Annotated in this window: 55 protein-coding genes, 4 tRNA genes and 1 pseudogene (1 of these 60 cut by a window edge); 13 read left to right on the forward strand and 47 right to left on the reverse strand. The window is 69.4% G+C overall.

Annotation, left to right across the window (positions count from 1 at the left end):
- A pseudogene (locus ABT367_RS15320) lies at positions 1-94 on the reverse strand (DNA-binding response regulator); the annotation flags it as partial.
- Between ABT367_RS15320 and ABT367_RS15325 the strand changes: the two are divergent.
- A complete protein-coding gene (locus ABT367_RS15325; protein ID WP_352253533.1) occupies positions 57-575 on the forward strand; it encodes a Pycsar system effector family protein in 519 nt (172 codons plus the stop codon). The pseudogene ABT367_RS15320 and the gene ABT367_RS15325 overlap by 38 nt on opposite strands.
- A 602-nt stretch (positions 576-1,177) precedes the next feature.
- Complete coding sequence (locus ABT367_RS15330; protein ID WP_352253434.1) at positions 1,178-2,029, forward strand: M48 family metalloprotease; 852 nt, start codon at positions 1,178-1,180, stop codon at positions 2,027-2,029.
- 81 nt (positions 2,030-2,110) lie between these two features.
- Here the strand turns inward: ABT367_RS15330 and ABT367_RS15335 are convergent, their stop codons facing one another.
- The 10 genes from ABT367_RS15335 to ABT367_RS15380 form a co-directional block, all read right to left on the reverse strand.
- The gene (locus tag ABT367_RS15335) at positions 2,111-6,010 is read right to left on the reverse strand and encodes a DNA-directed RNA polymerase subunit beta' (RefSeq protein WP_352253436.1); all 3,900 of its coding nucleotides are present in this window, start codon (positions 6,008-6,010) and stop codon (positions 2,111-2,113) included.
- 97 nt (positions 6,011-6,107) lie between these two features.
- Entirely contained in the window at positions 6,108-9,590 is a 3,483-nt protein-coding gene (gene rpoB, locus ABT367_RS15340; RefSeq protein WP_352253438.1) for a DNA-directed RNA polymerase subunit beta, read from the reverse strand.
- A gap of 579 nt (positions 9,591-10,169) precedes the next feature.
- Positions 10,170-10,553 carry a 50S ribosomal protein L7/L12 gene (rplL, locus tag ABT367_RS15345; RefSeq protein WP_165331760.1) on the reverse strand — a complete coding sequence of 128 codons (384 nt, stop codon included), beginning with the start codon at positions 10,551-10,553 and terminating at the stop codon, positions 10,170-10,172.
- A gap of 114 nt (positions 10,554-10,667) precedes the next feature.
- On the reverse strand, positions 10,668-11,198 hold the full coding sequence (gene rplJ, locus ABT367_RS15350; RefSeq protein WP_165331761.1) for a 50S ribosomal protein L10: 531 nt from the start codon (positions 11,196-11,198) through the stop codon (positions 10,668-10,670).
- 398 nt (positions 11,199-11,596) lie between these two features.
- A complete protein-coding gene (locus ABT367_RS15355) occupies positions 11,597-12,535 on the reverse strand; it encodes a hypothetical protein (RefSeq protein WP_352253440.1) in 939 nt (312 codons plus the stop codon).
- 139 nt (positions 12,536-12,674) lie between these two features.
- A complete protein-coding gene (rplA, locus tag ABT367_RS15360; RefSeq protein ID WP_352253442.1) occupies positions 12,675-13,403 on the reverse strand; it encodes a 50S ribosomal protein L1 in 729 nt (242 codons plus the stop codon).
- A gap of 86 nt (positions 13,404-13,489) precedes the next feature.
- Positions 13,490-13,924 (reverse strand): 50S ribosomal protein L11, encoded by a 435-nt coding sequence (gene rplK, locus ABT367_RS15365; RefSeq protein WP_093613725.1) that lies wholly within the window; start codon positions 13,922-13,924, stop codon positions 13,490-13,492.
- A 165-nt stretch (positions 13,925-14,089) separates the two neighbouring features.
- Positions 14,090-14,947, reverse strand: a complete 858-nt coding sequence (gene nusG / locus ABT367_RS15370) for a transcription termination/antitermination protein NusG (RefSeq protein ID WP_352253444.1) — start codon at positions 14,945-14,947, stop codon at positions 14,090-14,092.
- Positions 14,948-15,033: 86 nt separating this feature from the next.
- The gene (gene secE / locus ABT367_RS15375; RefSeq protein WP_352253446.1) at positions 15,034-15,321 is read right to left on the reverse strand and encodes a preprotein translocase subunit SecE; all 288 of its coding nucleotides are present in this window, start codon (positions 15,319-15,321) and stop codon (positions 15,034-15,036) included.
- Between the two features lie 107 nt (positions 15,322-15,428).
- Positions 15,429-15,501, reverse strand: a tRNA-Trp gene (locus ABT367_RS15380).
- A 214-nt stretch (positions 15,502-15,715) separates the two neighbouring features.
- Between ABT367_RS15380 and ABT367_RS15385 the strand changes: the two genes are divergently transcribed.
- Positions 15,716-16,939, forward strand: coding sequence for a pyridoxal phosphate-dependent aminotransferase (locus ABT367_RS15385; protein WP_165331767.1), 1,224 nt, complete (start codon positions 15,716-15,718; stop codon positions 16,937-16,939).
- Positions 16,940-17,058: 119 nt separating this feature from the next.
- Complete coding sequence (locus ABT367_RS15390) at positions 17,059-18,078, forward strand: adenosine deaminase (protein ID WP_352253448.1); 1,020 nt, start codon at positions 17,059-17,061, stop codon at positions 18,076-18,078.
- Between the two features lie 22 nt (positions 18,079-18,100).
- Here the strand turns inward: ABT367_RS15390 and ABT367_RS15395 are convergent, their stop codons facing one another.
- The gene (locus ABT367_RS15395; RefSeq protein WP_352253450.1) at positions 18,101-18,691 is read right to left on the reverse strand and encodes a TetR/AcrR family transcriptional regulator; all 591 of its coding nucleotides are present in this window, start codon (positions 18,689-18,691) and stop codon (positions 18,101-18,103) included.
- A 132-nt stretch (positions 18,692-18,823) separates the two neighbouring features.
- Here ABT367_RS15395 and ABT367_RS15400 point away from each other — a divergent pair, with 132 nt between their 5' ends.
- Positions 18,824-19,465, forward strand: a complete 642-nt coding sequence (locus ABT367_RS15400; protein WP_352253452.1) for an NAD(P)-dependent oxidoreductase — start codon at positions 18,824-18,826, stop codon at positions 19,463-19,465.
- Between the two features lie 144 nt (positions 19,466-19,609).
- Here ABT367_RS15400 and ABT367_RS15405 read toward each other — a convergent pair whose 3' ends face one another.
- The 10 genes from ABT367_RS15405 to ABT367_RS15450 form a co-directional block, all read right to left on the reverse strand.
- Positions 19,610-20,779, reverse strand: a complete 1,170-nt coding sequence (locus ABT367_RS15405; protein ID WP_352253454.1) for a serine hydrolase domain-containing protein — start codon at positions 20,777-20,779, stop codon at positions 19,610-19,612.
- A gap of 88 nt (positions 20,780-20,867) precedes the next feature.
- Positions 20,868-22,289, reverse strand: a complete 1,422-nt coding sequence (locus ABT367_RS15410; protein WP_352253456.1) for a tetratricopeptide repeat protein — start codon at positions 22,287-22,289, stop codon at positions 20,868-20,870.
- Positions 22,290-22,384: 95 nt separating this feature from the next.
- Positions 22,385-23,440, reverse strand: a complete 1,056-nt coding sequence (locus ABT367_RS15415; protein ID WP_352253458.1) for a UDP-N-acetylmuramate dehydrogenase — start codon at positions 23,438-23,440, stop codon at positions 22,385-22,387.
- 68 nt (positions 23,441-23,508) lie between these two features.
- Complete coding sequence (locus tag ABT367_RS15420) at positions 23,509-24,957, reverse strand: MFS transporter (RefSeq protein WP_352253460.1); 1,449 nt, start codon at positions 24,955-24,957, stop codon at positions 23,509-23,511.
- 113 nt (positions 24,958-25,070) lie between these two features.
- Positions 25,071-25,625: a TetR/AcrR family transcriptional regulator gene (locus tag ABT367_RS15425; RefSeq protein ID WP_352253462.1), complete on the reverse strand. Its 555-nt coding sequence runs from the start codon at positions 25,623-25,625 to the stop codon at positions 25,071-25,073.
- A gap of 161 nt (positions 25,626-25,786) precedes the next feature.
- A complete protein-coding gene (locus ABT367_RS15430; protein WP_352253464.1) occupies positions 25,787-26,215 on the reverse strand; it encodes a MaoC family dehydratase in 429 nt (142 codons plus the stop codon).
- A 2-nt stretch (positions 26,216-26,217) separates the two neighbouring features.
- The gene (locus tag ABT367_RS15435) at positions 26,218-26,670 is read right to left on the reverse strand and encodes a MaoC family dehydratase N-terminal domain-containing protein (RefSeq protein WP_352253466.1); all 453 of its coding nucleotides are present in this window, start codon (positions 26,668-26,670) and stop codon (positions 26,218-26,220) included.
- A 109-nt stretch (positions 26,671-26,779) separates the two neighbouring features.
- Complete coding sequence (rpmG, locus tag ABT367_RS15440; RefSeq protein ID WP_003948671.1) at positions 26,780-26,944, reverse strand: 50S ribosomal protein L33; 165 nt, start codon at positions 26,942-26,944, stop codon at positions 26,780-26,782.
- Positions 26,945-27,029: 85 nt separating this feature from the next.
- A tRNA-Met gene (locus ABT367_RS15445) sits at positions 27,030-27,102 on the reverse strand.
- A gap of 32 nt (positions 27,103-27,134) precedes the next feature.
- Positions 27,135-27,207: transfer RNA gene (locus ABT367_RS15450), tRNA-Thr, on the reverse strand.
- Between the two features lie 228 nt (positions 27,208-27,435).
- Here ABT367_RS15450 and ABT367_RS15455 point away from each other — a divergent pair.
- Together ABT367_RS15455 and ABT367_RS15460 are read left to right on the forward strand one after the other, a co-directional pair.
- Positions 27,436-28,686, forward strand: coding sequence for an amidohydrolase family protein (locus ABT367_RS15455; protein ID WP_352253468.1), 1,251 nt, complete (start codon positions 27,436-27,438; stop codon positions 28,684-28,686).
- Between the two features lie 248 nt (positions 28,687-28,934).
- Positions 28,935-29,594 (forward strand): NAD(P)H-binding protein, encoded by a 660-nt coding sequence (locus ABT367_RS15460; RefSeq protein WP_352253470.1) that lies wholly within the window; start codon positions 28,935-28,937, stop codon positions 29,592-29,594.
- 44 nt (positions 29,595-29,638) lie between these two features.
- Here ABT367_RS15460 and ABT367_RS15465 read toward each other — a convergent pair whose 3' ends face one another.
- The 4 genes from ABT367_RS15465 to ABT367_RS15480 all read right to left on the reverse strand — a co-directional run bounded on the left by ABT367_RS15465 (position 29,639) and on the right by ABT367_RS15480 (position 31,757).
- The gene (locus ABT367_RS15465; protein WP_352253472.1) at positions 29,639-29,908 is read right to left on the reverse strand and encodes a DUF3817 domain-containing protein; all 270 of its coding nucleotides are present in this window, start codon (positions 29,906-29,908) and stop codon (positions 29,639-29,641) included.
- A gap of 139 nt (positions 29,909-30,047) precedes the next feature.
- Positions 30,048-30,503, reverse strand: coding sequence for a hypothetical protein (locus ABT367_RS15470; RefSeq protein WP_352253474.1), 456 nt, complete (start codon positions 30,501-30,503; stop codon positions 30,048-30,050).
- Positions 30,500-30,796, reverse strand: coding sequence for a hypothetical protein (locus tag ABT367_RS15475; protein ID WP_352253535.1), 297 nt, complete (start codon positions 30,794-30,796; stop codon positions 30,500-30,502). Before ABT367_RS15475 ends, ABT367_RS15470 begins: the two co-directional genes overlap by 4 nt.
- 169 nt (positions 30,797-30,965) lie before the next feature.
- A complete protein-coding gene (locus ABT367_RS15480) occupies positions 30,966-31,757 on the reverse strand; it encodes a DJ-1/PfpI family protein (RefSeq protein ID WP_352253537.1) in 792 nt (263 codons plus the stop codon).
- A 285-nt stretch (positions 31,758-32,042) separates the two neighbouring features.
- Between ABT367_RS15480 and ABT367_RS15485 the strand changes: the two genes are divergently transcribed.
- On the forward strand, positions 32,043-32,981 hold the full coding sequence (locus tag ABT367_RS15485; protein ID WP_352253476.1) for a GlxA family transcriptional regulator: 939 nt from the start codon (positions 32,043-32,045) through the stop codon (positions 32,979-32,981).
- 23 nt (positions 32,982-33,004) lie between these two features.
- Here the strand turns inward: ABT367_RS15485 and ABT367_RS15490 are convergent, their stop codons facing one another.
- Positions 33,005-34,054 (reverse strand): NAD(P)-dependent alcohol dehydrogenase, encoded by a 1,050-nt coding sequence (locus ABT367_RS15490; RefSeq protein ID WP_352253478.1) that lies wholly within the window; start codon positions 34,052-34,054, stop codon positions 33,005-33,007.
- 121 nt (positions 34,055-34,175) lie between these two features.
- On the opposite strand from ABT367_RS15490, the gene ABT367_RS15495 reads away from it, so the two are divergent.
- Positions 34,176-34,922 (forward strand): TetR/AcrR family transcriptional regulator, encoded by a 747-nt coding sequence (locus ABT367_RS15495; RefSeq protein WP_434975472.1) that lies wholly within the window; start codon positions 34,176-34,178, stop codon positions 34,920-34,922.
- Positions 34,923-35,037: 115 nt separating this feature from the next.
- On the opposite strand, the gene ABT367_RS15500 is transcribed toward ABT367_RS15495, so the two are convergent.
- The 8 genes from ABT367_RS15500 to ABT367_RS15535 form a co-directional block, all read right to left on the reverse strand.
- The gene (locus ABT367_RS15500) at positions 35,038-35,688 is read right to left on the reverse strand and encodes a DUF998 domain-containing protein (protein ID WP_352253480.1); all 651 of its coding nucleotides are present in this window, start codon (positions 35,686-35,688) and stop codon (positions 35,038-35,040) included.
- A 255-nt stretch (positions 35,689-35,943) separates the two neighbouring features.
- On the reverse strand, positions 35,944-36,339 hold the full coding sequence (locus ABT367_RS15505; protein ID WP_352253482.1) for a hypothetical protein: 396 nt from the start codon (positions 36,337-36,339) through the stop codon (positions 35,944-35,946).
- 105 nt (positions 36,340-36,444) lie between these two features.
- Complete coding sequence (locus ABT367_RS15510; RefSeq protein WP_199547324.1) at positions 36,445-36,813, reverse strand: YciI family protein; 369 nt, start codon at positions 36,811-36,813, stop codon at positions 36,445-36,447.
- A gap of 210 nt (positions 36,814-37,023) precedes the next feature.
- Positions 37,024-39,750 carry a helix-turn-helix transcriptional regulator gene (locus tag ABT367_RS15515; protein WP_352253484.1) on the reverse strand — a complete coding sequence of 909 codons (2,727 nt, stop codon included), beginning with the start codon at positions 39,748-39,750 and terminating at the stop codon, positions 37,024-37,026.
- 116 nt (positions 39,751-39,866) lie between these two features.
- Positions 39,867-40,454 carry a hypothetical protein gene (locus ABT367_RS15520; protein WP_352253486.1) on the reverse strand — a complete coding sequence of 196 codons (588 nt, stop codon included), beginning with the start codon at positions 40,452-40,454 and terminating at the stop codon, positions 39,867-39,869.
- Positions 40,455-40,607: 153 nt separating this feature from the next.
- On the reverse strand, positions 40,608-40,919 hold the full coding sequence (locus ABT367_RS15525) for a hypothetical protein (RefSeq protein ID WP_352253488.1): 312 nt from the start codon (positions 40,917-40,919) through the stop codon (positions 40,608-40,610).
- A gap of 94 nt (positions 40,920-41,013) precedes the next feature.
- Positions 41,014-41,415, reverse strand: a complete 402-nt coding sequence (locus ABT367_RS15530) for a DUF6896 domain-containing protein (protein ID WP_352253490.1) — start codon at positions 41,413-41,415, stop codon at positions 41,014-41,016.
- Positions 41,416-41,503: 88 nt separating this feature from the next.
- Positions 41,504-42,262 (reverse strand): SMI1/KNR4 family protein, encoded by a 759-nt coding sequence (locus ABT367_RS15535; RefSeq protein ID WP_352253492.1) that lies wholly within the window; start codon positions 42,260-42,262, stop codon positions 41,504-41,506.
- A gap of 62 nt (positions 42,263-42,324) precedes the next feature.
- Between ABT367_RS15535 and ABT367_RS15540 the strand changes: the two genes are divergently transcribed.
- Together ABT367_RS15540 and ABT367_RS15545 are read left to right on the forward strand one after the other, a co-directional pair.
- Positions 42,325-42,519, forward strand: coding sequence for a hypothetical protein (locus ABT367_RS15540; protein ID WP_352253494.1), 195 nt, complete (start codon positions 42,325-42,327; stop codon positions 42,517-42,519).
- A gap of 36 nt (positions 42,520-42,555) precedes the next feature.
- On the forward strand, positions 42,556-42,768 hold the full coding sequence (locus tag ABT367_RS15545) for a hypothetical protein (RefSeq protein WP_352253541.1): 213 nt from the start codon (positions 42,556-42,558) through the stop codon (positions 42,766-42,768).
- A gap of 36 nt (positions 42,769-42,804) precedes the next feature.
- Here ABT367_RS15545 and ABT367_RS15550 read toward each other — a convergent pair whose 3' ends face one another.
- Positions 42,805-43,323 (reverse strand): hypothetical protein, encoded by a 519-nt coding sequence (locus tag ABT367_RS15550; protein ID WP_352253496.1) that lies wholly within the window; start codon positions 43,321-43,323, stop codon positions 42,805-42,807.
- A gap of 106 nt (positions 43,324-43,429) precedes the next feature.
- Positions 43,430-43,511: transfer RNA gene (locus ABT367_RS15555), tRNA-Tyr, on the reverse strand.
- A 201-nt stretch (positions 43,512-43,712) separates the two neighbouring features.
- Between ABT367_RS15555 and ABT367_RS15560 the strand changes: the two genes are divergently transcribed.
- Positions 43,713-44,201: a YajQ family cyclic di-GMP-binding protein gene (locus ABT367_RS15560; RefSeq protein ID WP_352253498.1), complete on the forward strand. Its 489-nt coding sequence runs from the start codon at positions 43,713-43,715 to the stop codon at positions 44,199-44,201.
- 183 nt (positions 44,202-44,384) lie between these two features.
- Here ABT367_RS15560 and ABT367_RS15565 read toward each other — a convergent pair whose 3' ends face one another.
- Entirely contained in the window at positions 44,385-44,657 is a 273-nt protein-coding gene (locus ABT367_RS15565; RefSeq protein ID WP_352253499.1) for a GlsB/YeaQ/YmgE family stress response membrane protein, read from the reverse strand.
- A 319-nt stretch (positions 44,658-44,976) separates the two neighbouring features.
- Here ABT367_RS15565 and ABT367_RS15570 point away from each other — a divergent pair, with 319 nt between their 5' ends.
- The gene (locus ABT367_RS15570) at positions 44,977-46,194 is read left to right on the forward strand and encodes an APC family permease (protein ID WP_352253543.1); all 1,218 of its coding nucleotides are present in this window, start codon (positions 44,977-44,979) and stop codon (positions 46,192-46,194) included.
- Positions 46,195-46,280: 86 nt separating this feature from the next.
- On the opposite strand, the gene ABT367_RS15575 is transcribed toward ABT367_RS15570, so the two are convergent.
- From ABT367_RS15575 to ABT367_RS15615, 9 genes are all read right to left on the reverse strand, one after another.
- Positions 46,281-46,682, reverse strand: coding sequence for a YccF domain-containing protein (locus ABT367_RS15575; protein ID WP_352253501.1), 402 nt, complete (start codon positions 46,680-46,682; stop codon positions 46,281-46,283).
- Positions 46,683-46,871: 189 nt separating this feature from the next.
- Entirely contained in the window at positions 46,872-47,735 is an 864-nt protein-coding gene (htpX, locus tag ABT367_RS15580; protein ID WP_352253503.1) for a zinc metalloprotease HtpX, read from the reverse strand.
- A 221-nt stretch (positions 47,736-47,956) separates the two neighbouring features.
- Positions 47,957-49,528, reverse strand: a complete 1,572-nt coding sequence (locus ABT367_RS15585; protein ID WP_352253505.1) for an NADH-quinone oxidoreductase subunit N — start codon at positions 49,526-49,528, stop codon at positions 47,957-47,959.
- Positions 49,525-51,099, reverse strand: coding sequence for a complex I subunit 4 family protein (locus ABT367_RS15590; protein WP_352253507.1), 1,575 nt, complete (start codon positions 51,097-51,099; stop codon positions 49,525-49,527). Before ABT367_RS15590 ends, ABT367_RS15585 begins: the two co-directional genes overlap by 4 nt.
- 3 nt (positions 51,100-51,102) lie before the next feature.
- Positions 51,103-53,118 carry an NADH-quinone oxidoreductase subunit 5 family protein gene (locus ABT367_RS15595; RefSeq protein ID WP_352253509.1) on the reverse strand — a complete coding sequence of 672 codons (2,016 nt, stop codon included), beginning with the start codon at positions 53,116-53,118 and terminating at the stop codon, positions 51,103-51,105.
- Positions 53,115-53,501: an NADH-quinone oxidoreductase subunit NuoK gene (gene nuoK, locus ABT367_RS15600; RefSeq protein WP_352253511.1), complete on the reverse strand. Its 387-nt coding sequence runs from the start codon at positions 53,499-53,501 to the stop codon at positions 53,115-53,117. Before nuoK ends, ABT367_RS15595 begins: the two co-directional genes overlap by 4 nt.
- Complete coding sequence (locus tag ABT367_RS15605) at positions 53,501-54,094, reverse strand: NADH-quinone oxidoreductase subunit J family protein (RefSeq protein ID WP_352253513.1); 594 nt, start codon at positions 54,092-54,094, stop codon at positions 53,501-53,503. Before ABT367_RS15605 ends, nuoK begins: the two co-directional genes overlap by 1 nt.
- A gap of 14 nt (positions 54,095-54,108) precedes the next feature.
- Positions 54,109-54,672: a NuoI/complex I 23 kDa subunit family protein gene (locus tag ABT367_RS15610; RefSeq protein WP_352253515.1), complete on the reverse strand. Its 564-nt coding sequence runs from the start codon at positions 54,670-54,672 to the stop codon at positions 54,109-54,111.
- Positions 54,672-55,468, reverse strand: partial view of a complex I subunit 1/NuoH family protein gene (locus ABT367_RS15615; RefSeq protein WP_352253517.1) — the 3' portion only. 172 nt of this gene lie beyond the right edge of the window; the window shows 797 of its 969 coding nt (coding positions 173-969); its start codon lies off the right edge, out of view; its stop codon occupies positions 54,672-54,674. Before ABT367_RS15615 ends, ABT367_RS15610 begins: the two co-directional genes overlap by 1 nt.

Raw genomic sequence — 55,468 nt, forward strand, 5'->3', positions numbered from 1 at the left:
CCTTGTCCGCCTTCTCCGGCGTAACAAAGCGATAACCGACGTTCCGCACCGTTCCGATCAGCGCCTCGTGCTCGGGCCCGAGCTTCGCCCGCAGCGAGGTCGCCGCCCGGCTCCTCGCCGACCTGCGTACGGAGATCGCGCGCGCCGACAGCAAGGCCTCGGTCCTCGTGGGCGCCCTCGGCATGACCGCCGGTGTCGTCAGCGGCCTGCTCGCCGGGCGCGGCTGGCGGCCGGGCGCCCTCTCCACACTGGGGGCGACCGCCTGGTGGGCCGGCGCCTGCGCGCTTGCGGCCGCACTGCTCGCGCTGCTCATGGCGGTGATGCCCCGCTACCGCAGCCGCGACTGGACGCCGGGCCGGCCGCTCTCGTACTTCGGCGACATCCAACAAGCCGCGCAGCAGGGCCTGTTGGCCGAGGCGCTTGCCGCGACCGAACGCGCGCCGACCACCGCTCTGCTCGCCGCCCTGGCGGACACCAGCCGGATCGCCGCCCGCAAGCACCAGTGGATACGCGGCGGCCTGCTCGCCTACTGCGCGGGCGCCGTGCTGCTGCCCGCCTCCTTGTTGATCGGCTGACGTCCGCACCGTTGACCGTCCGACGTTCCCACCCTTGACCGCCCGACATCCGCACCGTTGACCGTCCGACGTTCCCACCCTTGACCGCCCGAGGTCCCCGCCCCACCCCGCCTCCGCGAAGGATCGCCATGTCCCAGCCTCCAGTGGAACCTCCCTACCCGGGCGCCCAGCCCGAACCCGCGCCGGCATATCCCCAACCGCCTTACCCCGACACCCAGTCCGGTCCCGCCCCGGCCTACCCCGAACCGCCCTACCCGCACGCACCGGGCACACCGCCTCCCGCATACCCCGAACCACCCCACCCCGGAGCCCACACCGTCCCCCCTCAGCCCGGCCCCGCGGCGCCTGCTCCACCCCAGTACCCGGGAACCCAGCCACCGCCCTACCCGCAAGCGGGCCCACCGTCCGGCCCACCGCCGTATCCCCAGCAAGCCGACCCCATACCGCCGCCTCCACCCGCTGCGGAGCCCAGGCCGGCCGCCGCACCCGACGACCTGGACTACCAGCACCAACCCGGCAACCGGGTCCACTACAAGGCCTACCAGCGCGGCACCGACGCCACGTCGGTCGGCCAACTGGCGCTCCACGTCCCGGGGTTCCTGATGAGCCTCATCGTGGTGGTGATGGTCTCCGCGATCCTGGACGCGCTCCTCGGTCTGCCGTACTGGATCCCGACGCTTGCCTGGCTCGCCTCCGGCGCGCTGGTCTTCCACCGCCCCACCGAGGACCGCTTCGCCCGCCATCTCCTCAAGCTCAAGCGACCTCTCCCCCAGGAACGCGCACGTCTGGAACCGGTATGGCGCGAGGTGACGGTCCGGGCAGGCGTCGACGGCCGCCGCTACGAGCTGTGGATCGAGGAGAGCCAGGACCTCAACGCGTACGCCGCGGCAGGCCATATCGTCGGCGTCACCCGGTTCGCCCTGGAGAACCTGCCGAGCGCCCAGCTCGCCGCCGTACTGGCCCATGAACTCGGCCACCACACCGGCGGCCACGCCTGGTCCTCGCTGCTCGGCTACTGGTACTCGGGGCCCGGACGCATCGCCTGGCGCGTCGTCCGCACCGTGATCGTCTTCAGCATCGCGGTGGCGAGCTACTTCTCCTGCCTGGCCACCGCGGTCCTGATCGGCCTGGTCGCCCTGTTCACGTTCATGACCATCACGGTCCTCTACGGGCTTCCGCTGGTGCTGCTGCTCATCCCGTACCTGACCGCCGCCGTCGGCCGGCGATCCGAGCTGCGCGCGGACGACTACGCCGCGGCGCACGGCTTCGGCCCTGAGCTGGCCACGGTGCTGCACACCATGCACGGCATGGAACAGCAGGCCCGCCACCAGGCCGCGCTCGCCGCCGGCAAACCGGTCGCCGAGCCAGGCGCCCTGGCCCGGCTGCTCTCCACCCACCCGGACCTGCGGACCCGGATCGTACGGCTCCAGGGCCAGGCGCAGGCGCGGCGCTGACCGGCGGACACCGGGCAACAACGCCGAAGGGCGCCCACCCCGCCGAAGCGGGATGGGCGCCCTTCAGTTCAGACGTACGCCTTACTGGTTGTACGGACCGTAGTCGTAGTCCTCCAGCGGAACGGCCTGGCCGGAGCCCGTGCCGAACGGCGAGTAGTCGATGTCGTCGTAGCCGACGGCCGAGTACATCGCGGCCTTGGCCTCTTCGGTCGGCTCGACCCGGATGTTGCGGTAGCGGGACAGACCCGTACCGGCCGGGATGAGCTTACCGATGATGACGTTCTCCTTGAGGCCGATGAGGCTGTCGGACTTGGCGTTGATCGCCGCATCCGTCAGGACTCGGGTCGTCTCCTGGAAGGAGGCGGCCGACAGCCAGGACTCCGTCGCCAGCGAGGCCTTGGTGATACCCATCAGCTGCGGACGGCCGGAGGCGGGGTGACCGCCCTCGGTGACCACACGACGGTTCTCGGTCTCGAACTTCGAGCGCTCGACGAGCTCGCCCGGCAGCAGCTCCGCGTCGCCGGACTCGATGATCGTCACGCGGCGCAGCATCTGCCGGATGATGATCTCGATGTGCTTGTCGTGGATCGACACACCCTGCGAGTTGTAGACCTTCTGGACTTCGCCGACCAGGTGCACCTGCACCGCACGCTGGCCGAGGATGCGCAGCACGTCGTGCGGGTTGGTGGCACCCACGGTCAGCTTCTGGCCGACCTCGACGTGGTCGCCCTCGCCCACGAGCAGACGGGCACGCTTCGAGATCGGGAACGCCGTCTCGTCGCTGCCGTCGTCCGGGGTGACGACGAGCTTCTTGGTCTTCTCGGTCTCCTCGATGCGGACACGGCCCGCGGCCTCGGAGATCGGGGCGACACCCTTCGGCGTACGAGCCTCGAAGAGCTCGACGACACGGGGCAGACCCTGGGTGATGTCGTCACCGGCCACACCACCGGTGTGGAAGGTACGCATCGTCAGCTGGGTACCGGGCTCACCGATGGACTGGGCGGCGATGATGCCGACCGCCTCACCGATGTCGACCAGCTTGCCGGTGGCGAGCGAACGGCCGTAGCAGAAGGCACAGGTGCCGACCGCCGACTCACAGGTCAGGACCGAGCGGGTCTTGACCTCCTCGACGCCGTTGGCGACCAGGGCGTCGATGAGCACGTCACCCAGGTCGACGTTGGCCGGCGCGATGACCTTGCCGTCGATGACGACGTCCTCGGCGAGCATGCGGGCGTAGACAGAGGTCTCGACGTCCTCGGCCTTGCGCAGCACGCCTGCGGCGTCCTTCTCGGCGATCCGCAGCTTCAGACCGCGGTCGGTGCCACAGTCCTCCTCGCGGATGATCACGTCCTGCGAGACGTCCACCAGACGACGGGTCAGGTAACCCGAGTCGGCGGTACGCAGGGCGGTGTCCGCCAGACCCTTACGGGCACCGTGCGTGGAGATGAAGTACTCCAGCACGGAGAGACCCTCACGGAACGACGCCTTGATGGGCCGCGGGATGGTCTCGTTCTTGGCGTTGGACACCAGACCACGCATACCGGCGATCTGACGCATCTGCATCATGTTTCCTCGGGCACCCGAGTCAACCATCATGAAGATGGGGTTCGTCTTGGGGAAGTTCTCATTCATCGCCTCGGCAACCTCGTTGGTCGCCTTGGTCCAGATGGTGATGAGCTCCTGCGTGCGCTCCTGCTTGGTGATCAGACCGCGCTCGTACTGCTTCTGGACCTTCTCGTCCTGCGCCTCGTAACCCGCGACGATGGCCTTCTTGGCCTCGGGAACGACGATGTCCGAGATGGCCACGGTGACGCCGGAGCGGGTGCCCCAGTAGAAACCGGCCGACTTCAGGTTGTCGAGCGTCGCCGCCACGATGACCTTGGGGTAGCGCTCCGCGAGGTCGTTGACGATCTCACCGAGCTGCTTCTTGCCCACCGAGTAGTCGACGAACGGGTAGTCCTCGGGCAGCAGCTCGTTGAAGAGCGCACGGCCCAGGGTCGTCCGCAGCCGGAAGGTGTCACCGGCCTGGTACTCCGGCTCGCCTTCCTCGGCGACCGGCGGCACCCAGCCACGCGGCGGGATGGTGCCCACCGGGAAGCGGATGTCGATGGACGACTGCAGCGCGAGCTCGCCGGCGTCGAACGCCATGATCGCCTCGGCGACGGAGCCGAACGCACGGCCCTCGCCCTTGGTGTCACGGAGATCGCCGTCGGTGGTGAGGAAGAACAGACCCAGGACCATGTCCTGCGTCGGCATCGTCACCGGACGGCCGTCGGCGGGCTTGAGGATGTTGTTCGAGGAGAGCATCAGGATGCGCGCCTCGGCCTGCGCCTCCGCGGAGAGCGGCAGGTGCACGGCCATCTGGTCACCGTCGAAGTCCGCGTTGAACGCGGTGCAGACGAGCGGGTGGATCTGGATGGCCTTGCCCTCGACCAGCTGCGGCTCGAAGGCCTGGATGCCGAGTCGGTGCAGGGTGGGAGCACGGTTCAGGAGAACCGGGTGCTCGGCGATGACCTCTTCGAGGACGTCGTACACGACCGTGCGGCCGCGCTCCACCATGCGCTTGGCGCTCTTGATGTTCTGCGCGTGGTTCAGGTCGACCAGGCGCTTCATCACGAACGGCTTGAAGAGCTCCAGGGCCATGGCCTTGGGCAGACCGCACTGGTGCAGCTTCAGCTGCGGACCGACGACGATCACGGAACGCGCGGAGTAGTCCACACGCTTACCGAGAAGGTTCTGACGGAATCGACCCTGCTTGCCCTTGAGCATGTCGCTCAGGGACTTCAGCGGGCGGTTACCGGGACCGGTGACCGGGCGACCACGACGACCGTTGTCGAAGAGGGCGTCAACAGCCTCCTGAAGCATGCGCTTCTCGTTGTTGACGATGATCTCCGGAGCGCCCAGGTCGAGCAGACGCTTCAGACGGTTGTTGCGGTTGATCACACGGCGGTACAGGTCGTTCAGGTCGGAGGTCGCGAAGCGGCCACCGTCCAGCTGCACCATCGGACGCAGGTCCGGCGGGATGACCGGGACGCAGTCCAGGACCATGCCCTTGGGGCTGTTGTTCGTGGTGAGGAACGCGGAGACGACCTTGAGGCGCTTGAGCGCACGGGTCTTCTTCTGGCCCTTGCCGGTACGGATGATCTCGCGGAGGCGCTCGGCCTCCTCGTCGAGGTCGAAGGTCTCGAGACGCTTCTGCAGCGCCGCGGCACCCATCGAACCGTCGAAGTACGTGCCGAAGCGGTCACGCAGCTCGCGGTAGAGCAGCTCGTCGCCCTCGAGGTCCTGGACCTTGAGGTTCTTGAAGCGGTTCCACACCTCGTCGAGACGGTCGATCTCGCGCTGCGCACGGTCACGCAGCTGCTTCATCTCGCGCTCGGCACCCTCGCGCACCTTGCGGCGCACGTCGGCCTTGGCACCCTCGGCCTCGAGCTCGGCCAGGTCGGTCTCGAGCTTCTTGGCACGCGCCTCGAGGTCCGAGTCACGACGCTGCTCGATCTGCTGACGCTCGACGGAGACGTGCGCCTCCAGGGACGGCAGGTCGCGGGTACGACGCTCCTCGTCCACGAACGTGATCATGTACGCGGCGAAGTAGATGACCTTCTCGAGGTCCTTCGGCGCGAGGTCGAGCAGGTAGCCAAGGCGCGAGGGAACGCCCTTGAAGTACCAGATGTGAGTGACGGGAGCGGCAAGCTCGATGTGGCCCATCCGCTCACGACGCACCTTGGCGCGAGTGACCTCGACGCCACAGCGCTCACAGATGATGCCCTTGAAGCGGACACGCTTGTACTTGCCGCAGTAGCACTCCCAGTCCCGGGTCGGACCGAAGATCTTCTCGCAGAAGAGCCCGTCCTTTTCCGGCTTGAGCGTGCGGTAGTTGATGGTCTCGGGCTTCTTGACCTCGCCGTGGCTCCACTGACGGATGTCGTCAGCGGTGGCCAGGCCGATCCGGAGCTCGTCGAAGAAGTTGACGTCGAGCACTATGCGTCAATCCCTCTCAGGGTTGTGTCTCAATCAATGGTCTGTACGGGGTCCGGGGTTCCGCCACCCGGCCGGCAGCCGGGTGGCGGGTGGCCCGTCAGACCTCTTCGACGCTGCTCGGCTCGCGCCGGGACAGGTCGATACCGAGCTCTTCCGCAGCGCGGAAGACGTCCTCGTCGGTGTCGCGCATCTCGATGGACATGCCGTCCGAGGACAGCACCTCCACGTTGAGGCAGAGCGACTGCATTTCCTTGATGAGCACCTTGAAGGACTCGGGAATGCCCGGCTCGGGGATGTTCTCGCCCTTGACGATGGCCTCGTAGACCTTCACGCGGCCGGTGACGTCGTCGGACTTGATCGTGAGCAGCTCCTGGAGGGCGTACGCGGCGCCATAAGCCTCAAGCGCCCACACCTCCATCTCACCGAAGCGCTGGCCACCGAACTGCGCCTTACCACCCAGCGGCTGCTGGGTGATCATCGAGTACGGTCCGGTCGAACGCGCGTGGAGCTTGTCGTCGACCAGGTGGTGCAGCTTCAGGATGTACATGTAGCCGACCGAGATCGGGTCCGGGAAAGGCTCTCCCGAGCGACCGTCGAACAGCTGGGCCTTGCCGGACGGCTTCACCATGCGCACGCCGTCGCGGTTCGGGATGGTGTGCTCGAAGAGACCGGAGATCTCGTCCTCGCGGGCACCGTCGAACACCGGGGTCGCGACGTTGGAGCCGGCGATGACCTCGTCGGCGCCGATCGCCTTGAGGCGCTCCATCCACTCCTCGGAACCCTCGACCTTCCAGCCGCGGCTGGCGAGCCAGCCGAGGTGGATCTCGAGGACCTGGCCCGGGTTCATTCGGGACGGGACACCGAGCGGGTTGAGGATGATGTCGACCGGCGTACCGTCCTCGAGGAACGGCATGTCCTCGACGGGCAGGATCTTCGAGATGACGCCCTTGTTGCCGTGACGGCCGGCGAGCTTGTCACCATCGGTGATCTTGCGCTTCTGCGCCACGTAGACACGAACCAGCTGGTTCACGCCCGGCGGCAGCTCGTCGCCCTCTTCACGGTCGAAGACGCGGACGCCGATGACCTTGCCGATCTCGCCGTGCGGCACCTTCAGCGAGGTGTCACGGACCTCACGGGCCTTCTCGCCGAAGATCGCGCGAAGCAGACGCTCTTCCGGCGTCAGCTCGGTCTCACCCTTGGGCGTGACCTTGCCGACGAGGATGTCGCCGGCGACGACCTCGGCACCGATCCGGATGATGCCGCGCTCGTCGAGGTCCGAGAGGACCTCCTCGGAGACGTTCGGGATGTCCCGGGTGATCTCCTCCGGGCCGAGCTTGGTGTCACGGGCGTCGACCTCGTGCTCCTCGATGTGGATCGAGGAGAGGACGTCGTCCTGCACGAGGCGCTGCGACAGGATGATCGCGTCCTCGTAGTTGTGACCCTCCCACGGCATGAACGCCACGAGCAGGTTCTTGCCGAGCGCCATCTCGCCCTCGTCGGTCGAGGGACCGTCGGCGAGGACCTGGCCCTCGATGACGCGAGCGCCCTCGTCGACGACGACCTTCTGGTTGAAGGACGTGCCCTGGTTCGAGCGGGAGAACTTGGCGATCCGGTACGTGGTGTACGTGCCGTCGTCGTTGGCCACCGTCACGTAGTCGGCGGAGACCTCCTGGACGACACCGTCCTTCTCGGCCTTGATGACGTCACCGGCGTCGACCGCACAGCGGTACTCCATGCCAGTGCCGACCAGCGGCGCCTCCGCCTTAATCAGCGGGACGGCCTGGCGCATCATGTTGGAGCCCATGAGCGCGCGGTTGGCGTCGTCGTGCTCGAGGAACGGGATCATCGCGGTCGCGACCGACACCATCTGGCGCGGCGAGACGTCCATGTAGTCGACGTCGTCGCCCGGGATGTAGTCGATCTCGCCGCCACGACGGCGGACCAGGACGCGGGACTCGGCGAAGTGGAAGTCGTCCGTCAGCGGCGCATTGGCCTGCGCGATGACGAATCGGTCCTCCTCGTCGGCCGTGAGGTAGTCGACGTCGTCGGTGACGATGCCGTCGACAACCTTGCGGTACGGCGTCTCGATGAAACCGAACGGGTTGATGCGGCCGTACGAAGCGAGCGAGCCGATCAGACCGATGTTCGGGCCTTCGGGCGTCTCGATCGGGCACATGCGGCCGTAGTGCGAGGGGTGTACGTCACGGACCTCGAAGCCGGCCCGCTCACGGGACAGACCACCGGGGCCGAGGGCGTTCAGACGACGCTTGTGCGTCAGCCCCGACAGCGGGTTCGTCTGGTCCATGAACTGGGACAGCTGCGACGTACCGAAGAACTCCTTGATCGACGCCACCACGGGGCGGATGTTGATCAGGGTCTGCGGCGTGATCGCCTCGACGTCCTGGGTCGTCATGCGCTCACGCACGACGCGCTCCATACGAGCCAGACCCGTGCGGACCTGGTTCTGGATGAGCTCGCCGACGTTACGGATACGACGGTTGCCGAAGTGGTCGATGTCGTCGGTCTCGACGACGATCTCGCGGCCCGAGGCACCGACGGTCTCGGTCTCACCGGCGTGCAGCTTCACCAGGTACTTGATGGTGGCGATGACATCGTCGGTGGTGAGCACACCGGCGTCGAGCGGCTCTTCGGCGCCGAGCTTCTTGTTCACCTTGTAGCGGCCGACCTTCGCGAGGTCGTAGCGCTTCGGGTTGAAGTAGAGGTTCTCGAGCAGCGTCTGCGCAGCCTCACGCGTGGGCGGCTCGCCCGGACGCAGCTTGCGGTAGATGTCGAGCAGCGCGTCGTCCTGGCCCTGGGTGTGGTCCTTCTCCAGGGTGGCGCGCATCGACTCGTACTCGCCGAACTCCTCGAGGATCTGCTCGGTCGTCCAACCGAGAGCCTTCAGGAGAACGGTGACGGACTGCTTGCGCTTGCGGTCGATACGGACACCGACCATGTCGCGCTTGTCGATCTCCATCTCGAGCCAGGCACCCCGGGACGGGATGATCTTGGCCGAGAAGATGTCCTTGTCGGACGTCTTGTCGATGGAGGAGTCGAAGTAGACACCCGGCGAGCGGACCAGCTGCGAGACCACGACACGCTCGGTGCCGTTGATCACGAAGGTGCCCTTGCTCGTCATGAGCGGGAAGTCGCCCATGAAGACCGTCTGGGACTTGATCTCGCCGGTCTCGTTGTTGGTGAACTCGGCGGTGACGAAGAGCGGGGCCGCGTACGTGAAGTCGCGCTCCTTGCACTCGTCGATCGAGTTCTTCGGAGGCTCGAAGCGGTGGTCGCGGAAGGTCAGCGACATCGACCCGGAGAAGTCCTCGATCGGAGAGATCTCCTCGAAGATCTCCTCCAGACCGGACTTGGTGGGGACGTCCTGACCTGATTCCAGAGCGGCCTCGACCCGACTCTGCCAAGCGGTGTTGCCGAGCAGCCAGTCAAAGCTCTCGGTCTGCAGCGCGAGCAGGTTCGGAACCTCGAGGGGCTCCTTGATCTTTGCAAAGGAGATGCGCAGCGGGGCGGTGCTGGCGCCGTTGTTCGTAATCGCGGTCGAGGCAGTGCGCGAGGCGGCCAAGAGGGGGTCCTTCCGAGGGCTCGGACTCACTACGCGCGTACCGGTCCCAGGCTGAACGCGCCGACAGAAAACCCCAGGTCAGGGAAGGTCGGCCGACGAAGCTCAAGCATGGGCATGCCCCTGGTGACGGGCAGGAGGCAGCTAACAGGCAGCGCAAAGGGTCAGTGTAGCCACTAGGCCCACTGATGTCCAGTGCGGGTTTTCGACCGACCCACGAACACCTCGAATGCTGCTGTTGTGGCGCCCCCGGCAGACCCCTCGCCGGTGGACGCATATCCACACTGCCCAGTTCGTCTTCGATCCATGCCTCGGATCCGGATCGATGTGACGACGCGTCCTGAGAATTGCGCGCTGCGTGCGGTTCGTCAAGGCCCCCTGTCCCGTGGAGATCGTCACCGGGAGCCTTGGGGGGCCTGGGAGAGCACAACGAAGATCACCATACTCGGCCGCACCGCCAGCGCAAGGCAGCCGTCCCAGGAACGCCGAAGGGCGACCACCCATATGGGTGATCGCCCTTCAGTGTCTGCGCGTTACAGCCCTGGGGCCGTACTACGCGAAAGAGTCAGACGACTCGTGAAGTCACTTGACCTCGACGGAGGCGCCGGCAGCCTTGAGGGACTCGGCAGCCTTGTCAGCGGCCTCCTTGGCGACCTTCTCGAGGACCGGCTTCGGGGTGCCGTCGACGAGGTCCTTGGCCTCCTTGAGACCCAGCGAGGTCAGCTCACGCACGACCTTGATGACCTGGATCTTCTTGTCGCCGGCGCCGGTGAGGATGACGTCGAACTCGTCCTGCTCGGCCTCGGCCTCAGCAGCGGCGGCCGGGCCCGCGGGGCCGGCAACGGCGACGGCCGCGGCGGCGGTGACGTCGAACTTCTCCTCGAAGGCCTTCACGAACTCGGAGAGCTCGATGAGGGTCATCTCTTCGAACTGCGCGAGCAGGTCGTCCTGGGACAGCTTCGCCATGATGGCGTCCTTCCACTAATTCGGCTGGTGCCGGAGTGTTTATGAGTGGCGGGCGTACTTTCGGGCCCGCTGTGACCGCCGCCCTAGTGGGCGTCGGTCATGACGCGAGCCGAATTACTCGGCACCGCCCTGCTCGGCCTGCTTGGCACGAAGCGCCTCCGCGGTGCGGACGAACTTCGACGGGAGCGCCTGGAAGACCTGAGCAGCCTGAGTCTGCTTGCCCTTCATGGCACCCGCCAGCTTGGCGAGCAGAACCTCGCGGGACTCGAGGTCCGCAAGCTTCTTGATCTCGTCGGCGGACAGCGCCTTGCCATCAAGGACACCGCCCTTGATGACGAGAGCGGGGTTGTCCTTGGCGAAGTCACGCAGACCCTTCGCCGCCTCGACCGGGTCACCGGTAACGAAGGCAACGGCCGTCGAGCCCTTGAGGTGCTCGTCCAGCGCAGAGAACCCGGCCTCCTGGGCCGCGATCTTGGTCAGCGTGTTCTTCACCACTCGGTACTGAGCGTTCTCGCCGAGAGAACGGCGGAGCTGCTTGAGCTGCGCCACGCTGAGTCCGGTGTACGAGGTGACAACAGCGGCGTTGGAGTTGCGCAGGTCGCGCGTGATCTCCTCGACAGCTGTGACCTTCTCGGTCGTCGCCATGAGCCTCGGCCTCCTTCCGGGGTGATGATCCTCGACTGACCTTCCGATCAGTCGCGTTCGCCGGACCGCCTGAATCAGGCACTTGGAGAAGGGGCTCTGCACAAACGGGCTGTACAAAACGAAACGCCCCGGCGCAGGCGCACGGGGCGTGAACTCAAACCGAACGTAACCATCCGGGAGTGCATTCCACAGTCACCTGCGCGGGTCGTCCGCTATTGCGGATCCTTCGGCCGCCGCACTCCCTGACGGGCGCACAGCAACGACCAGCGGTCTTTGGCTTCCTCGGAAGAGTACGCGAACGGATGCTTGTCGAGCAAATCGGGCTAGCCAGGGGCGACGAACAGGAGCCCCTGGAACCCCGGGATACGTCGCCCCTGGCCGCTCACGCACGCGGCGGATCAGCCTTCGAGACCGCCCTCTGCCCCGAGACCCTCGAGCTCTTCGAGCATCTCCATGATGTCGAAGGTCTGGGACGCCGGCGGGACCTCGACCTCGGCCTTGGCGCCGTAGTCGGAGAACGTCTGCTTGATCTCGACGGTGCCCTGCGGGGACTCCATCCCGACGTTCATCTTGACCGGGTAGCCGTCCTCGTTGACCCAGACCTCGGTGTCGTAGCCCTCGATGCCGGACTTCTCGACGTTCTTCAGAAGCTCGTCGCGGTCCTTGCCCTCCAGGAAGTCGAAGGACTTGTTGGACTCCAGCATCTCCTTGACCGACAGCTTGCCCTTGTAGTGGTCGGCCTTCTGGCCGGCCACCGTCTCGGTGCCGAGGTGCTTGAGGTTCTCGGACTCCAGGAGCAGGGCCATCTGCCGGGCCGGGTCCTGGTTCATGTTGTCCAGGCCGCCGGTCATGGCCTCCTGCAGGGCCTTGTCGCCCTCGCCGGCCTTTTCGGCCATGGCGCCCAGGTCCATCTTCATCCAGCGCTTGCCGTCCATCTCGGCGAGCGCGGCCTTGCCCATGTCCATGTACATCACGCTGTCGCGCATGACCACGCGCATCCGCTCGGGCGCCTCAGGGTCGCCCTGCGTGAGCGCCGAGCCCGAGATCGTCATGTCCACCACGCTCGGGTCCCACCCCATGACGCCGGACATCTTCATGTCTCCGCCGCCTTCGAGCCCGGCCGGCATCGACATGGTCATCTCGACCTTGGCGGACTTCGCCTCGGCCGTCTTCTCGTACGCGGCCGTCAGCGTCTTGATCGCCGTCGTACGCGACTGGAACTTCGGCGCCTTGTCGGCGGCCGCCTTGCCGTCCGTCCCCGAGCCCTGACAGCCGGCCACGGCGACCAGAGCGGCGGCGGATACGGCGGCCAGGCCTATGCGCTTGTGCGTGCTCATCGGTGCAACCCCCCAGTGGTGCTTGTGAGTAGACAGTCAACGTAGCCGAGGCCACCGACACGTAGAAACGCAAAAACCCGGCACCGACAGCTCCGCAGAGCTGCCGATGCCGGGCAATGACCAGCTATTGAGCCAAGGCTCAGACCGCGGCCGGGTCCTCCTCGGTGAGGAGGTTGCGGGTGCGGTTCGGGTCGACCGGAATGCCGGGGCCCATCGTGGTGGCGATGGCGGCCTTCTTGATGTAGCGACCCTTGGCGGCGGACGGCTTCAGACGGAGGATCTCCTCCAGGGCCGCGCCGTAGTTCTCCACCAGCTTGGTCTCGTCGAAGGAGACCTTGCCGATGATGAAGTGCAGGTTCGAGTGCTTGTCGACGCGGAACTCGATCTTGCCGCCCTTGATCTCGTTGACCGCCTTGGCGACGTCGGGCGTCACGGTGCCGGTCTTCGGGTTGGGCATGAGACCACGCGGGCCGAGGACGCGGCCGAGGCGGCCGACCTTGCCCATGAGGTCCGGGGTGGCGACGACCGCGTCGAACTCGTTGAGGCGGTTGCCCGCCGCGATCTCGGCGATCAGCTCGTCGGAGCCGACGATGTCGGCGCCCGCGGCTTCCGCGGCCGCAGCACGGTCACCGGTCGCGAAGACCAGGACCCGGGCGGTCTTGCCGGTGCCGTGCGGGAGGTTCACGGTGCCACGGACCATCTGGTCGGCCTTGCGCGGGTCGACACCCAGGCGGAAGGCGACCTCGACGGTGCCGTCGAACTTGGTCGCGGAGGTCTCCTTGGCGAGACGGACGGCCTCGAGCGGGGCGTAGAGCTTGTCCCGGTCGATCTTGGCGTCCGCAGCGCGGAGAGTCTTGCTGCGCTTCACATCTACTCCTGAGGTTCAGGGTGGGAGTTCGTGGTGCGGACCAGCGCTGGCCCTACCACTACTTCAAAGGTCTTACGGGGGTGAGGTCAGCCCTCGACCGTGATGCCCATGGAACGGGCGGTGCCCGCGATGATCTTGGACGCGGCGTCCAGGTCGTTCGCGTTCAGGTCGGGCATCTTGGTCTCGGCGATCTCGCGGACCTGCGCCTGGGTGATCTTGGCGACCTTGGTCTTGTGCGGCTCGCCGGAGCCCTTCTCGACACCAGCGGCCTTGAGGATCATCTTCGCGGCCGGCGGAGTCTTGGTGATGAAGGTGAAGGAACGGTCTTCGTAGACCGTGATCTCCACCGGGATCACCCAGCCACGCTGCGACTCGGTCGCGGCGTTGTAGGCCTTGCAGAACTCCATGATGTTGACGCCGTGCTGACCCAGCGCGGGGCCGACCGGCGGAGCCGGGTTGGCGGCACCGGCCTGGATCTGGAGCTTGATCAGCCCCGTGACCTTCTTCTTCTTGGGAGGCATTGCTCTCTCCGGGTCCTAGTGAGAGTGAACTGCCCTCATCCGATCATCCGGATGGAGGCATACCGCACAACGATAACGGGTATCCATGCGCGGCTAAAAACCGAGCAGGTCAGACCGGCTTTAGCTGCCCGTCTGACCTGTTCGGAAGCATGTGTCCAGAAGGTGTCAGTTCTTCTGAATCTGGTCGAAGCTCAGCTCGACCGGGGTCTCGCGGCCGAAGATCTCGACGAGGCCCTTGACCTTCTTCGAGTCGGCGTTGATCTCGTTGATGGTCGCCTGCAGCGTCGCGAACGGGCCGTCGGTGACGGTGACCGAGTCGCCGACCTCGAAGTCCAGAACCTGGACCTCGACCTTGCGCTGCGGAGCGGGCTTGCCCTCGGCCTCGGCGGCCTCACGGGCGGCCTTCTCCTCGGCCTCCGGGGCGAGCATCTTGACGATCTCGTCCAGGGTCAGCGGGTACGGGTCGTAGGCGTTGCCCACGAAGCCGGTGACGCCGGGGGTGTTGCGGACGACGCCCCAGGACTCGTTGGTCAGGTCCATGCGCACGAGCACGTAACCAGGCAGCTTGTTCTGCTTGATCGTCTTGCGCTCGCCGTTCTTGATCTGGGCGACCTCTTCCTGCGGCACCTCGGCCTGGAAGATGAAGTCCTCGACGTTGAGCGAGACGGCGCGCTGCTCGAGGTTGGTCTTCACGCGGTTCTCGTAACCGGCGTAGGTGTGGATCACGTACCACTCGCCGGGCAGCGTGCGCAGTTCCTCGCGCAGGGCGGCGATCGGGTCGACCGGCTCGGCGGGCTCCTCGTCGGCGACGTCCTCGGCGGCGGCCTCGTCGGCCTCCGTCTCGGCGACGGCTTCGGCTTCGTCCTCGACGTGCACGGCCGCTTCTTCGGCGGACTCGCCGGCAGCGGCGTCGGCAGCTTCGGCCTGGTCCGGGTCCACGGAGTCCGCCGCCTCGACGATGTCGAGCTGGTCCTCTACGGACTCGATCGACTCGCTGGCGTCGTTCAGGTTCGGGTCAGACACGGTGGCTGCTTCTTCCTGGCTACAAAATGGGGGTGGAACGCGCGAAAGGGACGCCGAAGGTAACGGCGTCCTTGTCGCTGTGGCTTCTAACCGAAGATGTACTTGACGGCTTCGGAGAAGCCATAGTCAATCACGGTCACCAAGCCGATCATGATGACAACGAAGACAATCACCACTGTGGTGTATGTCGTCAGCTGGTTGCGAGTCGGCCAGACAACCTTGCGGAGTTCGGCGACGATCTGGCGGTAGAAGAGGGCGAGGCGGCCCAGGGGACCCTTCTTGCCTCGCTTGCCGCCCTTACGAGCCTTCTTCTTGGACTCGGTCGCCTCGTCCGGGGCATCAGGCGTGTCGATGGAGCCCACGGCGTCCGTCACTCGTTTTCACCTGATTCCGGGTCGTGGCCGTGCCGCGCCCGGGAGAGCCGCACGGCGGTGCTTTGCAGTACGTACATGCGCACACATCCTGGCGATGGAGTGTGTAGCAGGGCCGGAGGGACTTGAACCCCCAACCGCCGGTTTTGGAGACCGGTGCTCTACCAATTGAGCTACGACCCTTTGAGTTCCCCCAACGTACCGCATCCCAACAGTCGCACGTGGTGCGGTAGGTGGGAGCGGCCTGTGAGGGCCAACGAGGGATGAGTGTACGTGGTCCGGGCCGCATCGTCGAACAGATAGCTGTCCGGCACCCATCAGACACCTGTCCAGGGCCGATGTCCGCTCTTCGGAACTCATGTGCTCGGGGCTCCGCGGGTCTGGAACGATGGGGCGCATGAGCGCTGCAACCCCACCCACCGAACGCCGTATCTCCCGCAGGATCGGAGCGATCTCCGAGTCCGCGACCCTCGCCGTCGACGCCAAGGCCAAGGCCCTCAAGGCCGCCGGCCGGCCGGTGATCGGCTTCGGCGCCGGTGAGCCGGACTTCCCGACGCCCGACTACATCGTCGAGGCCGCGATCGAGGCCTGCAAGAACCCGAAGTACCACCGGTACACGCCGGCCGGCGGGCTGCCCGAGCTCAAGGCCGCGATCGCCGCGAAGACGCTGCGCGACTCGGGTTACGAGGTCGAGGCCGCCAACGTGCTGGTCACCAACGGTGGCAAGCAGGCGATCTACGAGGCCTTCGCCACGATCCTGGACCCGGGCGACGAGGTCATCGTGCCGACCCCGTACTGGACGACGTATCCGGAGTCGATCCAGCTCGCGGGTGGTGTCCCGGTGTTCGTGACCGCGGACGAGACGACCGGCTACCGGGTCTCCGTGGAGCAGCTGGAAGCGGCCGTCACCGAGAACACCAAGGTGCTGCTCTTCGTCTCCCCCTCCAACCCGACGGGTGCCGTCTACACCCGGGCGCAGGTCGAGGAGATCGGCCGCTGGGCCGCCGCGAAGGGCCTGTGGGTCCTGACCGACGAGATCTACGAGCACCTGGTGTACGGCGACGCCGAGTTCGCGTCCCTGCCGGTGGTCGTGCCCGAGCTGCGCGACAAGTGCATCATCGTCAACGGTGTGGCCAAGACGTACGCCATGACCGGCTGGCGCGTGGGGTGGGTCATCGGCCCGAAGGACGTGGTCAAGGCCGCGTCCAACCTGCAGTCGCACGCCACCTCCAACGTCTCCAACGTCGCGCAGGTGGCCGCCATCGCCGCCGTCTCCGGTGACCTGTCGGCCGTCGACGAGATGAAGACCGCCTTCGACCGCCGCCGCCAGACCATCGTGCGGATGCTCAACGAGATCGACGGCGTCCTGTGCCCCGAGCCCGAGGGCGCGTTCTACGCGTACCCCTCGGTGAAGGGTCTGCTCGGCAAGGAGATCCGCGGCAAGCGCCCGGAGACCTCCGTCGAGCTCGCCGCGCTGATCCTGGACGAGGTCGAGGTCGCGGTGGTGCCGGGCGAGGCCTTCGGTACGCCGGGTTACCTGCGGCTTTCGTACGCGCTCGGTGACGAGGACCTGGTCGAGGGTGTCTCGCGGATCCAGAAGCTGCTCGCCGAGGCGCGCTGACTTCCGTAAGCACTGACGGGCCCCCGGCTTCGGCCGGGGGCCCGTTTGTTCGTTCGGGCAAGTACTCGTTGGTGGAAAGCGGCTACCGGGACGCCTGGTGCGTACGGCAGGATCTTCAGATGGAGCGTGTACGTGACGTACGGCTGTTGCCGAAGGCCCATCTGCATCTGCACTTCACCGGGTCGATGCGGCCCACGACCCTGCTCGAGCTCGCCGACAAGTACGGGGTGCATCTGCCGGAGGCGCTGACCGGCGGGGAGCCGCCCAAGCTGCGGGCGACCGATGAGCGCGGGTGGTTCCGGTTCCAGCGCCTCTACGACATGGCGCGGTCCTGTCTGCGGGAGCCCGAGGACATTCAGCGCCTGGTCAGGGAGGCTGCCGAGGAGGACATCCGGGACGGAGCCGGGTGGCTGGAGATCCAGGTCGACCCGACCTCGTACGCCCCGCGGCTCGGCGGTCTGATCCCGGCGCTCGAGGTCATCCTCGACGCGGTGGAAGCGGCTTCGCGGGACACCGGGCTCGGGATGCGCGTCCTCGTCGCCGCGAACCGGATGAAGCACCCGCTGGACGCCCGCACCCTGGCCCGGCTCGCGGTGCGGTACGCGGACCGGGGCATCGTCGGGTTCGGGTTGTCGAACGACGAACGCCGGGGCATGGCAAGGGATTTCGACCGTGCCTTCGCGATCGCGCGCGAGGGCGGGCTGCTCGCGGCGCCGCACGGCGGGGAGCTGACGGGGCCCGCGTCGGTACGGGACTGTCTCGACGATCTGCACGCCTCGCGGATCGGGCACGGGGTGCGGGCCGCCGAGGACCCGCGGCTTCTGAAGCGGCTTGCCGACAGGGGTGTGACCTGCGAGGTCTGTCCGTCGTCCAATGTCGCGCTCGGGGTCTACGAGAAGCCCGAGGACGTACCGCTGAGGAAGCTGTTCGAGGCCGGGGTGCCGATGGCTCTGGGGGCGGACGACCCGCTGCTCTTCGGGTCCCGGCTTGCGGCGCAGTACGAACTGGCCCGGGAGTACCACGGGTTCACGGATCCTGAACTGGCGGAGCTGGCGCGGCAGTCGGTGCGTGCGTCGGCCGCGCCCGATGACGTACGGGACAAGCTGCTCGCGGGGATCGACGACTGGATCGTCGGCTGACGCAAGCAGGGCTAGCGGCCCGCTAGCCGATTCCGGCCAGCAGGGTCCGTACGAGATCTCGCGCGAACTCATCGGCCGGAGGGGGCGGGAACTGGCCGGCCGCGTCGTACGCGAAGGCTCGCTGGGCGCAGGCGCCGAGGAGCAGGGACGCGGCCGCGTAGGTGTCGGCCTCGGGGCGGATACGGCCTGCCACCTGCTCGGCACGGAGATAGGCGTCGAGACCGACGATGGGCATGTGCGGGCCCGTGCCCATCTCGCGCATGGCCGCTTCGTGGCGGGTCTTGAGCTGGGTCTCGGCGTACAGGGACGCGGCGATCGGGAAGCTCTGCTCGTAGAAAAGCGCCGCCTCGTGGGCGATCCGGACGAGGTTCTCCTCGATGGAGCGTGCGCTGGGATTTCCGGCCAGCTGGTCCAGGAGCGGGGTGAGCCGGGGCAGGCGCTCCTGGAGGACGGTCACGAAGAGCTCCTCCTTGCTGGTGAAGTGCTTGTAGAGGGCGGCCTCCGAGCAGCCTGCCTCCTTGGCGATGACCTTGGTGGTGGCACGGGCCAGGCCGACGCTGAGCATCAGGTGGTGGGCGGCGTCGAGGATGCGGGCTCTGGCCGGTTTTTGCATGAGAGCTCCTGTGGGGCTTGACGGGTGAGTGAATGCTTACCCACTCTAGGGGTGAGTGAATACTCACCCACCTCGGGTGGTGAGTGAGTGTTCACCGACCGAAGTGAGTACTTACCCACCCGAGGAGGGGCCATGAAGCTCACTGTTTTCGGTGCGACCGGCGGAATCGGGCAGGAGATCGTCCGGCAGGCGCTGGCGGCGGGACACCAGGTCACGGCGGTCGTACGGGATCCTGCCCGGCTGTCCGTACAAGGTGAGCGCCTCGAGGTCTTCCGGGCCGACCTGTCGGATGCCGAGGGGCTCCGTGCCGCTGTTGCCGGGCGCGACGCGGTGCTTTCGGGGCTCGGGGCGCGCGGGATGAAGGACGCACGCGACGGGATCGCGGCCCGGCTCACGCGGCCGGTGCTGCGGGCCATGGAGGCGGAGGGCGTGCGGCGGCTGCTCGTGGTCAGCGCCGCGCCGCTCGCCGGTGCGGCGGCCGAGCGCGAGCCGGTGGTGGACCGGGTGATGTTCCGGGTGATCAGCCGGGTGCTCAAGCCGGTCTACGACGATCTGCGGGTGATGGAGGACGAGCTGTCCTCCAGCGCCACCGACTGGACCTCCGTGCGGCCGCCGAAGCTGGTCGACAAGCCGGTGACGGGCACGTATCGCACGCGGACCGGCGGCAATCCGCGCAGCGCGCGCACGATCGGGCGGGCGGATGTGGCGCACGCGATGCTGGCACTGATCGACGATCCGGGCACCGTCAAGCAGGCGGTCGGAGTCGCCTACTGAGGGGGGCGGTCGGCAGCTCCTGCCGAGGGGGCGGTCGGCAGCGCCTGCTGAGGGGCGGTCGGCAGCTGCCGCGTCGGGCCGTGGCCGTACGACTGTGCCGCGTCGAGCCGGGCGGCTGTCGGGCCAGGCCGTGTGACTGCCACGTCAGGCCGGGCTGCTGCCAGGCATGTTCGTCAGCTGCCAGAACCCCTCCAGGAGCGTCGGCGGGGTCGGTCCGCCCAGCTCGACCTGCGTGAGCAGGATGCCGACCGCGCCCGTGGCCGGGTGGAGATGGGCCGAGGTGCCGGTGCCGCCGACCCAGCCGTAGCGGCCGGGGACGCTCCACGGGTGGGCCGCTGCGAGGTCGACTCCGGCGCCGTAACCCCAGCCCTGGCCTTCGAGGAACAGGTCACTGCCCACGCGCTGGGCTTCGGTGAGCTGGTCGGTGACCATGGCGCGGACCGAGTCCGGGGACAGCAGGCGGTGGCCCGCCTCCGAGGCGCCTTCGGCGAGCATCATGCGCGCGAAGGCGTGCCAGTCGTCCACGGTCGAGACCAGTCCGCCCGCGCCGGAGAGGAAGGCGGGCTCACTGCTCCACTGGCCGTCGGGGGCGTCCACCAGCTCCAGGCCACGACCCTCGGGGTTGTTGCGGTAGTACGCGGTGAAGCGGTCCAACTCCGTTGCGGGGACGGAGAATCCGGTGTCCTTCATGCCCAGCGGCTCGAAGATCCGCTCGGCGAGGAAGTCCCCGAGCGACTGCCCCGAAACCCGGGCGATCAGCACGCCCTGGAGCTCGGAACAGGTGTTGTAGAGCCAGGTGTCCCCCGGCTGGTGCAGCAGCGGGACCCGTGCGAGGGCCGCCATCCACTCGTCGGTGGCGGCGACTTCCTGCGGCCGCGGCGGCCCCTGCTTGAGCTCGGTGAAGAGCGGGGCGAGGGCGGGCTCGGAGAAGTCGGACGTGAACCCGTATCCGGCCGTGAAGTCGAGCAGGTGGCGGACCGTGATGGGGCGGACGGCCGGGACGGTGTCGTCCACGGGTGCGTCCGGGGTACGCACGACCCGCGGCTTCTCCAGCTCGGGAAGCCAGGGTGCGACCGGATCGTCCAGACCGATACGGCCGTCCTCGATCAGCATGAGGACGGCCGCGGCGACGATGGGCTTGGTGATGGAGGCGATACGGAAGATCGTGTCGCGGGCCATGGGGGTGCTGGAGCCGAGGCCGGTGGCGCCGACGGCTTGGACCTCCACTTGGTCGCCGTGAGCGATCAGGGCGACTGCTCCAGGGACGGCACCTTCATCCACGTAGCGCTGGAGGAGGGTGTGCAGAGCGGTCATGGTGGCCTTCCCAGTTCCGGATGTTCGAAGGTCTACGGAAGGGTGACTGACCTGGCGCCCGGAACTCATCTCTCCTGGACGCGCTCCCTCAGACTGCGCCTCGGCTGATGGGGCGCAGGGTGAGTTCACGGAGTTCGCGTGTGATGCGGGGCATCACCTCGCGCGCGCCGTCCTTTCCGCCGGACGCGACCATCCCCAGGCTGCCCTTGTCGATCCATACGCAGAGGCTCAAGGCCGTCAGGCCGGACTCATAGACCTGGCATTCCATACGGCCACCGAAGTCCCCCGGATCGGCGGACCAGGAATCCGTGGGCTCGCCCAAGGCGGTGAAACCGCTGGACATATGGGACAGCAAGTCATCGGGGTCCTCGCTGTGCAAGTCCCCGGTCGCCGCGAAGAGGAAGACACCCTTGCCGTTGTCCACGTCCAGATAGGCCCCGGAGAAGGCGCTGGCTCCGTGTGGAAGGGGCAGCGCGTCGATCTTCGCTGTGAATGCGCGGGCCTCAGCGCCGTCGCTCAGCGGGACACCGCGGTACGACTCCGGCACCGACGCCTCGTACCGCGGATACTCCGCCGCCCGCGCGGCGTACCACCCGGCGGATCCGGCCACCGACCCGAAGGCCACCAGGGCCGCGACCGCCCCGATCCATCGCTCACGCCGCGTGGCGGACGGAACGTCCGGGGCACCCGGTGCCGGCTCCCGGTAGTCGATGGGCAGCCGCGCTCGGGCCCGGACGCGGGCGCGGCGCAGCAGGTACTGCTGCTGCAGCGCGGGCAGCACGACCAGCACGGCGGAGTACGCCAGCGGCGCGGGCAGGTGAAGCGCGGGCGCCCCGAGGGCGATGACGGCCCCGAACAGGGCCGCGCCCAGGGCGAATGTGTACGGCGTGCGCACCATGATGCGAGCCGGCAGGGCACTGGGCCGGGCCAGCCCCGCCAGCGTCTCGGCGCGCACCGCGAGGCGGCGGTCGTAGGGCCAGGCGGCTGCCGCCCGCTCCGCGTGTTCGGCGGCGGTCCGCACGTCCACGCCACCGGCCAGGGCGCTGCGCGCGTCGTAGCGCTGGACGGTGGCGGGCTCGGGCCACTTGGTACCGGGCTCCCCGGCCCGGTGGAGCTCGCGCGCCTGCGGCGAACCGGGCGCGAGCTCCTCGATCCGGGCCGCCGCGGCCCTGCCGCGTGACACCCGGCCCGGCTCGTCCAGGGCGTCGCCGGCCAGGCCGAACTCCGCGTAGGCGGCGAGCAGGTCCAGGTCGTCGGGGAAGGTGACCAAGCCCATCCGGAAGGAGCGCTCGGCCTGCTCGTCGTGGTCGTCATCGTCCTCGCCGGCATGTGCCCGGCCGAGGACCGCGTACAGGCCCGGATACGGCCCGAACGCCTCGAGCGCGTCCTTTGCCTGCGTACGCGCCGCCTTGAACTCCCCCGCCCGCAGCAGCGCTTGAGCACGCTCGATGGCGAGCTGCGCGGACCGGCCGTCCCCGGGCAGCGCGAACTGCCCCTCGTTGTCGTGCATCTGTGAGTCCCCACCCCTGATGTGCTGTCGCCGATCAAGTCGGCGCAGTCACTATCAGGGGCACCCCACAGCGAGGTCAAGCACGAATCCCCAGCTCAGAGGGATACGCCGACCATCACCGGCTCGTTGACCAAAGTGACCCCGAAGGCCTCGTGGACCCCGGCGACGACCTCGCGGGCCAGCGCGAGGAGGTCCTCCGTCGTGGCCGCACCCCGGTTCGTCAGCGCCAGGGTGTGCTTGGTGGAGATACGGGCCGGGCCCGTGCCGTACCCCTTGGTGAAGCCGGCCTTGTCGATCAGCCAGGCGGCCGAGGTCTTCGTCCGCCCCTCCCCCGCCGGGTAGGCGGGCGGGGTGACGTCGGCGCCGAGGCGCTCGTGGACGCGCTCCAGGAACGCCTCGTACTGGCCCGCCGTCAGGATCGGGTTGGTGAAGAACGAACCGGCCGACCACGTGTCGTGGTCCTCCGGGTCAAGCACCATGCCCTTGCCGGCGCGCAGCTTGAGCACCGTCTCGCGGGCCTGCCCGAGCGGGACGCGGTCACCGGCCTCGACGCCGAGGGCGCGGGCGGTCTCCGGGTACTTGAGGGGGGCGCTCAGACCGCCGGCGTCCTCGAGCGCGAAGCGGACGCGCAGGACCACATAGCGCTCCGGGTCGGACTTGAAGCGGCTGTGGCGGTACGAGAAGGCGCATTCGGCGTTCGACAGGGTGACCGTCTCACCGGCCTGGCGGTCGTACGCGATCACCTCGGTGATGGTGCTGGAGACCTCCTGCCCGTACGCCCCCACGTTCTGGATCGGGGTCGCGCCCGCCGATCCTGGGATGCCGGCCAGGCATTCGATGCCCGCGAGGCCCGCCTCGACGGTGCGGGCAACGGCGTCGGTCCACACCTCGCCGGCCGCCAGCTCCAGCTGCGTACCGTCGAGTTCGAAGCCCTGGGTGGCGATCCTGAGGGCCGTACCGGCGAAGCCCTTGTCGGCGACGATCAGGTTCGAACCGCCGCCGACGACGAGGAGCGGGGTGCCCGAGGCGTCGGCGGCGCGCACCGCTTCGACCACCTCGGCATCGGTGGTCGCGGTGATCAGGCGGGCGGCCGGGCCGCCGAGCCGGAAGGTGGTCAGTGGGGCGAGCGGGGCTTCGTGGAGTTCCTGCACGCGCTCAAGGGTACGGTCCGGGGCCGACAGCTCCCGGACCGTACCCTCGTGCCTTCCCGCTCGGCGCCTCACGCACCGATCAGTTCGCGGCTCTCCTCGTGGACCTCACCGACGTGCGCGGCGGCCTTGCTCCGGCGCGGGATCGCCAGCGCCGCGAGGGCTGCCACGGCCACGGCCGCGGCGCCCGCCCACAGCGCGGGCTGCAGTCCGTCGACGAAGGTCTGCGCGGGCCCGTAACCGCCCTGCGCCGAGAAGACGGCCGCGAGGGTCGCGATGCCGAGGGCGCCGCCGACCTCGCGCAGCGCGTTGTTGGCGCCGGAGGCGATGCCCTGCTCGGAGGGGCGGACGCTGGACATGACCAGGTTCGCGGCGGGAGCGAAGAACAGCGCCATGCCGATACCGCTGATGATCAGGGCCGGGAGCTGCGCCGCGTACGAGACATCAGGGCTGAGGATCATCGCGAACCAGGCGAGGCCGACCGCCTGCAGGGCCAGGCCGGCGGCGACCACCGGGCGGCCGCCGATGCGGTCGGAGAGATAGCCCGCGATCGGCGCGACGATCATCGGCATCCCGGTCCAGGGCAGCATCCGCAGCCCCGCCTCGGTGGGCGAGTAGCCGAGGACGTCCTGCAGGAACTGGCTGAGCAGGAAGATCGAGCCGAACATCCCGAGGAACATCAGCAGGCTCGCCGCATTGATGCCGGCGAAGGCGCGGTTGCGGAACAGGCGCATGGGGAGCATCGGGTTCTTGGCGCGGATGCCGTGGCGTACGAAGGCGGCGAGCAGCAGTCCGCCGCCGATCAGGCCGGCGAGGACCTGGGCGCTGGTCCAGCCGTCGATGTTGCCGCGGATCAGGCCGTAGACGATGCCGAACAGACCGCCGCTGGCGAGCACGGTGCCGGTGATGTCGAGCGGGGCGCCGTTGCCGTACGACTCCTTGAGGCGCAGGCGGGCGAGCGGCAGGACGGCGAGGCCGAGCGGCACGTTGAGCCAGAAGATCCACTGCCAGGAGATGTGCTCGGTCAGACTGCCGCCGATGAGCGGGCCGCTGGCGACCGCGAGGCCGTTGACCGCGCCCCAGATGCCGTATGCCATCCCGCGCTTGGCGGCCGGGACGGCGGCCGTGAGCAGGGTCAGCGTGAGCGGCATCATGATCGCGGCGCCTACGCCCTGGACGGCGCGGGCGGCGATCAGGGAGTCGATACCGGGGGCTAGTGCGGCCGCCGCCGAGGCGCCGGTGAAGATCGTGAGGCCGACGAGGAACAGCTTGCGCCGGCCGAAACGGTCACCCAGTGCGGCGCCGAACATCAGCAGGACGGCGAAGGTCAGGGTGTACGCGCTGACCGTCCACTCCAGGTCGTGCATCTCCCCGCCGAAGTCCGCGCGGATCGCGGGCAGGGCGGTGGTCACGACCAGGTTGTCCAGGGCCGCCATGAACCCCGCGACGCTGGTGATGACCAGAGCCCAGACGGCTCCCCCGCGCACTGTGGTGGTCTCGGTCTCTGCTTGCTGTGACATTGCTTTCCCCTCCGCCAGTTGATTAGTTATTGATGACTAACTTCTGCGGGTACAAAAGTGCGCACCCTTCTGATGCCATGCCATGCCGCTTCGCGCTCGCCGTGCGGCGCCGCCTACTTCGGCTGCACCTCTTCGTAGAACCCGGTCCACACCCGGTGCTCGGGCTGAAACCCCATCGACACCAGGACGTTGACGAGCATCCCGTACGCGAGGAACTGCGTCGTCTCGCCGGCATCCGCACCCATCGCCAGGTTGCAGACGTCGTACATCTCCATCCACTCGGCCCGCAGGGCCTCGCCGAACTCACTGTCGCCCGCCGCCTCCGCGGCCGCGACGGCCACGTACATCTGCATCTGCATGAGCAGCTTCTCGGGGTCGTCCGCGATGAGCGCCTGGTACGCCTCCCCCATCGCCTTGGTCGCCTCCTCGCCCTGGAGCCCTTCGGACGCACGCCGGAAGACCTCGGTGACGTCCTGACAGCAACGCCGGGAGGCTTCGAGGAAGATCGCCTGCTTCCCGGGGAAGAGCCGGAAGAGATACGGCTGCGAGACGCCGACCCGCTTGGCGATCGTCTCGGTCGAGGTGCCGTTGTAGCCGCCTCGGGAGAACTCGGTGACCGCCGCCCGGATGACGCTCTCGCGCCGCTCGTCCGCACTCATTCTGACCATGCGGATAAGTTAGTGGCCAATCACTACCTACGTCAAGAGGCGCGGAAAGAGGAGCGGAAAGAGACACGCAAAGGGATACGGGAAGGGGTACGGGAAAGGGCGCCCCGACGTAGGGGCGCCCTTTACGTTCTCGCAGCTCAGACCAGCCCGAGCAGCAGCTGTCAGACCAGCTGGACAACGGCCCGCGACATCCCGAGCACCTTCTGCCCGGCACTCATCGCGATCAGATCAACCCGCACCCGGTTGTCGTCGAGCATGGCCGCGACCTTGCCGCTGACCTCGATCTCGGCGCCCTTGCCGTCGTTGGGCACGACGACCGGCTTGGTGAAGCGCACGCCGTATTCGACGACCGCGGCCGGGTCACCGGTCCAGTCGGTGACGACGCGGATCGCCTCGGCCATGGTGAACATGCCGTGCGCGATCACGTCCGGAAGCCCGACCTCGACCGCGAACTTCTCGTTCCAGTGGATCGGGTTGAAGTCACCGGAGGCGCCCGCGTACTGCACGAGCGTGGCGCGCGTCACGGGGAAGGTCTGCGCCGGCAGTTCGGTGCCGACCTCGACATCTGCGTACGAAATCTTCGCGCTCATCGTCACTCTCCGTCCGCAGCGCGCGCGACGAGCTTGGTCCACGCGGTCACGACATGCTCGCCGGCCTCGTCGTGGACCTCGCCGCGGATGTCCAGGATGTCGTTGCCCGCCATGGACTTGATCGCCTCGATGGTCGAGGTGACGCTGAGGCGGTCGCCCGCGCGCACGGGGCGCGTGTAGGCGAACTTCTGGTCGCCGTGCACGACGCGGCTGTAGTCCAGGCCGAGCTGCGGGTCCTCGATGACCTGGCCCGCCGCCTTGAACGTGATGGCGAACACAAAGGTCGGCGGAGCGATCACATCGCTGTGGCCGTACGCCTTGGCGGCCTCGGCGTCGCGGTAGACGGGGTTGGCGTCGCCGACGGCCTCGGCGAACTCGCGGATCTTCTCCCGGCCGACCTCATAGGGGTCGGTGGGCGGATAGGTCCGCCCGACGAAGGACTGGTCGAGCGCCATGGGCCCGGCACCTCCTGCAACAGATGGGGACGTACTGCTGGGTACTGCAGGTGAAAACGACGCGAGGCCGCCCCCAAACGAATGGGGACGGCCTCGCGTACGAGCCTTGTTATCGCGTCTCGCGGTGCGCGGTGTGCGCGTTGCAACGCGGGCAGTGCTTCTTCATCTCAAGACGGTCCGGGTTGTTACGCCGGTTCTTCTTGGTGATGTAGTTCCGCTCCTTGCACTCCACGCAGGCCAGCGTGATCTTCGGGCGGACATCGGTGGCAGCCACGTGAGTGCTCCTTGATGAACGGATGGTATTAACGCATAGAAGAGTAGCCGACCGGAGGACCGACCCCACAATCGGCTACTGTCAGTAGCGGTGACCGGACTTGAACCGGTGACACAGCGATTATGAGCCGCTTGCTCTACCGACTGAGCTACACCGCTGTGATGCAGTCCACGAAATGTGGTTGCACCAGAGCCCCAATGCGGAATCGAACCGCAGACCTTCTCCTTACCATGGAGACGCTCTACCGACTGAGCTATTGGGGCGAGCGATGAAGACATTACACGGTTGGTCGCCGATCGCCCAAATCCTTATGTCCCGCCTGGCCTGAGGCACTCCCCGAGTGCCTCAGGCGCCCCCTGCACCACACCGGTACGACTATTTCGCTCCTCCTCGAAGCGGGCCGCGCGGCGCCCTAGGCTCGGAACACGCTGCGTGATCTTGATCGTCACGCTCTCCTGTTCCCCGCACTGTTCCCCCGCCCCTGGAGCGCGATGCCCGACAGCCAGCCGCAGCCGCCGCACCGCGACGGCGCAGCCGAGGAGACGGCCTCGCTTCTGCTGTGCGGGGCGCGGCTCACCGACGGTCGCACGGTGGACGTGCGCCTCGGGCGCGGGCGGATCGAAGCGGTCGGTACGGCGGGGTCGCTGGCCGCGCACTCCTCGCGCGTGGATCTCAACGGCTATCTGCTGCTTCCGGCGCCGGCCGAGCCGCACGCCCACAGCGACACGGCACTCGCCGCGGACGGTGGCGGGCCGGTCTCGTACGACGTGACGGATGTTCAGCGGCGCACCACCGAGGCCGCGTTGCTGCAGCTCGGGCACGGTGCGACGGCGCTGCGCTCGCATGTGCGCATCGGTGATGTGCAGGGGCTCGGGCCGATGGAGGCGGTGCTTCAGGCGCGGCGTTCGCTGCGTGGGCTCGCCGAGTTGTCGGCGGTGGCGGTGCCGCGGCTGCTGACCGGGGTCGCCGGTGCGGACGGTCTGGCGATGCTGCGCGACGCCGTGAAGATGGGCGCCTCCGTGGTGGGCGGCTGCCCGGACCTCGACCCCGACCCCACCGGATACGTGGAGGCGGTCCTCGAAGTGGCCGCCGAGCACGGCTGCCCCGTCGATCTGCACACCGACGGCCTCGACCCGGCCCGGCTCTCGCGCCTTGCTGCGATGGCGGGCGGGCTGCGGCCCGGCGTGACCATCGGCCCGCTCGGCGGGCTCGGGCGGGTGCCGCGCGAGGTGGCCGTGCGGTCCGCGGAGGCGCTGGCGGCGGCGGGCGTGCGGGTCAGCTGTCTGCCGCAGGGCGACTGCGGCGGGCTCGGACGGCGCGGGAACACGACGGCTCCGGTACGGCTGCTGCGCACCGCGGGCGTACGGGTGGCGGCGGGCAGCGGGGCGCTCAGGGATCCCGCGAACCCCGTCGGGCGCGGGGACCCGCTGGAGGCCGCGTATCTGCTGGCCTCGCAGCACGGGCTCGACCCGGCCCAGGCCTACGACGCGGTCTGCGGTGAGGCGCGGGCTGCGATGGCGTTGCCCGAGGTGCGGGTCGAGGCGGGCTTCCCGGCCGAGCTGCTCGCGGTCCGCGGCGATGGCCTCGCCGGCGCGCTGTCCCTCGCGTACAGCAGGATCGTGGTGCACCGCGGGCGGGTGGTGGCGCGCACCAGCGCGGTGCGGGAGTACTGCGATTCGGCGGCGGCCGTCGCGCTCGATCTGCCGCGGCAGGGGCGGGCCAAGGGCAAGGAACCTTCCTGACTTCCCTTGCGGGAGTGGGGAGTTGAGGGCCGGCCGCAGTGCGCGGCGGGCTTCCTCCGCGCCTGACCGGCGGCCGTATGCGGGCTCGAGGCGTTTCGCGCAGGCGGCGGCGACCGTATGCGGAGCGTTTCGTGCGGGCGGCTTGGCGGGGAACATTCCGGGGCCCTCGCGGTGAACATTGAGCGGGCGCGCACGGCGCCCTTCTCGCCGAGGCGGCGGGTCAGGGCTGCTCGGCGTACGGTCGGAGCATGCGCATTGTCATCGCCGGGGGACACGGTCAGATCGCGCTGCGGCTCTCCAGGCTGCTGGACGCGCGCGGTGGATACGAGGTCGCGGGGCTCATCCGCAATCCCGCGCAGGGCGACGATCTGCGGGCGGCCGGCGCCGAGCCGGTGCTGTGCGATCTGGAGTCGGCCTCCGTCGAGGAGGTCGCCGCGCATCTGCAGGGCGCGGACGCGGCGGTCTTCGCCGCGGGCGCGGGGCCGGGCTCGGGTGCGGGGCGCAAGGACACGGTGGACCGGGCGGCGGCGGTGCTGTTCGCCGAGGCCGCCGAACGGGCCGGGGCGCGCAGGCACATCGTGGTGTCGTCGATGGGCGCGGATCCCGCGCACCAGGGCGACGAGATCTTCGACGCGTATCTGCGGGCCAAGGGCGAGGCCGATGCGTACGTACGCGGCTGCGAGGGTCTGGACTGGACGATCCTGAAGCCCGGGCGTCTGACCGACGGACCCGGTACTGGTCTGGTGCGGCTCGAGGCGTCGACCGGGCGCGGGGACATCGCGCGCGAGGATGTGGCGGCAGTGCTCGCGGAGCTGGTCGACTCCTCGGCCACGGCCGGGCTGACGCTGGAGCTGATCGGCGGGACGACGCCGGTGGCCGTGGCGGTGAAGGACGTGGCGGGCAACTGAGGACTCGTACCGTGGGGGCTGCTTTGGCCCTTCGTCCGCGTGGCTCACTGCCATCGTGAGTGGCCCGCACCGGCGGTGAACTGACGGAGCGCCAGGAGACCGCCGATGCCGGGCAGGAGGGCGCTGGCCTTGGTGGTGATGGCGGCTCCTTCGATACGCCAGGTCGCGACGATGACGACGAGGTAGGCGCAGCCGTGGGCCGGACCCATGAGGGAGGAGACCGGCTTCAGGTGGACGGTGGCCAGGTTGGCCAACAGGAGGATCAGGGAAGCCAGTTCCGCGTTCGCGGCGAGGCGCAGGGGGCGGAGGTTCACGGTCGGGCTCCCGTCGTGGAGGCGGGGTGGAAGTTCACGGTCGGGCTCCCGTCGTGGAGCCGGAGGTTCGCGGTCAGGCTCCCGTCGTGGAGGCGGGAGTTCGCGGTCAGGCTCCCGTCGTAGAGGCGGAAGTTCACGGTCAGGCTCCCGTCGTGGAGCCGGGGCGGATGATCATCAGGATCGTGACGGTGGCCCAGAGCAGGTTGAAGATTCCGGTGAGCATCGACAGGCGGGCGGCCGCCGTTGTGCCCGTACTCCGCGGCGCGGAGAGCGCCTGCTCCTGAGCCGGCAGAAGCAGCAGGGCCAGCACCGCGGCGGCGCCGGCGGTCAGCACGATCGAGGTGATCAGCCAGGCGTCGCCCAGGACCCCGAGGCTGCTCGCGGTGGCGAAGCCGAAGACCGGCACGGCGAGGCCGACGGCGGCGTACACACGGCAGATGCGGTGGAGCGTGCGCAAGGTGCTGCGGCTGTCCGGGTCGTCCGGTGCGCTGTGCGCGCGGCGCAGGGCCGGCGGGAACATGCTGGCGGCGACGGTGACCGGGCCGACCGCCACGATGGCGGCCAGGACGTGCAGGGCGAGGAAGAACTTGGTCATGGCCGGCGGCCCGCGTCGGTCTGCGGGGTGCGGCGTACGCCGGTGACCTTGGAGGCCGGGAGACGGCCGGCGCGGGAGGTGCCGGTCAGGGTGTCGCCGTCGAGTGTGACGGCGAACTGCAGGTTCAGGCGCAGGGGCTTGGTGATGGCCTGCTTCCAGGTGAGCCGGTCACCGTCCAGGACCAGCCCGGTGAGCGGGACCTCCTCGCCGGTACCGCGGGCTGTTCCGGTGAGGACGCCGTCTCCGCGTACGAACTCGGCCTCGGCTTTGATCCTGCCGATGGGGGTGGTGATGGCAAGGTCCCAAGTGCCTTCGGGGTGGGGGTGGTTGGGGCTGGCGGGGTGGTTGGGGCTGACGGGGTGATAGGTGGCTTCGGCTTGAGGGTCGTTGGTGGCGCGGTGGTTGGGGTCTTCGGCCGGCATGCGTGGTTCCTTTGGTGAGACGGGCAGGGCTGGGGTGCGGTCAGAAGGCGGCCGGTTCCGGGCCGGTGTTGCGCCAGACGGTGCCGCGCCGCTCGTACGCGAAGAGCGCCTCGACGGCGTGGGCGATACGGGGGCCCAGCTCGCGCTCGAGGAGGTAGAGGGCCAGGTCGAGCCCCGAGGTGACGCCGGCGCCGGTGACCAGGTCGCCGTCGTCGACGATGCGGGCGTCGACCGCGTGGGTGCCGGTGGCGTCCAGGAGGTCGAGGCCGAGGTGGTGGGTGGTGGCGTGGCGTCCCTCGATGAGGCCGGCCATGGCGAGCAGGGCGGAACCTCCGCAGACGGTGGTGACGGTGATCTCGGGGTTCTCCATCGCCGCCTTCAGGAGGGCGGGGAGGTCGGTGGTGAGGGTGCGTCCGAGGAGTACGGGGATGGACTCGGCCTCCTTGGGCCCGAGGGCGTGGTGGGACCCGTCGGGGTCGGGGCCCGAGCCGAGTTGAGGATCGACGTCGGCGTCGGCGTCGGCGTCGGCGTCGGAGCCGAGTTGAGGTTCGGCATCGGCGTCGGGTTGAGGGGCCACCTCGGTGTCGAGTGCGCCGATCCGGCCCGAGGCGCCGGGGAGCAGGATCAGCCCGGGACGCGCCGGATCCAGGGCGGCCGTGGTTCTGAGCGCCAGCCCGCCGGTCCCGCTGACGACCTCCCGCGGGCCTTCGGCGGAGACCAGCTCGACGGTCAGCTGTCCGTGGGCGGCGACCCCGCCCGCGGACAGGACCTCGAAGGGGGCGATGGCGTCGAGCGGATCGAAGCCGTCGAACAAGACGATCTGTGCGTGCAGGGGCATGTGGGTCCGGGGCATGAGCGTCCTGGGTCCTCACGGGTGCGGGTGGGCGCGGGCGGGTGCGATGTGCGGGACCGGGGGTGGCCGATCCGGGCACGCACCGAAGCTAATCCGCGCTTCCCTTCGCCTCCCAGTGGCGTTTGTGACAGGTCTCAACGGGATAGTGCCAGCGCGCCTTCAGGGGCTCGATGTGTGATCACACCGCTCTGAACTGCAGAGGAGGCAAGGGAGCAGCTGTCCTCACCGGCTTGCGCGGATGCGGCGGGGCGGTAGATTCCCGCCATGCACACCATCGCCGTGCTCGCGCTCGACCAGGTGATCCCGTTCGACCTCTCCACGCCGCTCGAGGTCTTCACCCGGACCCGGCTCCCGGACGGCCGGGCCGGCTACCGAGTCCGTGTCTGCGCCGCGACGCCGGAGACCGACGCCGGGGCCTTCGTGCTGCGCGCTCCTTGGGGGCTCGACGCGCTCGAGGAGGCGGACACGATCATCGTGCCGGGCACGTCCACGCCCGGCGCTCCGCTCCCCGCGGACGTACGGGAGGCGCTGCGCGGTGCGGCCGCGACAGGGACCCGTATCGCATCGATCTGTTCCGGCACCTTCGTCCTGGCCGCCGCCGGGCTGCTCGACGGGCTGCGCGCCACCACCCACTGGCTCGCCGCCGGCGCTCTGGCCGCCGCATACCCCGAGGTCGACGTCGACCCGGACGTCCTCTACGTGGACAACGGGCAGATCCTCACCTCGGCCGGCGCCGCCGCCGGGCTGGATCTGTGTCTGCACATGATCCGCCGCGACTACGGATCGGCGGTCGCCGCGGACGCGGCCCGGCTCTCGGTCATGCCGCTCGAACGGGAGGGCGGGCAGGCGCAGTTCATCGTCCAGGACCACGCCCCGGCCCCGCAGGGCTCCACGCTCGAACCCCTGCTGCTGTGGCTCCAGGACAATCTGTCCCGCGAACTCACCCTGGCCGATATCGCCGCACGGGCCGGCGTCAGCACCCGCACCCTGATCCGCCGGTTCACGGAACAGACCGGATCGACCCCGCTCCAGTGGCTTCACCGCGCCCGTATCCGCCAGGCGCAGCACCTCCTGGAAACCACCGCCCACCCCGTCGAACGCATCGCCACCCGGGTCGGCTTCGGCTCCCCCACCGCTTTCCGCGACCGCTTCAAGCGGACGACCGGGGTGAGTCCGCATGCCTATCGGCGGGCTTTCAGCTGACTCCGTACGCCTTCCGTGCGGTGTTACGGGGTCACGCGCACCACGTACTTGCCCCGGACCCCGCCCGACTCCAGCGCGCTGTGGGCGGCCGCCGTCTCCTCCAGGGCGAAGACCTTGTCCACCGCCGGGCGCAGCTTGCCCTCGGCCACGTGACGGGCGAGGTCGTCGAAGTCCTCGCGCAGGGGGTTCCCGCTGAAGAAGCGCACCCGGCCGCGTCCGTGGACCGCGCTGGCCGCGATGGAGCCGAGCGACGCGACGGGCCGTGACAGGTCGAAGGCGATGGTGACCATGCGTCCGCCGGGCGCGAGGAGGCGGCGGAAGGTCCGCAGGTCGCTCCCCGCGGTGTCCAGGACCACGTCGAAGCGGCCGAGTTCCGCCGGTCGCACGGACCGGTGGTCCACGGCCTTGTGGGCGCCCAACTCCCGTACGAAATCGAGGTTGGCGGCGCGGGCGAGGGCCGTGACCTCCGCGCCGTACGCCCGTCCCAGCTGTACGGCGGCGCTGCCGACGCCGCCGGCCGCTCCCCGTACGAGCAGACGCTCGCCGGGGCGGAGCCCGGCCTTGTCCCGCAGGGCGGTGACGGCCGTGGTGGCCACCGGCAGCGCGGCGGCGTCCACCAGATCGAGGCCATCGGGAACCCGGCCGAGGCGCTTGACCGGGACGGACACGTACTCGGCGGCGCTTCCGAAGCCGGAGGAGCGCCCCAGGACACCCCAGACACGATCGCCGACCGCCGGCTCCGTCAGCCCCTCGCCGGGCGCCGCCTCCGTCACGCCCCCACCGACCCCCGGCTCCGTCACGCCCTCGCCGGGCGCCGGTCCCGGCACGCCTTCGCCGAGCGCGGCGACCTCGCCGGTGAAGTCAAGGCCGACCCGCTGGGGGAACTTCCGCCCGGTCAGGAGGCGGATACGGCCGGAACGGGCCGCCAGTTCACCGCCGTTGACGCTGAACGCGTGCACCCGTACGAGCACCTCGCCGGGGGCCGGTTCGGGGCGTGGCACCCGGCCCACGTGGAGCACCTCCGGGCCGCCGTAGCGGTCGTAGAGCACTGCCTTCATCGTGCGGTCGTTCATCGTTCTCACCTTTGGTCACGGGGCCGTCGGGAGGGGCCTGCCTTCGACCGTAGGCTCGTAAGTGGACGACATCGTCCGTTTGGATCGGAGGTGAGAGACAGTGGTGGCGGAATCGTCTCGGATGAGGGGTGCGGAGGCGGGCCGGCTGCGGGCGGACGCGGGCGGGCTGCGGGCGGATGCGGGCCAGCTGCGGGCGGATGCGCGACGCAACCGGGAGCGCATCCTGGTCGCCGCCCGCGCGGTCTTCGCCGAGCACGGCATCGACGCGCCGATGGCGACCGTGGCCCGCAGGGCCGGGGTCGGTGTGGCGACGCTGTACCGGCGGTTCGAGACCCGGGACGCCCTGGTGCGGGCCGCCTTCGCGCAGCAGATGGAGACCTGCGCGCGGGCGCTGACCGATGCCCTTGCCGACCCCGATCCTTGGCGGGGGTTCCGGCGGCTCGTCGAGACGGCCTGTGCGCTGCAGCGTGAGGAGCGGGGGTTCCCGGCCGCGTTCGTCGCCGCCTTCCCGGACAGCACGACGGAGCACGCACCGACACGGGACCGGGCCGAGCGCGACCTCAGGACCCTGATCCGCAAGGCCCAGGACGCGGGCGCGCTGCGGACCGATTTCCACCCGTCCGACCTCGCCGTCGCCCTGCTGGCCCACTGCGGTCTGGTGTCCGCGCTGCCGGGCGACGAAGCCGCGTCACGTCGCCTGGTCGCGTACCTGCTCGAGTCGTTCCGCGCCGGACCGTCCAACGGGCCGCTGCCGGACCCGAGTTCGCTCTCCCTGCACAACTTCCCTGCCGCGGCCGACAACGTCCGGGGCAGCACCACCGCACGGCCTAGTCCGCCGCGGTCGCCGGGTGGATCTCGTAGGGCGTGATGCCGGGGGCCTGGCGCGTACCGTGCCGCGCTTCACCTGTTGTCAGCTGCCGAACGAATGAAGCTCCACCAAGCCCGCCCCGCCCCCGAGTTGAGGCGTGGCCGGGTGCCCCGCATCAGGCGGCGAGACGCAGTTCGCAGGTCGGCGTCCACCGCTGGACGTACCGTCCGAGTACGCCGATCATCGCGACCTCGCATCCCAGGAGCACCCGCTCCACCAGGCCGATGAGCTCACGCCCGCCGGGCCCGGCCACGTAGGCCATGAGCACCGCGCCGGCCAGCGCGGCCCAGGACAGGGCGCGCAGCCGCAGAACCGTTCCCGCCGCGCGCGGCAGAGCACGCGTCCGCCGGTCCAGCATCAGCCCGGCGAGGGGCAGCGCGACGAACGCCGCGATGGAGGCGTACCGGTGGACGTACGCAGGCGCGCTGAGGTCGGAGGTCAGCGGATCGGTGGGCACCAAGGCCGCGACCAGCAGCCCCATCCCCCAGACGGTCAGCAGAACGGTCGGCAGACCGCGTACGGGCAGCCGGCGCGCCCTGGCCACCAGCAACAGCACCAGCGAGACGGCGCCGAGCAGCCCCATCGTCGTCTCGATCGGACCTCCGCGGTCCAGCACGGCGAAGTCACTGACGGTCAACTGCAAGGGGCTGAGCCCCGGATCGTTGACCGACGGCGCCCACAGGGCGGCGGTCACGGCGAGAACGACGGTGATCCACACGGTGGGGGCGAGCAGGTGGCGGTGACGACGGAACCTCGACGCGATCATGCCCTCAGCGTGCCGCCGCACCAGCCAACGGGGCATCGGGGCATACCCCGAGGATGGCCCTGGTGTGGCCCTTAAGTACCGCCCCGGTGGCGATGATGCGGCGGATGCCTCGAATACATCGGATAGGGCGGATGCGGCGGATGCGGCGGTTGCGGCGAGGGTGGGCGTCCCCACGACCTGCGTCACGCGCCAGTGCCCAACTGGCTCAGCTCGGAGGCGCAGCCCAATCGTCGCTCAGCGCACAAGGCCCATCGATCACACGGCCTGTCGCAGGGCCGAGCTCACGTGTTCCAGTTCAGGCGGCATGACACCGATCAGCACCGCCCCATCGTCGGATGCGCACTCGATGATCCACGCGCGTCCGTTGATCCGCACTGCTTCCCCACGGGACGGCTTGCGCATGCCCACCTGGCGCAACCCCGCCGGCAGGGAGGCGACGGGCCCCAGGCCACGTCGCTCCCATATGGTCTCGCCGGCGCCGGTCACCAGACGTCCCCGCGTCCAACGACGGTCCTGGTCCGGTCGCCGGACCATGCACGGCACCTTGATCGCGACCCCTGCGGCGGCGTCTTGCGCCCGCTGCCGGACCTTGCGGCTGACCAGCCACCACCCCAGACAGCCGCCCACGAGAAGCACTGCGATCTCGATCACGGCGCCATTGAAGCATTGCCGGAACACCCTGCCCAGACCTTGTGACAACGGGGAGTTGACCGTCCGTGCCGTCCGATCAGCCGCGCGGTGCCCGTGCTCGGATCGTCAGGCGCCGGGTTCCTCCTGGAGGGCGCGTACCTCGATCCTGCTGCGCAGCGCCCGCGAGGCCTGCTTGGTCCACTCGATCGCGACGTCGTCGTTCTCGGCCTCGATGATCCAGAAGCCGCCGAGGTACTCGTCGGCCTTCACGAACGGGCCCGGTGTGAGGACGGGGCTGTCCCCGGAGTAGTCCACCGTGGTCGCGGTCGACGGGGGCTGCAGGCCTCCGGCGGTCACGAACGCGCCCGCCTCCTGAATGGCGGTGTTGAAGGCACCGACCGCGGCGATGACCTCCTGCAGCTCCGCCGGGTCCATGCTCTCCATCGTCGGCTCCTCGGCGGAGTCGTGCGGGAGGCTCAGGAAGTACTTCGTCATGGTCGTCTCCTGTTCGTAGGGCCGGCGGCCGCTGCCTGGATGTCGGCGGCCGTTGCCTGGATGTCGGAAACGCTAGGCGCGGCTCGGCGCATACGAATCAGTCATCGTGACTGGTGTCCGGGAGACCGACGACCGGCCTCGGTCACCGGGCATCGGTCTCCAGGCAGGGGCCACCCGGCGCCAGCCACCAGGCAGGGGCCCCGGCGTCAGTCACTGCACGAGGTGGGCCAGCTCGGCGCGCCCGGTGACGCCGAGCTTCGGGTACGCCTTGTAGAGGTGGTGGCCGACGGTCCGTGGGCTGAGGAAGAGCTGCGCGGCGATCTCCTTGTTGGTGTGACCTGCGGCTGCCAGCCGTACGACCTGCAGTTCCTGCGGGGTCAACAGGGTGAGCGGGCCGCTGCGCTGAGGCTCGTCGCCCCGCTCGCCGAAGGCGGCCAGCTCGCCGCGCGCACGCTCGGCCCAGAGCTGCGCGCCGAGACGTTCGAACGCGGACACGGCTGCCGCGAGATGGCCGCGGGCCTCGGCACGGCGACGACGGCGCCGCAGCCACTCGCCGTATACGAGCTGGGTGCGGGCGTGCTCGTAGGGGCCGCCGTGCCGCTCGTGGAGCCGTAGCGCCTCGGCGTACAGCGCATCGGCCTCGCTCTCGTCGGCCAGTAAGGCGCGGCACCGCAGGACGAGCCCCGTGGCGACGGGGCGGTCGACGTGCTCGGCCCAGTGCCGGAAGGCCGCCAGCGGTCCGTGGGCGCGATCCGGCATGCCGCCGCGTACGGCTGCTTCCACCAGATCCGGCACCGCCCGCACCAGGACGTCGCGGCTCGCAGGCCCCCGGGAGACTTCCTCGAGCCGGTCGAGCGCGTCCCCGAAGCGCCGGGCGGAAAGGTCGAGCATGCCGAGACCCCAAGCCGCGATCTCGGCATCGACCCGGTGCCGGGTCCGGGCGCGCGGGAGCACCTCCTCGGCAAGAGCCCGGCAGCGTGCCTCGTCACCCGACACGGCGTGCAGCCACACCTCCACCGACCGGTGGGCCAGGCTCTCGGTCGTGTTCCCGAGCTCGTCGCTCACGGACACGCCCTCCGCCACACACGCGCGGGCGTCCGCGAACTCGCCGCGCAACAGCCGTGCCACGGCAAGCACGTTCAGGGTGTACGGGACCCACCCCAGCGCCCCGGTCGCCCGCACCACGGCCAGCATGTCCTCCGTCCCGGCGACGACCCCGTCCTCATCGGCGATCATGAGGCCGCCGAACCCGGTGGTGATGCGATGCATCAGGTCGTGTCCGTCTCCGCGGCCGGCGGTGTCGAGAGCGCGCATCGGGCCGACGGCCGTCTCCGGGCGTCCGGCGAAAAGCTCCGCCCATCCGAGAAGGGCGGCAACCACGGGTGCCCAGTGCTCGGGCGGGGTGAACCCGCGCATCAGATCCGCCGCACGCTGCAGGAGGTCGTGCGCCGCCCCGTGCCGGGCGGCGTGCACGGCCTCGTAGAGCGTGAGCGCGGCGCGCTCGGGGTCGGTGTCGCGCACCAACGCGGCGGCCTCGAGCGTCAGTTCCGCATCGGCCCGCGGCGAGGTGCGTTCGTACTCCACGGCGCCACGGGTGTAGATGGCATCGGCCCGGACCCCGGTGTCGGCGGTGAGCGCGAGCGCTTCCGCCGCGAGCCGTGCGGCGCGGTCGGCCTTGCCCGCGTCGAACGCGGCCTGGCTGGCCCGGGCGATACGCCGGGCCTTCAGCTCACGGTCGGCGCTGAGCCGGCCGGCGCGTTCGTAGGCGGCGCACACCGCCATCGCGCCGCCTCGGTGCCAGGCACGCTCCGCCACGCCTTCGAGTTCGGCGGCCACCGCCTCGTCGGGCCGGGTGGTGGCGGCAGCGAGGTGCCAGGCCCGGCGGTCGGCATCGGCGTCCGCGCGCAGGGCCTCGGCGTACGCCCGATGTACCTCGATCCGCCGGTGCAGCGGCGCGTCCTGGTAGGCGGCCGCCCGCACCAGGGGGTGGCGGAACGTGATCCGGCTGTCGATCCGGACCAGCCGGTCGCGTTCGGCGGGTGCCAGGTCGCCGGCGGCGCCACCGAGGGATTCGACCACGTGCAGGATCGTCGCGAGGGGCGCCGCCGTGTCGGCTGCCGCCACCACAAGCGCGCGTCGGGTGGGTTCGGGAAGCTCCACGATCTGGTGGCGGAACGCCTCCTGCACGCGGCGGGTCACCGGCAGCGGGCCGACCTGCTCGGCCGGGTCGGACTCGTCGGCGTCGCGGGCCGCGAGCCGCGACAACCCGAGCTCGATGACCGCCAGGGGATTGCCGCCGGATTCCGCGAGAACCCTGGTCCGCACCCGTTCGGCGAGTTCCGGTGCGTGGTCGTCGAGCAGCCGGGCGGCATCTGGCGCAGCGAGGCCGGACAGATCCACGACCTCGACGCCCGCGACCACGGAAGGCTCCACCGTATCGCGTACCGCGAACAGCACCGCGATCGGGTCGGCCACGAAGCGGCGGGCCGCGAACAGCAGCGCCTCCACAGAACCCTGGTCGAGCCATTGCAGGTCATCGACCACCAACAACAGCGGGGAATCCTCGGCCAGATCGGCGAGCAACGAAAGAGTGCCGGCAGAGATCAGGAACCGGTTGACTTCGTCTCCCTCGGCCAGCCCGAAAGCACAACGCAGCGCCATCGCCTGGGGTTTGGGCAGGGCGTCCAGCCGATCCAAGTGCGGAAACAGGAGTTGATGCAGACCGCCGTACGCCAGCTCGTAGTCGGACTCGATCCCGGCCACGCGGACCACCTGCATGCCCTCGGCTTCGGCGCTCGACACGGCGTGGTCGAGAAGGGCCGATTTCCCGATCCCCGGCGCACCCCGCAGCCCCAGCGCCCCGCTGCGTCCGCCCCGCGCATCCGCCAACAGGCGCCGCACCCGCGCCTGTTCGACATCCCTTCCCACCAGCGACATGCGGGCACCCTAGTGCGCGGTGGTGAACTCGGTCACGGCGCCTGGTCAGGACGGTCCGGCCATCCACGCGTCGGTCTTCGAGTCGGGGTGACGAACGGCGAGCTCGGCGCTGCCGGTCAGAGCTTGCCTTCGAGCAGTACGGTGCGGTGACCACCGAGACGGCGTGAGAGTTCCGCGACGAACTCGGGGCGCAGGGTTGGCCAGTTCCAGAACGTGAAGCCGAGATGACCGAACGCGAAGTAGTCGTCGGCCCAGAGCCACGTATGCACGGGAGCTGTCCGGCCGCAGGACGGGCACGCGACGGGCTCGTCGTCACCGTCGGCCCAGGAACCCACCGCGTCCGCGAACAGGTCCCAGCTCTCGTCGATGGGCGACCAGCGCTCGTCGACGAGGGGTATCTCCGCTGCGCAGTGCGGGCAGGTGACGGCCGAGGGTTCACCCTGCCCGGCATCGAAGACCGTACGCTCCACGGTGACGTGGAGGCCGTTGCTCCACACATTGACCAGCTCGGGATCCGGGTCCTCGACGGCTGCGCCGTAACCCGCTCCTGGCGCGTGCCCGGCGTCAGCGCCGAGGACGCAGTCGGTACGTTCCGCGGAGACGAAGCCGTCTGCGATCAGCCAGTCGAGTACGCCCGCCGCGAGCCCTTCCGCCTCCCCTGGCGTGGCCTCGGTGTCGACGATCGTCTGGAACCAGTCGCCCATGAATTCCCCTCCGGTGTCCGCGCGTCCAGCGCGTCGGCTCTTCTCGCCGTGCTCGCGAGCGTAGTGCTGGGGGCACTCGATGATCGCGGCTCTCCGCCACTCCGAAGGCGGTTGAGGAAGGTGCCACGACTGCGGCTGCGGGCCCGATCCGATTCAGCGGGTCTGACGCCGGGCGGGACATTCCCAATCGGCCGCCTCGATCGCGGTGCCGTCCTGATCGGTCAGATGGAAGCAGTTGCCGTTGGCCCACACCACCACCGCATCAGGTTGGTGGTTGACCTGGAACGGTTCGCCCTCGCGTCTGGAACCAGGCCACACACCCCCAGCGGTAGGCGAGTGCGTCACCACCACGACGGTTTCCCCCGGCGCCAGCTGATGAGCATCCGCCCACGGCTCCACGCTCAATTCGAGCGGCTCCGTCCCGGAGTTCTGAACCACCAGCCGGGCCGTGCCCACGGCGTTCATCCTTGCCCCTTACGTGTGTCTCTCACGTGATCCGGCCTCAGGACTGGTATCGCTCGGGCGCCGCGGTGTGTTCTCGAACCGCCTCGCGAAGCGGTCAGTTGGCTACGCTGAACCATCCCGGCCGCACCTCGTTCAGAAGCGGTTGCAGCGACTGCACCGCGGACCGCATGTCCTGATTCGCAACATCAAGAGGCTCCGGCAGGCTCAGCCCGTACCGGCGCAGTCGCCAGATGTCGAAGACTTCGCTTCCGTCAGCTGTGAAGTCGACATCGATCTCAGCACCGTTGCCGCTCTCGAAGCGGCACCCTGCCCCATGAACGGTGTAGGAGTAGGCGCCGATGCGCCCAGTCCGGCTGATCTGGCGTGAACGGACCAGGCCGAGGACATCTGCCAGTCGCTCCACCGAGGGAAGAGCCACTCTCAAGGCGTGATCAATCGCCTTCAGAGCACTGACGTAACCGAGCACAAGGTCTCGCGCAGCCCCAACCCGTTCCATACGGCGTCATCCCCCTGAGCTTGTCACTGAGGGGATCGTTCCATGTGGCCGCCAGCGCCTCCGCGGAACGGCATCCTGAAACGGTCAGTCAGAAGGGGCGCTCGTCCACTGCGATCGGCTCCGTCCCCTGCCACTGGGCCCACCGTCCCGGGACGGCTGTGCAGGCCGCCGACAGATGGGCCAGCGTCTTGCCTCGGACGTGCAACCAACTTTCGGCCGAAAGCCCGTCCTGCCGCAGCAGAAGACCGGCAGCAGAGAACCAGCGGACCGGGGACTCGTCATCGCCCGTCCACATCGGGTAGTCCGGGAGGGCAACCCGCCGAAAGAGCCGCGGAACCTCGTCCACAACCTCTGCCGGCAACTCGCAGGCGTTGTACAGGGGGCCGTCGCTGAGCAGGGCCTCGGAGAGAACCAGCTCCACACACGCCAGCGAGACCCTGCCCATGAAAGGCCTCCAGCCCTCACGCGACTGGACGACGACAGGCGGGTCGGCCTCCCCCAGATCGCACAGGCGCACGCCCCAGAAGGCGCACCCCTGGTTCTCGCTGCGGAAGCACAGCACACCTCCGAGGTCCTCGTGCACGAAGAGTTCCGAAGGAGGAAGCATCGGATCCTGGTGCTCGAACAACTCCGAACGACGGCCGAAGAGCAGATACGCCTCCCGTAGAGCAGCAGGAAGCGACAGGCCCAGCCGACCTTCAACCTGCTTGAGCTCGTCCTCACCGATGCCGTCGGCATCGCTCAAGGGCGCATACCACCCGGCGGCGAAGGCGCGGATGAAAGCCCACGCCTCCGGCCGGTCCGATATGCCGTCCTGCATAGCCTCAGCGGCATCGAAGTCGCCCATGCGGTGGGACCGTACCCCCGAGCAGCTGCGCTCTCCAGCAAGACCCCTCTAGAATCGAACACATGTCCGACTACACGCGGGCGGAGCGCCTCTCCAAGCACCGCGCCGTACTGCAATGGCTGGAATACCGGGCGCAACAGGAACGCAAGGAGATCGCCAAGCTCGAAACCGAGGCGGCCGAGTACGCGCGACGGCAGAAGGTCGCCCACCGGGAGCTGCGCTTCGTCTCCCCTGTCACGCCGGACGAAGGTGCCTGAGTGGAACACCTCGAGGAGCCGGGCGACCCTCAAGACATGGCGAGCGCCCCGATAGTCGTGCACCCGCCGCTCGGAACCGGCGGCCGGCGCGTCACCGTGCGCGGGCAGGTCCTCGGCCTCGCCCACAGCGACACGGACCTGCTCGAGTTCCTGCGCCGCGCCGGCCTGCCCGACGGGGAGCAACTCCTCGACGACAAGGCGTGGGTGCAGTGGCGCGGCGGGCGCGCGCATCACTATGAAGCGGCCTGACGTAAACCCGGACGCCCCCACGGCTCAACCCAGACGCTAGCGACCCACGGTGCTCCAGTCCGCGGGGGCCGGCGGCACCGCACGTCCTGCGGCGTGTTCGTGGAGGCGCCGGGTCAGTTCCGGCAGGTCGTACGCAGGGAAGCTGATCTGCAGCAGCCGTAGGCCAAAGTCCGACGGCTGGTCACTCCGGAACATCGCCGCGTCCATCGGCTTGATGTTCACGTCCCATGCGTCAGGGGCCGCCCAGTGCGTCATGCGCACGTAGAAGGCATCTCGCGGTCCGGCGTTCGCTACGGCCGAGAGGAAGGCGAGTCCGCTGTCGAGCGGGAAGTCGATCAGCATCCAGCCACGGCGGGACTCCACCCACTCCGCCATGTGCGGCAGCTTCGCCGGCCAGTCCGCGTTGCTCTCGGCCAGGTCCTGGCAGCAGGTGAACGTGTCGATTCCGCACTCCCAGATCGCCTGGATCGCCGGCGCGAGCTGTTCGTCGATCTCGGCCTGGAGATCCCCGACCCGCACGGGAACAGTGGGATGCGTTCCCTCGTAAGACGTCATCGCAGGAGCATAGAAGCGGCCCACGACATCAGAGAGGCCATGCCTGAGCACGAAGAAACCCCCTCCGCCCTGCGTTTCCGCAGTTCGGAGGGGGTTTACCTTCATGTGGCGGCGCCAGGATTCGAACCTGGGAAGGCTGAGCCGGCAGATTTACAGTCTGCTCCCTTTGGCCGCTCGGGCACACCGCCGGGGATGCCGCCTCGGAGGTTTCGCTTGCGCGGTGCTCCGTGGCAACGACGTAAACGATACCTGATGACCGGGGGTGCTCCGCCACCCGATTGATCTGCGCCCGGGCCCGGGCCGGGTGGCTAGGCTTTGCGTATATCCGGAGCCCGTATCCGTAGCCCGTTTCCGTAACCCGTACGCATCCACGCAAGGAGCCACAGGACATGGCCGACTCCAGTTTCGACATCGTCTCGAAGGTCGAGCGGCAGGAGGTCGACAACGCCCTCAACCAGGCCGCCAAGGAGATCTCGCAGCGCTACGACTTCAAGAACGTCGGTGCGTCCATCGACTGGTCCGGCGAGAAGATCCTGATGCAGGCGAACTCCGAGGACCGCGTCACCGCCATCCTCGACGTCTTCCAGTCCAAGCTGATCAAGCGCGGCATCTCGCTGAAGGCGCTGGACGCCGGTGAGCCGCAGCTGTCCGGCAAGGAGTACAAGATCTTCGCCTCCATCCAGGAGGGCATCACACAGGAGAACGCCAAGAAGGTCGCGAAGATCATTCGCGACGAGGGTCCCAAGGGCGTCAAGGCCCAGGTGCAGGGCGAGGAGCTGCGGGTCAGCTCCAAGAGCCGTGATGACCTGCAGGCCGTGCAGACGCTGCTCAAGCAGCAGGAATTCGACTTCGCGCTGCAGTTCGTGAACTACCGGTGAGGCAACCGGTGAACCACCGCTGACGGCAACCGGTGAGCCGGCGCTGGCGGCGCTGACGGCGCTGACGGCGCTGACGGCGCTGACGGCGCTGACGGCGCAATGACGACAAGGGCGGTACGAGAGTCTCGTACCGCCCTTCGTCATGTCCTCAAAGCCGGTCGAGCCGGGGACCCCGTCAAGCCGTCAGCGGCGCGACCGTGAGTGGCCGAACAGGATGCGGTACGCGATCAGCAGGGCCAGGGAGCCCGCGATCGCGGAGATCCATGTGGCCGTGTCGTAGAAGTCCGTGGTGATCGGGCGGTCCAGGAAGCGGGACGAGGCCCAGCCGCCGAGGAACGCCCCGGCGATGCCGATGAAGGTCGTGCCGATGAGGCCGCCCGGGTCGCGGCCGGGGAGCAGGATCTTGGCGATGGCGCCGGCGAGGAGCCCGAGGACGAGCCACGCGATGATGCCCATGAGGTGAGCTGCCTTTCCGCGGCGGAGCGCTGCGGAGGAGAACAGTCCGAGGCGTCCGCGCAATGTCCGGATTGCGGTCCTGTGAAGAGGGACGGGTGGAGCCGGTGACCTGGTTGCGGGCGTCAGTAGGGTGCGGCGTATGACACAGGGGCAGCCGGGCGGGCAGGCAGGCGGAAAGCCGCACGGGCAGACGCACGAGCCGGCAGGCACGCGAGCACACAAGCCGGCAAGCACGCGAGCACACGAGCCAGCAAGCACGCGAGCGCAGGACACGGCAAGCACGCCGGCGCAGGACACGGCAAGCACGCCCGCTCAGACACTGCGGCGCACGCTCGGTCTCTTCGACGCCGTCACCATCGGGCTCGGGGCCATGATCGGGGCGGGGATCTTCGCGTCGCTCGGGCCCGCCGCGGATGCCGCCGGGTCCGGGCTGTTCTACGGGCTGGCCATCGCCGGATTCGTCGCGTACTGCAATGCCATGGCGTCGGCGAGGCTCGCGGCGCTCTATCCCGTCGCGGGCGGGACGTATGTCTACGGGCGGGAGCGGCTCGGGGCCTTCTGGGGCTATCTCGCCGGGTGGGCGTTCGTCGTCGGGAAGACCGCTTCGTGCGCGGCGATGGCGCTGACCGTGGGGTCCTATGTGTGGCCCGGGCAGGCGCATGCGGTGGCCGTCGGGGCGGTGGCGATGCTGACTGCCTTGAATTGCTTCGGAGTTCAGAAGGCCGCCTGGATGAACCGGGTGATCGTCGCTCTCGTGCTCGGTGTCCTCGCGGCCGTGGTCGTGGCCTGCGTGGGCAGTTCGCAGAGCGGTACGGCGGGGTCCCCGGCGGGCGTGACCGGCGTCCTGCAGAGCGCCGGTCTGCTGTTCTTCGCCTTCGCCGGGTACGCGCGGATCGCCACCCTGGGCGAGGAGGTACGGGATCCGGCGCGGACCATCCCGCGCGCGATCCCGCTCGCGCTCGGCATCACGCTCGTCGTGTACGCGGCCGTGGCCCTGGCCGTCGTCTCCGTGCTCGGCACGGGCGGTCTCGCCGACGCGACCGCCCCGCTGGTCGACGCGGTACGGGCCGCGGGCGCGTCCGGTCTCGCCCCCGTCGTACGGACCGGGGCGGCCGTCGCCGCGCTGGGGGCGCTGCTCGCGCTGATCCTCGGGGTGTCGCGCACGACGCTCGCCATGGCGCGGGACCGGCATCTGCCCGGCGTGCTCGCCGCCGTGCACCCGCGGTTCCAGGTGCCGCAGCGGGCCGAGATCGCGGTGGGCGTGGTGGTCGCGGTGCTCGCCGCAACGGCCGATCTGCGCGCCGCCATCGGATTCTCGTCGTTCGGGGTGCTGCTCTATTACGCGATCGCCAATGCCTCGGCGTGGACGCTGAGTTCGCGGCTTCGCGCCCGGGCGCTGCCAGCGCTGGGGCTCGTGGGGTGCCTGGTGCTCGCGGCCACGCTTCCGGCGTCGTCGGTGCTGTGGGGCGCCGTGGTGATCGCGGTGGGCGCGGGGGTGTTCTTCGTACGGCGGACGCTCATCCCCGTACGGAAATGATCAACACCCCCGCAGCGGCCGGCACCCCCACGCGCGTCCGCCCTGCCAGCGGCGCCCTTACCAGCTGGCGCCTACCAACGGCCCTCTTACCAACGGCCCCCGGCCGCGAACGCCTCGTCCGTGCGCACGATGTCGCGGCCGAGCGGCATCAGCGAGATCGGGATCAGCTTGAAGTTGGCGAGGCCCAGCGGGATGCCGATGATCGTGATGCACTGCAGGACGCCCGTGACGATGTGGGCGAGGGCGAGCCACCAGCCGGCCAGGATCAGCCACAGGACGTTGCCCACGCAGGAGGGTGCGCCGGCGTCGCGCTTCTCCACGGTCGTGTAGCCGAACGGCCAGAGCGCGTAGACCCCGATACGGAACGCGGCTATGCCGAACGGGATACCGATGATGGTGATGCAGAGGATCACGCCCGCGAGCAGATAGCCCAGGAAGAGCCAGAAACCGCTCAGGACGAGCCAGATGATGTTCAGGATGGTCTTCACTTCGGGCGACCTGCCTCGCTATCGGCGTCATACGGCATGCGCGACGTCATACGGCGTTGTACGGCGTCCCTTACGTGATCTAAGACGCGACCGGGCCGCTGCCGGATCCCGGCGCCGACCCTGAATCGACCCTGATCGTGGACGAGGGCCCGCCCCCGGCCGTGGACTCGCCCCTGATCGCGGACGAGCTCACCGCTGGCGGCCGGCCATCTGCTCGAGACGGGCGATGCGCTCGGCCATGGGCGGGTGCGTCGAGAACATCTTGGACATGCCCTGCCCCGGACGGAAGGGGTTGGCGATCATCATGTGGCTGGCCGCCTCGATCTTCGGCTCGGGCGGCAACGGCAGCTGCTTGGTGCCGGCGTCGAGCTTGCGCAGGGCGTCGGCCAGGGCGAGCGGGTCGCCCGTGAGCTGAGCACCGGAGGCGTCCGCCTCGTATTCGCGCGAGCGGCTGATCGCCAGACGGATCACGGAGGCGGCGATGGGGCCGAGCAGCATGATCAGGAGCATCCCGAAGATGCCCGGGCCTTCACGGTTGTTGGAGCCGCCGGAGGGGATCAGCCAGGCGAAGTTGACCAGGAACATGATCACGGAGGCGAGGGCGCCGGCCACCGAGGAGATCAGGATGTCGCGGTTGTAGACATGGCTGAGCTCATGGCCGATGACGCCGCGCAGCTCGCGCTCGTCGAGGATCCGCAGGATGCCCTCGGTGCAGCAGACCGCGGCGTTACGGGGGTTGCGGCCGGTCGCGAAGGCGTTCGGCGCCTCCGTCGGTGAGATGTACAGACGCGGCATGGGCTGGCGGGCCTGGGTGGAGAGCTCACGGACCATCCGGTAGAGCTGGGGCGCCTCGAACTCGCTGACCGGGCGGGCGCGCATCGCCTTGAGCGCCAGCTTGTCGCTGTTCCAGTACGCGTAGGCGTTGGTGCCGAGCGCGACGAGGAGCGCGACGAACAGTCCCGTACGCCCGAAGAAGCTGCCGATGACGAGGATGAGTGCGGACAGGCCCCCGAGCAAAGCGGCGGTCTTCAGACCGTTGTTACGGCGGTGCACGGTACGCCCTCCTGGTGGTGCGGCAGGGGAACCCTTCGCTGACTGGCTTCCACTTTCCAGTGGACCCTCCCTGCCTGGTCAACGCCAGGCGGGAAGGCGGAGTTCCCCGGCCGCGGGCCGGGGGGCCTCGACCGAACGGGTGAGGGGCCCGCTCAGGGCGGCGAAGGATTCCCTGCTGAGAGGGCGAAGGATTCCTGCTCGGAAGGCGAAGGCTCCCCCGCTCAGAAGAGGACGGACTCCGAGAAGCGCAGCACCATCTGGGGCGCGCCGGACAGGACGACGCCGACGAGCGCGGTGACGGCGATGGCGGCCGTGAGCGGCAGCGGGAGCGAGGCCGTGCGGGCGGGAACCCCGCCCTCGATCGTGGCGCGTGCGGGCGCCTCGCCCTCGGGCGTACGGAACAGCAGCGCCGTCCAGCGCAGGTAGTAGTAGAGCGCGATCACGACGTTGAGGGCCATGACCACCGCGAGCCAGCCGAGTCCGGCGTCGACGGCCGCCTGGAACACCGTGACCTTCGCGAACAGGCCGATGATGCCCGGCGGCAGACCGGCCAGGCAGAGCAGGAAGAAGCCGAGGGCGAGCGCGGCCAGGGGGTGCTGGGCGTACAGGCCGCGGTAGTCGGTCAGGCGGTTCTCCGGCGCGCGGCGCGCGACCAGGGCGGCCACCGCGAAGGCGCCGAGGTTCACGGCCGCGTACATCAGCGCGTACGCGACGGTGGCGCCGATCGCGTCGGCCGGGTCGCCGGCGTTTGCCGGGTACCCGGCTGCCGCGATCGGGACGAGCAGGTAGCCGGCCTGCCCGACCGACGACCAGGCGAGCAGGCGTACGGCACTGAAGGCGCGGCCGGCCTGCTGGCGCAGGGCGGCCACATTGCCCGCGGTCATGGTGAGGGCGGCGAGCACCGCGAGGGTCGGGGCCCAGACGTCCGCGTACGAGGGGAAGGCGACGACCGTGACCAGGATGAGGCCGGTGAAGCCGACTGCCTTGCCGACCACCGAGAGGTACGCGGCGACCGGCAGCGGGGCGCCGATATAGGTGTCGGGGACCCAGAAGTGGAAGGGCACGGCGGCCGTCTTGAAGGCGAAGCCGACCAGGGTGAGGGCGACGCCGGTGCGGGCGAGGGTCTGCAGGTCGCCGTCCACGGAGGTGAGTGCGGCGGCGATCTCGGTGAGGTGCAGGGTGCCGGTGGCCGCGTACACGAAGCTGACGCCGAGGAGGGTGACGGCGGTGGCGGTGACCGAGGACAGGAAGAACTTCAGGGCCGCTTCGGAGGAGCGGCGGTCCCCGCGGCGCAGGCCGACCAGCGCGAACGCCGGGAGCGAGGCGACCTCGAGGGCGACGACGAGCGTGGCGAGGTCGCGCGAGGCGGGGAGCAGCGCGGCGCCGGCGGCGGAGGACAGGAGCAGGAACCAGTACTCGCCCGCGGGGAGTTCCTTGTCCTTCAGGGGGCTTACGGAGAGCAGCGCGGTCAGCAGCGCGCCGCCCAGGACCAGGAGCTGGATGACGACGGTGAAGCGGTCGGCGGTGTACGAGCACACGCCGGCGTCGCCGGTCAGGCAGAAGGTCTCGCGGTCGCCGTCGAGGAGCAGGAGCAGGGAGGCGAGGGCGACGGTCAGGCCGGCCAGTGAGATCCAGCCGAGGACGGACTTCCTGCTCTCGGGTACGAACAGGTCGGCCACGAGGACGGCGAGGCCGACGACCGCGGCGATGGTGGGCGGGGCGATGGCCGTCCAGTCGACGGACTGGACGAGGCTCGCCGTTTCTTCCGCGGCGATGACGGTGGCGGCGCTCATGCCTTGCCTCCTGCGAGGAGCTTCTGCACGGCCGGGTCGGTGAGGCCGAGCAGCAGCGCGGGCCAGAGTCCGGCGAGGACGGTGAGGGCGGCGAGCGGGGTCCAGGCGGCGAACTCGTAGCCCTGGATGTCGGCCAGTTCCTGGGGCTTCTCCTGGGGATCGCCCATGCAGATCCGGCGTACGACGATGAGCATGTACGCGGCCGTCAGGAGCGTGCCGAACGCGGCGATCGCCATGAAGGTGAGAAAGGCCGGGCGGCTGAGGTCCTCGGCGGGCTTGAACGCACCGAACAGGGCGAGCATCTCGCCCCAGAAGCCCGCGAGTCCCGGGAGTCCGAGCGAGGCGACGGCGCCGAACGCGAGCAGGGCTCCGAAGCGGGGGGCCTTGCCGTAGAGGGCCTGGCCGGTCTGGCCCGCGAGGGCGTCGAGGTCGGTGGTGCCGGTGCGGTCCTTGAGTGCGCCGACCAGGAAGAACAGCAGGCCGGTGATGAGGCCGTGGGCGATGTTGGCGAAGAGCGCGCCGTTGACGCCGGTCGGGGTCATGGTCGCGATGCCGAGGAGTACGAAGCCCATGTGGCCGACGGAGGAGTACGCGATGAGGCGTTTGAGGTCGCCCTTCGCGCCCTTGCGGGCAAGCGCCAGGCAGGCGAGCGATCCGTAGATGATGCCGACGACCGCGAAGGCGGCCAGGTAGGGCGCGAACTCCCGCATGCCGTCAGGGGTGATGGGGAGCAGGATGCGGACGAACCCGTACGTGCCCATCTTGAGCAGGACGCCCGCGAGGAGCACCGAGCCGACGGTCGGGGCGGCGGTGTGCGCGTCGGGCAGCCAGCTGTGCAGCGGCCACATCGGGGTCTTCACCGCGAGGCCGACACCGATCGCCAATACGGCGATGACCTGCACGGACGTGGTGAGTTCGCGGCCGTTGTCAGTGGCGAGTGCGAGCATGTCGAAGGTGCCGGACTTCAGCCCGATCAGCAGGAGGCCGAGCAGCATCACGACGGAGCCGAGCAGCGTGTAGAGGATGAACTTCCAGGCAGCTTGCGTGCGTTGGGCACCGCCCCAGCGCGCGATCAGGAAGTACATCGGGATGAGGACCATCTCGAACGCGAGGAAGAACAGGAGCAGATCGAGTACGGCGAAGGTGGCGAGGGTGCCCGACTCCAGGACCAGGAGGAGGGCGACGAATGCCTTGGGGGAAGGGCCCGCAGGCATCTTGAAGTAGCTGTAGAGCGCGCAGAGGAAGGTCAGGAGCGCGGTCAGCACGAGGAGGGGGAGCGAGATGCCGTCGATGCCGAGGTGGATCCGCACGTCCAGTGCCGGGATCCAGCTGATGTCGGTCGTGGCCTGCATCGTGGCCGGGTGGTCGTGGTCGAAGCCGAGGGCGAGGACCACGGCGGCGATGAGGATGACACCGGTGACGGTCACGCCGTGCCGCAGCACGGCCTGGTCCGGGGACTTCCCCTTCAGTCCGGGCGGGGCGGGCAGCAGGGCCGCGGCGGCGCCCAGGAGCGGTCCTGCCACGATCAATGCCAGAAGGAACTGCATCACGGACTCGCTGATATCGATCACGGCTCAGGCTCCCGCTGCGACGAGGACGGCGGCGACGGCGAGGACGACCGAGCCGGCGAGCAGGGCGCTCAAGTAGGTCTGCACATTTCCGGTCTGGGCTCTTCTGACCAGGGCGCCGAGCAGGTTCGCCGTGTTGCCCGCGCCGCGTACGTAGGTGTCGACGACCTCGCGGTCGAGGAAGCGGACGAGGCGGGCGGCGGCCTGGGTGGGGCGGACGAACAGGGCGGTGTAGAGGGCGTCCAGGTGGAAGCCGTTGGCCGCGGCGTGGTGCAGCGGGCCGAGCAGGAGACGGCCGGGGTCGGCCGAATCGGGTGCTTCCGCGATCGAGCCGTAGACGGGGGTGTGCGCGGTGATGGCTTCCGCCTCGGTGGCGGCGGGGCCTTCCTCGGGGTGCGCTGCGACGGCGCCCAGGGGCTCGCGCCCGTCGACGGCCAGCGGTGCGCGGGCGGCCATGGCCGAGCTGTGGCGCCAGGCTCCGTAGGTGACGATCACGCCGACCAGGGCGAGGCCTGTGGCGAGTACGGAGGTGGTGAGCGTCGGGGTCAGGTCATGGCCGTCGAACCAGTCGGGGAGCACGCCGAAGCTCAGGCCCGCCGTGAGGGAGGGGATGGCGAGGATCCACAGGACCGAGGTCATGGCGAGCGGCTGCTTGCCGTGGTCGGGGGCGGCGGGGCCCGAGCCGCGGAAGGCGAGGAGCCAGAGGCGGGTGGCGTACGCGGCGGTGAGCAGGGCCGTGACCAGGCCGGCGACGAGGACGATCCAGCCGGCCGTGGCCGGGGCGAACTCGCTGTGTCCGGTGGCTGTGTGCTCCGCGGCGCCGAGCACGGCCTCCTTGGAGAAGAAGCCGCTGAAGGGCGGGATCGCGGCGAGCGCGAGCAGCGCCACGGTCATCGTCCAGAAGGCGTCGGGGACCCGGTCGCGCAGGTTGCCCATACGGGACATGGCGGCAAGGGAGTTGGTGCCCGCGGCGTGGATGATCACGCCCGCGGCGAGGAAGAGCAGCGCCTTGAAGGCGCCGTGCGACAGGAGGTGGAAGACACCGGCGCCGCGGTCGCCGACGGCGAGGGCGCCGGTCATGTAGCCGAGCTGGCCGATCGTCGAGTAGGCGAGGACGCGCTTGATGTCGTCCTGCGCGAGCGCGGCGAGCGCCGAACCGGCCATGGTCACGGCGGCCATGACCGCGAGCACGATCAGGGCTGCCGCGGAGGCGGCGAACACCGGGAGGAGCCGGGCCACGAAGTAGACGCCGGCGGCGACCATCGTCGCGGCGTGGATCAGCGCGGAGACCGGCGTGGGGCCGGCCATCGCGTCGGGCAGCCATGTGTGCAGCGGGAACTGCGCCGACTTGCCGGCCACACCGGCGAGCAGGAGCAGCGCGATCAGGGTGGGGTGGTCGAGCCCGCCGCCGCTGACCTCGCCCAGGATCGTCGTGATCCGGAAGGAGCCGGCGTCCGCGGCGAGCGCGAACAGACCGATCAGGAAGGGGACATCGCCGAGCTTGGTGACCAGGAAGGCCTTGAGGGACGCGGCACGCGCCTCGGGGGTCTCCCAGTAGTGGCCGACCAGGAAGTACGAGCAGATGCCCATGATCTCCCAGCCGACCAGGAGCACCATCAGGTCGCCCGAGAAGACGACGAGCAGCATCGCGGAGGTGAAGAGCGAGACCAGGGCGGCGTACGAGGGGTAGCGCGGGTCGTCGCGCAGATACGCCGTCGAGTAGATCTGCACGCACGAGGCGACCACACCCACGAGGACGGCAGTGAGGACCGCGAACCCGTCCAGGTGGAGGGCGAGTTCGATCGGGACCGAGCCGGTGGGGGTGAGTTCGGTGGCCGCGTCGATCGCGCGGTCGCCGCCCTGGCGCAGGGCCACGACGACGGCGAGGCCGAGCGCGGTCAGCGTGGGCAGGATCGCAAGGGGGCGGACGAACCCGGGGGCCTTGCGCCCCAGGAGCAGACCGGCGACGGCGCCCAGGAACGGAAGGAGGGGGACGAGAACGGCGAGGGTCGTGGTCGTCACGCGGCGGCCTCTGTGGTGTGTGCCGGTGCTGCTGCGGCTTCTTCGGGTGCGTCCTGGTCGCCGTCGTCGGGGCTGTGGCCTTCGGCGGTGTCACGGAGTCGGTCGACGTCCGAGGTGCCGCGGTTGCGGTACACCATCAGCACGATCGCGAGGCCGATGCCGATCTCGGCGGCGGCGATGGCGATCGTGAAGAGGGTGAGCGCCTGGCCCGCGTGCAGGGCGTCGCGCAGCCAGACGTCGAACGCGACCAGGTTGAGGTTGACCGCGTTGAGCATCAGCTCGACGGACATCAGGACCAGGATCGCGTTGCGGCGGGCGAGCACTCCGTACAGGCCGATACAGAAGAGGAGCGCGGCGAGCACGGCGGGATAGGCGAGGTGCATCAGCGCTGCTCCTTGTCGGGGGTCGCTGAGCCCGCGGTCTCGTTATCGCCGTTCTCGCCGTTCTTGCGGGAGAGGACGATCGCGCCGACCAGCGCGGCGAGGAGCAGTACGGACAGGGCCTCGAAGGGCAGCACCCAGTGCCGGAACAGGATCGTGCCCGTCACCTCGGTGGAGCCCTGGGCCGCACCGTCGAGGTCGATCCACTGCGTACGGAAGGCGTCCACGACGACCCAGACCAGGGCGCCCGCGGAGGCGGTCGCGACCGCGAGGGCGACCCATCGGTTGCCCGAATCGGCGTCCGGGGAGCGGCCGATGGGGGCTTTGGTGAGCATCAGACCGAACAACAGGAGGACGACCACGGAACCGACGTAGATCAGCACCTGGACCCAGGCGATGAACTCGGCGGTGAGCAGGAGGTACTCGACGGCGAGCCCACCGAGCGCGACCACCAGCCACAGGGCGGCGTGCACCAGCTGTTTGGTGGTGACGGTGATGAGCGCGGCGCCGAGCGTCGCGATGCCCACGAGGACGAACGCGATCTCCACGCCTGTGGGCGAGAGGAAGCCCTGCGGAGCGGTGGCTGCGAGGGTCACTGGTGGTCCGAGGGTCACTGGGGGTCCTCCCCCGCCTGTGGTGGCGCGGCGGCCTGTTCGGCGGCGAGCTTGTCGGCGGTCTTGCGGGCGGCGGCGAGCTCCTTGGGCTCCTCCGCCCCCTCGTCGAGCGCCGGCGGTGCGGGCACCGTCCACATCCACTCGCGGAGCTTGTCGCGCTCGTGGGTGAGTTCGTGGATGTCCGTCTCCGCGTACTCGAACTCCGGTGACCAGAACAGCGCGTCGAAAGGACAGACCTCGATGCAGATACCGCAGTACATGCAGAGCGAGAAGTCGATGGCGAAGCGGTCGAGCACGTTGCGGCTGCGCTCGCGGCCGCCCTCGACTGCCGGTGGCACCGTCTCCTTGTGGGAGTCGATGTAGATGCACCAGTCGGGGCACTCACGGGCGCAGAGCATGCAGACCGTGCAGTTCTCCTCGAACAGGCCGATCACTCCGCGCGTACGGGGCGGGAGTTCGGGCTGTACGTCGGGGTACTGCGCGGTGACGGTCTTCTTCGTCATCGTGCGGAGAGTCACGGCCAGGCCCTTGGCCAGACCCGAACCCGGGATGGGAGCCATTAGTTGATCGCCACCTTCACGATGCCGGTGAGCGCGATCTGCGCGAGCGCGAGCGGGACGAGGACGGTCCAGGCGAGCTTCTGCAGCTGGTCCTCGCGAAGGCGCGGATAGCTCACGCGGAGCCAGATCACGAGGAAGGCGAGGAGGCCGGTCTTCGCGAGGGTCCAGAGCCAGCCGAGGCCGTCGGCGCCCCACGGGCCGTGCCAGCCGCCGAGGAAGAGGACGGTGGTCAGACCGCACAGGACGACGATGCCCGCGTACTCGGCGAGGAGGAAGAGAGCGAAGCGCAGACCCGTGTACTCGGTGTACGCGCCGAAGATGATCTCCGAGTCGGCGACCGGCATGTCGAAGGGCGGGCGCTGGAGTTCGGCGAGCCCGGCCACGAAGAAGACCAGGGCGCCGACGATCTGCCAGGGCAGCCACCACCACTCGAAGGCGTTCAGGATCCCGGGCAGCGAGACCGTGCCGGCCGCCATCGCGACGGAGGCAGCGGCGAGCAGCATCGGGAGCTCGTACGCGAGGAGCTGGGCGGCGGTGCGCAGGCCGCCGAGGAGGGAGAACTTGTTGGCGGAGGCCCAGCCGGCCATCAGCGAACCGAGGACGCCGACGCCCATGACGGCGAGCACGAAGAAGATGCCGGCGTCGACGACCTGACCGACCGCGCCCTCGCTCGGGCCGATGGGGATCGCGACCAGGACGAGGAGGTACGGCAGGAGGGCGACGGCGGGGGCGAGTTGGAAGACGCGTCGGTCGGCGTTCGCCGGGACGATGTCCTCCTTCTGCGCGAACTTGACCC

Origin of the sequence: Streptomyces mesophilus (assembly GCF_040300965.1) — a bacterium.
Classification (GTDB): Bacteria; Actinomycetota; Actinomycetes; order Streptomycetales; family Streptomycetaceae; genus Streptomyces; species Streptomyces mesophilus_A.

Coding starts and splice junctions, on each gene's coding strand:
- ABT367_RS15330 (WP_352253434.1), top strand. CDS start 1,178: ATGAGCCTCATCGTGGTGGTGATGGTCTCCGCGATCCTGGACGCGCTC.
- rplL (WP_165331760.1), bottom strand. CDS start 10,553: ATGGCGAAGCTGTCCCAGGACGACCTGCTCGCGCAGTTCGAAGAGATG.
- rplJ (WP_165331761.1), bottom strand. CDS start 11,198: ATGGCGACGACCGAGAAGGTCACAGCTGTCGAGGAGATCACGCGCGAC.
- ABT367_RS15355 (WP_352253440.1), bottom strand. CDS start 12,535: ATGAGCACGCACAAGCGCATAGGCCTGGCCGCCGTATCCGCCGCCGCT.
- rplK (WP_093613725.1), bottom strand. CDS start 13,924: ATGCCTCCCAAGAAGAAGAAGGTCACGGGGCTGATCAAGCTCCAGATC.
- ABT367_RS15385 (WP_165331767.1), top strand. CDS start 15,716: ATGAGCGCTGCAACCCCACCCACCGAACGCCGTATCTCCCGCAGGATC.
- ABT367_RS15390 (WP_352253448.1), top strand. CDS start 17,059: ATGGAGCGTGTACGTGACGTACGGCTGTTGCCGAAGGCCCATCTGCAT.
- ABT367_RS15395 (WP_352253450.1), bottom strand. CDS start 18,691: ATGCAAAAACCGGCCAGAGCCCGCATCCTCGACGCCGCCCACCACCTG.
- ABT367_RS15400 (WP_352253452.1), top strand. CDS start 18,824: ATGAAGCTCACTGTTTTCGGTGCGACCGGCGGAATCGGGCAGGAGATC.
- ABT367_RS15405 (WP_352253454.1), bottom strand. CDS start 20,779: ATGACCGCTCTGCACACCCTCCTCCAGCGCTACGTGGATGAAGGTGCC.
- ABT367_RS15410 (WP_352253456.1), bottom strand. CDS start 22,289: ATGCACGACAACGAGGGGCAGTTCGCGCTGCCCGGGGACGGCCGGTCC.
- ABT367_RS15420 (WP_352253460.1), bottom strand. CDS start 24,957: ATGTCACAGCAAGCAGAGACCGAGACCACCACAGTGCGCGGGGGAGCC.
- ABT367_RS15425 (WP_352253462.1), bottom strand. CDS start 25,625: ATGGTCAGAATGAGTGCGGACGAGCGGCGCGAGAGCGTCATCCGGGCG.
- ABT367_RS15430 (WP_352253464.1), bottom strand. CDS start 26,215: ATGAGCGCGAAGATTTCGTACGCAGATGTCGAGGTCGGCACCGAACTG.
- ABT367_RS15435 (WP_352253466.1), bottom strand. CDS start 26,670: ATGGCGCTCGACCAGTCCTTCGTCGGGCGGACCTATCCGCCCACCGAC.
- ABT367_RS15455 (WP_352253468.1), top strand. CDS start 27,436: ATGCCCGACAGCCAGCCGCAGCCGCCGCACCGCGACGGCGCAGCCGAG.
- ABT367_RS15460 (WP_352253470.1), top strand. CDS start 28,935: ATGCGCATTGTCATCGCCGGGGGACACGGTCAGATCGCGCTGCGGCTC.
- ABT367_RS15470 (WP_352253474.1), bottom strand. CDS start 30,503: ATGACCAAGTTCTTCCTCGCCCTGCACGTCCTGGCCGCCATCGTGGCG.
- ABT367_RS15485 (WP_352253476.1), top strand. CDS start 32,043: ATGCACACCATCGCCGTGCTCGCGCTCGACCAGGTGATCCCGTTCGAC.
- ABT367_RS15490 (WP_352253478.1), bottom strand. CDS start 34,054: ATGAACGACCGCACGATGAAGGCAGTGCTCTACGACCGCTACGGCGGC.
- ABT367_RS15495 (WP_434975472.1), top strand. CDS start 34,176: ATGAGGGGTGCGGAGGCGGGCCGGCTGCGGGCGGACGCGGGCGGGCTG.
- ABT367_RS15500 (WP_352253480.1), bottom strand. CDS start 35,688: ATGATCGCGTCGAGGTTCCGTCGTCACCGCCACCTGCTCGCCCCCACC.
- ABT367_RS15510 (WP_199547324.1), bottom strand. CDS start 36,813: ATGACGAAGTACTTCCTGAGCCTCCCGCACGACTCCGCCGAGGAGCCG.
- ABT367_RS15515 (WP_352253484.1), bottom strand. CDS start 39,750: ATGTCGCTGGTGGGAAGGGATGTCGAACAGGCGCGGGTGCGGCGCCTG.
- ABT367_RS15520 (WP_352253486.1), bottom strand. CDS start 40,454: ATGGGCGACTGGTTCCAGACGATCGTCGACACCGAGGCCACGCCAGGG.
- ABT367_RS15525 (WP_352253488.1), bottom strand. CDS start 40,919: ATGAACGCCGTGGGCACGGCCCGGCTGGTGGTTCAGAACTCCGGGACG.
- ABT367_RS15530 (WP_352253490.1), bottom strand. CDS start 41,415: ATGGAACGGGTTGGGGCTGCGCGAGACCTTGTGCTCGGTTACGTCAGT.
- ABT367_RS15535 (WP_352253492.1), bottom strand. CDS start 42,262: ATGGGCGACTTCGATGCCGCTGAGGCTATGCAGGACGGCATATCGGAC.
- ABT367_RS15540 (WP_352253494.1), top strand. CDS start 42,325: ATGTCCGACTACACGCGGGCGGAGCGCCTCTCCAAGCACCGCGCCGTA.
- ABT367_RS15545 (WP_352253541.1), top strand. CDS start 42,556: ATGGCGAGCGCCCCGATAGTCGTGCACCCGCCGCTCGGAACCGGCGGC.
- ABT367_RS15550 (WP_352253496.1), bottom strand. CDS start 43,323: ATGACGTCTTACGAGGGAACGCATCCCACTGTTCCCGTGCGGGTCGGG.
- ABT367_RS15560 (WP_352253498.1), top strand. CDS start 43,713: ATGGCCGACTCCAGTTTCGACATCGTCTCGAAGGTCGAGCGGCAGGAG.
- ABT367_RS15565 (WP_352253499.1), bottom strand. CDS start 44,657: ATGGGCATCATCGCGTGGCTCGTCCTCGGGCTCCTCGCCGGCGCCATC.
- ABT367_RS15585 (WP_352253505.1), bottom strand. CDS start 49,528: ATGAGCGCCGCCACCGTCATCGCCGCGGAAGAAACGGCGAGCCTCGTC.
- nuoK (WP_352253511.1), bottom strand. CDS start 53,501: ATGCACCTCGCCTATCCCGCCGTGCTCGCCGCGCTCCTCTTCTGTATC.
- ABT367_RS15610 (WP_352253515.1), bottom strand. CDS start 54,672: ATGGCTCCCATCCCGGGTTCGGGTCTGGCCAAGGGCCTGGCCGTGACT.